Source organism: Legionella nautarum, assembly GCF_001467895.1.
Lineage (GTDB): Bacteria > Pseudomonadota > Gammaproteobacteria > Legionellales > Legionellaceae > Tatlockia > Tatlockia nautarum.
The window spans coordinates 1-57505 of the sequence record NZ_LNYO01000023.1 but is presented as its reverse complement, the minus strand read 5'-3'; the positions used below and the strand labels follow the sequence as shown (position 1 = coordinate 57505).

Sequence of the window (57505 nt, the reverse complement as noted above, 5' to 3'; positions counted from 1 at the left end):
TGCTCACAACTAAAAGGAACTACTCTTGATTTTTTAACCACAGTCATTAACGCGCTCCTTTTAGCTGAGCTCTAAGCCAACTGGAAAGATCATTAATCTCTTCCGCACAAACAGAATGCTCCATCAAATAATTATGAGCGGATACCGGATAACCCGCCGCAGTTAACCATTCAGCAGATTGTTTTGTCCAAACAGGTAAAACAATCGGGTCATATTGGCCACCCGCAACAAAAATGGGCGTTTCTTTAGGTAAATCAGTTTTGCATTGCTGAGCCAAAGGTAAATAGGCCGATAAAGCAATGACGCCCGCGAGTGGGTTTGCCATATGTAAAGCGGTGTATAAAGCCATTGCGCCACCTTGTGAAAATCCCGCTAGAAAAATTTGCTTTGTCGTAAAACCCTCTGCGATTTGGCTATCTATTACTTGGCGAATGAACTCTTCAGACTGCAAAATTCCTTCTCTATCCTCTCTATCCGTTAATTTCATGCCACTAATGTCGTACCATGCACGCATTGATAGGCCATTATTAAGAGTAATAGGGCGTATAGGGGCGTCTAGGAAAACATGACGTAATGCCACATTATCGACTATTAGTTGTTCGGCAAGGCTCGCCATATCAGAAGCATCGGCCCCCAAACCATGCATCCAAATGACGCATGCATCCGCTTGCTGTTCTGGTTTTTTAATGTAAACGTTCAACCATATCTCCGGCAAAAAACTCAAATTATCACCAATGAGTTCGATTATAGCAAGGTTAACGACAATACCTAACTATCTGTTGACAGACTGTGCTATAATTAAGAGTTTTTTATCCATTTTGGTATTTTTTTATGTTCTTGGCACAAATTCGTTCTTTATTCCTAGCAATCGATAATAAACCTGCAGGATTTCAGCTTGATGAAACCAGTTTCCACCGAATTGTTGCCTTTTACCGCATATCTGACAGTATCACTCGAACTTATCTAATAAAAGAACTAGCAAAACGCTCTGTTTTGCGATTTGCTAAGCTTTACGCACAAAATATGTCGGGAGAGGCACAGCAAACGGTTATACATTTATTGCAAGCAGTCAACCAACAAAAAATTATACTTGAAGAAATAGCCTTATTTAAGCACCGAGCGCTTAGCGTTATACCTAGCTTAAAAGTACTTGAGCTCTCTAACGAAGAATGGCGTAAAATGCAAACACTCGTGGAAGAGCGAAAATCGCAGCGACTTACCCGAAAAACACTGCTTATTGTTTTAAGCGAAGTAAAACACATTGATATTAGCCAATTAATCAATGATCTTACGCAAACCTCAAAAAATAGAGCGGCAAAACCTGTTTTCAGCTCTGATAAAGAAGAACGGACCTTGAAATTGTATCGACGGCATATGCCTGGCGAAAATCGACTGATGTTCGCTGGAGCAAAGGAATTGCACTCCCCTTTAAAAAAAACAGGGGTTCGCATTCTGCATTCACCGCCTCGACACGTAGTCAGCGAAAACCCCAAAGTGTTTTGGAGTCCTGGAGAAACACAACAAATACGCCCCGTTATGGATAAAGAGCTAGGTACGCTCTACGATAAAGTAACTCCCGAACCCCCTTTCAAGCGCATCAAACGCATGACAGCTAGCGCTAAAACCTTGCGGCGCAAATTCCCTGGTTATGTATATAACCGACCTGGTCCGATTAATTTTACTATAACCGCTGAAAGCATAGAAAACCGCAGAGGCGTTAAAAGACCAGTCAGTCAGCGGCAATTAACAGGAGCGGCTTCTGTTGAAATATTTAAAGTAGAAGGCTATGGCGATGAGCGCCTTGTAGTCAGTGGTCGCCAATGTCATTGGTCCCATCTGATTGCTTATTTTTTAGGCGGAATACATAGTAAAGAAAATCTTGTACCGACATCTGCTGCTGCAAACTACAATATTTTGGATACAGTTGAGCATTTTATCGCTGACAAAATATTAAACAAAGATAGAGCAGAGCGAGTGGGTGAAATACGTTTAGAAGTTACTCCTTATTATGCCCCAGAGAATAAAGGTGATATTCCCGATCTACTCTATTTTAACTTGAATTGGATTTCTCCTCACCACCCGGATGTTCGTTTGAAAGAAACCATAGAGATTAAACCAGACTCTTTTAGACGCTTTACTAGCTCAATGCAAAAATCATTTTCAGTGTTTAGAAAAGTAGAAGAAGAAGTATTAGTCAAAAGGGCGGAAAACAATGAACAACAACCAGTAAACCCTTTCCTATCATCTAGTCCCAGACGGAAGATTAGCAGCTCATCGTTCTATCAACCACTACCTTCTCCCCAGGTCATAGAGAAAACTAACCAAACTCCTGAAGATGATTTGGGTATTTCGAGGTTATCCTCATAGCAGTTTATTGGGAGTTTCATTATACTGGACAATTTAAAGTCTGATGAATCATCATGCGTTTGTTTCCTCTTATACTAATTAGTTGTATGGCTGTAGGTTTTTTATGCGCTTGCGGCCAAAAAGGGCCTCTTTACCTACCCGAAAACAAGAAATCACATCAAAGTAATCTACCTAAAGCTGTGAGATAAAAATGATACGATTTACGAAAATGCATGGGCTGGGAAATGATTTTATGGTGATTGATGCACTCCACCAGTCGATCAATTTATCTGCGGCTCAAATCCGCGCACTTTCTCGACGTGATACCGGTGTAGGCTTTGATCAATGTTTACTCATCGAAGCCAGTCAAGAACCTGGAATTGATTTTTTTTATCGCATTTTTAATGCCGATGGCCATGAAGTAGGCCAATGTGGGAATGGAGCACGTTGCCTTGCACGTTTTGCTCAACATTATGGTCTGACTAATAAAAAAACAATTTCAATCGCAACCTCTACCACAAAAATGCAACTTATACTCAATGAGGACAAAACAGTCACCGTCGATTTTGGACAGCCCAAACTGAAACCAGAGGACATTCCTTTATTAGCGAATCACCAAGCCGTTCTTTACCAATTGCCTCTAAAGGATGGTTCAAGTTGCAAAGTACATGCGATCAACGTAGGAAATCCTCATGCAGTCGTGGTGACTGATGAGCTGGCAACAGCCGATTTAGCAACGCTAGGAAAGCAAATTAGCGAACATCCGTTTTTTCCAGAACAAACCAATGCCGGCTTTATGCAAATTATCGACTCCAACCACATCCGCTTACGCGTTTATGAGCGAGGTTGTGGAGAAACGCAGGCATGTGGCAGCGGCGCCGTTGCTGCTGCTGCAATAGGTCGCTTATGTCATCATTTAGATGAGCAAATTCACATCAATTTACCAGGCGGCGACCTCATCGTGAATTGGCCCGATACTAAAGGCCCTATCTATTTAACAGGACCAGCTACTTTCGTTTATGAGGGAGTATTAATGTCATGCGAATAGTGATTTTAGGTGCAGGCCAAGTGGGCGGCACACTCGCACGTAACTTAGCACGCGAAGATAATGACATCACTTTAGTGGATTTAAACGAAGAACGTCTTCGTGAATTGCAGCATCGTTTGGATATCCAAACAGTACAGGGTTCTGGCGCCCATCCTAATGTTTTAATCGAAGCAGGCATAGAACAAGCCGATATGCTCATTGCGGTGACCAATAGTGATGAAATTAATATGATGGGTTGTCAGATTGCCTATAGTTTATTTCGTACCCCTACTAAAATAGCCCGTATCCGCACTCAATATTACTATGATTATCCACAGTTGTTTCGTAATGATCATGTCCCTGTTGATGTCTGTATTAGCCCTGAGAAACTAGTCACTCAACACATTGAGAATTTGATTAACTACCCGGGAGCGACTCAAGTTCTTGAATTTGCCGAAGGACAGGTTTTATTAATGACCATTAAACCTTCGCCAAATTGCCTAATGATAGGGAAAACGATTCAACAGCTCTATCAACATTTACATCCTATCGAAGCGCGGATCGTAGCCATTTTTCGTGACAAAATTGCGCTAGAACCGCAAGACAATTGCGAAATTATAAAAGGCGATGAGGTCCTCTTCGCCGCGTCATCCGCAGCGATTCAACAAGTATTAACGGCCCTAGGTTGTTATACGCACCCTAATAATCGAATTATGATTGCCGGAGGGGGTAATATTGGCTCAAAACTAGCTCAAGCCCTGGAAAGTCAGTATCGAATTAAAATCATCGATCGCGATTTAATGCGTGCCAGCGATCTTGCCTCTCATTTACATAAAGGAACTGTTTTACAAGGTGATATCGCGGATCGGGATCTTTTAATCAATGAAAATATTGAATTTACCGACGTTTTTTGTGCAGTGACCAATGACGATGAAGCCAACATCATGTCAAGTTTGCAAGCCAAACGCTTAGGTGCACGCTTTGTTATTGCGTTGATTAATCGCAATGCTTATGTGGAATTAATTGAGGATAGTCCCATCGATCATGCGATTTCGCCACAGTTGATTACTATTGGCAGCATTCTCGCTAAATTACGGCGGGGGAATATGGTTAAGATTTATCGACTGCAAGATAATGAAGCAGAAGCCATTGAACTGATAACACATGGCGACGAATTGACTTCGCAGGTAGTAGGGCGCAAGCTATCACAAATTGAGTTACCGCCAAGTTGTTCTATTGCGGCACTAACACGGGGTGAGAAAGTGCTCATGCCCCATCCCGATCTAGTTCTTGCATCCGGCGATCATGTTATTCTATTACTGTTGAAAAAACGTTATGTACGCCAAGTAGAATCGCTGTTTCAAGTGAGTTTGACTTTTATGTCCTAGGAGCTCTCTTATTAGAGAGAAAGAAATGAATGCAAATTAAAACCATTCTTCGCTTTTTAGGCTTGCTTTTAATGATGTTTAGCCTAAGCATGCTGACCCCATTGGTAATCAATTTTATCTTTCACGACAATTTTTGGTTACCCTTTGTCATCGCCTTTATCTGCACCTTCGGGACAGGCTGTGTGTTATGGCTAAGCTGTCGTACTCAACATCAAGAGCTTAAAATTCGCGATGGTTTCCTTATCGTCGTTTTATTTTGGTTCGTGCTCTGTTTTTTTGCCTCCTTACCTTTTATCTTTGCACTTCATCATCAAAATCATGGTATGACCGATGCTTTTTTTGAATCGGTATCCGGCTTTACCACAACCGGTGCCAGTATTATTAAACACCTTCAAGGCTTGCCCCAGTCTGTTTTATTTTACCGACAGCAGCTGCAATTTCTGGGCGGGATGGGTATTGTCGTTTTAGCCGTTGCGATATTACCAATGTTGGGGGTAGGAGGAATGCAACTTTATCGCGCCGAAACCCCAGGCCCGATGAAAGACTCCAAACTTACACCAAGAATTGCTCAAACCGCCAAAGCAATGTGGTTTATTTATTTACTGCTAACATTAGCCTGTATGTTCTGTTATTGGGCAGCGGGAATGAATTGGTTTGACGCCTTGGGTGAAAGCTTCGCCACTGTTTCTACGGGTGGATTTTCACTGCACGATAACAGTTTTGCTTATTATAATAGCGAGGTGATTGAATTAATTGCCTGTTTTTTTATGTTGCTGGGCGGCACTAATTTCGCCCTCCATTTTATTGCCTTCAAAAAACGAAGCATCCTTCATTATTGGCAAGACGAAGAATTCCGCAATTATATCTTTTTCTTGCTGAGCGCCAGTTTGCTCGTGACGATCAGTCTTGTCTTCTATGGTTTTTTTAATGCCAACCACCATGCTCTCATCAAATCCTTATTTGATGTGATTTCTATGGCAACAACTACCGGCTTTGTTTCCGCACCCTTCAATAATTGGCCGACCTACATTCCTTTTCTCATTATGCTCTTAGCTTTAATTGGAGGCTGCGCCGGTTCAACCAGTGGTGGCGTAAAAGTAATTCGCGCCCTATTAATTTATAAACAAAGTAAACGCGAGATTGTCCGCCTTCTTCATCCCCATGCCATTATCCCAATCAAATTTGGTAAACACAGCCTACCTGAACCCATTTTACAATCCATGTGGGGCTTTCTTTCCGTATTTATCGCTCTTTTTGTTGGCTTAGTTTTACTTTTTATTGCTTTAGGTAATGATTTTGTCACTTCCTGTTCAGCCATTACCGCGGCCTTGTCTAATTCCGGTCAGGGCATTGGTGGTATTCATGAATCCTTCGCTCAGCTCAACCAACCCAGCAAATGGGTTTTGATTTTTGCCATGTTAGCTGGGCGCTTAGAAATATTTTCTCTGCTTATTCTTTTTTCCCCGTCTTTTTGGCGAAAATGAGCGCTCTCGCATGACTTTATTGAGATGAGAATTGTGGAATATCTAAGCTCGGCTTCAGAGGCCGGGTTTACTAAATAAAACTGTAGCTCCTAGCTCTAATTTAGGCCGGGAACTGCCCCGCCCCCCAACTAGCCTTGGAAAAAAAGCATTCCGATCTATACTTAGGATATTTAAATAAAAAAAAGAGTAAGATGAAGATGAGGTATACCCGCCTAATCATTTTGCTGTCCTGCTTGTTTTGCTTTTCCCTCTATGCCGACATCGTAAGAATTGGGGCTCCAATATTTGCCCCGCCATTTGTTGTCGATGTGCAGCACTATACGGTTGAAGGTTTTGATGTCGAATTAATGAATACGATTTGTGCCGATTTAAATTGGCAATGCCAGTTTATACCAATAAGAAACAAGCTGCTCTTCGAAGCCCTTAATCAGAATCAAGTCGATTTTATAATAGGCGGCATTATTATTACGCCTGAAAGAAGATTACTTTATTTATTTTCTGATCCCTATCTACCCAGCAAAGGGGGGTTTATTGTGCTCCCTCAATCGCCCATCAAAGTAATATCCGATTTAAAAAATAAGCGAGTAGGGACTGTAAAAGGGTCAATATTCGATGATTATCTTAAAAATTTTTCTATGCCGATTAAAGTTATCTCTTATGATTTAGCCCCTGATTTAACCCTCGCAGTAAAAAATGGTGACGTAGATGCTGCGTTTATAAACTATTACACTGCGCTACATTTAGATCATCAATATTCCTGGCTTATTAGATCCATTAATCCGCCTCTGGAATTAGGGGAAGGAATTGGCATTGCAACCACTTTTAAAAACGCGGATAAAATTGAACAAATAAATCAATTATTGAAAAAATATGAATCCGATGGAACTTATGTAAAATTATATAATTACTACTTCCAATTTTTTGCTAAATGACATTTGCTGTCAAATAGAGCTTAAATAATCATTTGAGTACTGGACTCGGTTCTTCATGTAGATCTTTATCTTTATGTAAATCTGCAAAAACTTTCGCCCCCGATATGTGCATTGTTTTTATATAATCTACTAATAATTTTTGTTCCTTTGCAGTTACAGGACGATTTGATTCCAAATTCTTCAAAGTTTTCAAACGCGAATCACTTCTCTGAATTGCAGCTTCCAATTCTTTAGATTCTTTAGGTGAAGCTTGTTTTAATTGCTCTACGAAAGAAACTTTGAAGAGTTCTATTTGCTCGATTAATTCATGAATGAGTGCTTTATTATTGGCTATTGATTTTGCCATTGAAGAATAGTTGGCCTCTGAAAAAAATCTACCTCTATATTGTGTTGGCATATAATATCCTAAAAAATTAACAATAAATTAGCAGACCTCTTTTAAGTGTTTTTAGCCTACCTAAATAAATATTAGCAAAAAAATGCATAATCAATTCCACCTCCTAGTTATAGCTTTGCATAATTAAGCGCCATTCCTATGCTTTGTTATTGAAAAAATTAAATTTTTTATTGCTGTCAGTACAGCCAATTTTTTTGTCTAACGAAATGCCTTTTTAATTATAGACCACCAATTGAGCTTGTGACCCAAAAAAATAACCTTCAGCGCAAAAAATTGATGGTTTTTTATTAATACGACTTTATAATATTGATTATCTCAATAAAAATGAGTAGGTAGATATGATAATTAGTCTCATTCTGCAATGGATTAATAGTGACGAAATCGATACTCCTTTCCCTACTCACCCAATTACAAACTCTGAACTCGCAAAAGAACAAACCCAAATCAAAAAAATAAATCGCCAGCTAATTGCTCAAGCACGGCTAGCGAAGCTTGAGTCTTCAACATTTACAGACCAAGAAAAGCTTGAGCGAAGTCATCAATTATTGAGTTTTATCGGTTTTTCAATGGATTACATGAAAGGCAACGACTCCGATCTTGTTTTCTCTACTTTAGGCTATTTATTAGCAATGCCTCAAGAAAATCAACCTCCTAAATTTAAAGAAAAAATTCTTTTCTTATTTAAACAGTTAATTAATAAAGATAAAGAGGCTGCAATCGATTTTTACAATCAAAACACAGCAGACTTCGCTAATCATAATGAAGTCAATCTGCTTGTCGCTCGAATAACTAAATTAGATAAAACCCTCCCTATTGTTCGACAACGATTGGCCGAACTAAACCATGCATTGAAACATCAAGAAAATCCTTTAGGGCTTGGCAATTTAATCAAAGAAGAATTTATTGATAATACTGAGGCCTATGCTGCTTTTATTCTTTGGTTAATCCAATGCCGTGTTCCAGTGAGAAAAATTATAGCAACTCACCTGCTCCATGATTTCATGCGTTATAACCTCTCCTATTTAGACTTACCTGAGTCCGAAATTAATCATTTATACGATATTTTGAAAATGTTTCCTGAAGCTCAAGCACTGGTTGCAGAGGCGAAAACAGTCAGTTGCGGAGAGCGTGGTTTTCTAAAATTTGCTCTGGATGGTTCTCGAGGGGAGGGTTTACGTCAAGTTGAAGCACAGCCTGTTGTCTGGGCATTTTCTCCAACTGCTGATAATTTTACCGCACTTGCAGAATTGTTCAGCCATTCGTTTCTTCCCGCAGCTCTTATCTGGTTCGTGCACACAAAAAATTTAGCATGGTTCGATTCATTATATAACTATTTAAACAAGCCTAGTGTAATAACTAGCCAATTACCTGCATTAATTAACTATGTCGGCCGTCAGGCTAAAACTGAATTATCTGAGGTATTAGCCTCTCTCATTAATGATTCGACAGCAGGTCAATTAGCAGCAAATCACGACGGGGCAATTCTTTATTTATTAGCCTACAAACCCGCTCTTATCCAACAAATTCAAATTCAAGATGTAAAAGCTTATATTGAACAAATGGCTGCTGCTACCAATCTTGATACCATCATGCAATTATCTATATTGCTCAAACGGTTGGTAAGTTTTGAGCACCCCTCAGCGAGTATTGTTTTTGAGGCGCTGGTTGATAATTTTTATCATCAACCTCAGCTACTTGATGATGATAGGCTAGTACGTCAGCTAAAATACTACCCAGCCTGGTCTCATCAGCTTAAAAGTCGATGCAATTTTTTACATGTACAGCTCGCTAGCTCTATTGAGGAAAATACCAATGATGAATTAGATAGTTCTCGATACAATTCAATAGAAGATGTTTGGCTTGAAATCAATCGAAAATTAGCAGTGATCTATCGTCTTGATCCTCAACCCCATGCTGAGCCGCGTAATAAGTACTTTTTATTGGCTCAAATCGCTTGCGCTTCCCATAGAAAACTTGGCTCCAATTTTAATATTGATCGCTTTGTCGATGCCTTATCCTTACCAGATCCAACTAGCGAAGAAGGGAAAAGTCTCCATGAAAGAACGCTGATTGAAGTACTAACTGCTATCGATGACGAGCCAATCCGAAAGCAGATCATTGCAAAATTAGAAGGCAACCCTATTTCCTGTTTGGATTGGATGACTAAAGAGTATGGCGAAACCTCTATTTTTATTAAAGCGGCCGCGCAAGGAAATGAGGGGCTTCTTCGCTTGATTAATACTCAAAATAGAGTAAAAAAACCCTGCTTGAATGCTGCGGTACTGGCCGCAGCACGCTCTGGACATTGGGCCACGGCTTCGTCCCTCTGCCAAATTGTACCTAAAAAAATCTCACGTGAAACGCTGAGCAAGATACTTATTTTAGCAGCACAAGCAGGAGAAATAGCTCTAGTAAAACAAATTTGCGATAGAAAAACTTATGTTTCAATTACTGCAGCTTATCCGCAAGGAATTGAAGTAGCAACCATTAATAATCATTTATCCATCGTCAAACAAATTTATGCTTCGCCTAGCTATAAACCCAGCAAAAGTATGAGTGAAAAACTTTTTCATGTAGCACTTAAGTATAAACATTTCTCTATAGCAACTTATCTTTGCGATGACTTACCCAAAGCCATCGCGCCCCATGAGGTCCACATTAATAATGCCTTTAAACAGGCCATTATTAATAACGATATTGATACTGTGATCTGTCTTGCGAACTTAACGAAGCTAAGACCCAAACAGTTTGTCTTTGCCCAAGGGTTCAAGGCAGCAGCATCCTTGGGTCTTAATTCTATGCTAAGCTGCTTGAGTAGCCTACCGGGTGCAGTGGTAGATAAATCACTCCTAGAAAAATCTTTAATCGAAGCAGCAACACAGGGTCATGTAACGACTCTAATCGCTCTACTTAAAATGACTCCGCCAAACACCAAAAAAAGGGCTATTGTGCTTAGTTTACAAGCAGCCACAAGAGCAGAGCATTTAGTTATTACTAAACTTATTTGTGAGCAGTCTTCTCCCTCCAAGGCATTACAACAGGCCATCGATTCGTTATTAGTTTGGGCAATACAATCCAATAAACCACAAGCTGTTGACTTATTTTGTAAGCTAGCTACTAACAGACCGAGACCCAGGGCACTGGCAAAAGCGTTAGCTGAAGCAATTAAAAAAGGTCATTTCGATTTTGTTATCTCGATTTGCAAAGCGCTTTCTCCTGTAGGCAAAGAATGCATTAATGATTCAATATTGCTTGCAGTTAATCATCAGCGTACCGATATTCTTGCTTTTTTGTATGAACTACCAGAAAACAAACCCAACCCTAAATTTATTAGAATAGCGCTTGAGAGAGCCCAAACTACCCAACAAAAGGAGCTTGTTAATTATTTGCAGCTCAAGTTGAAAGAATTAAAAGAAGAAAAGAATGTTAGCCAACCATTAGGGAGCTTTGGAGTATTCAAAGTTAAAGCAAATGGAGAGCAGCTCCAGGCAAGCGCTCCATCCTTAGGCCACTAAAGAGTCATTTTTCCTTTAATTTCCATCGCTTGTGTAACCACATCCATTGTTCCGGGCGAGCCAAAATAATTCGCTCTAATGCTTGATTATAACTAAGCGTATTGCGATAAATTGATTCTTGAACACTGTCATATTCTTGCCAAAGAATAGGTTCATAAAACTCAAGTACATGCTTCCCATTCGCTAAACGATAACCTGCCGCCGGGACAACGGGTACGCCAGTATGACGTGCGAAACTTGCTAAGCTACGATAAGTACCTGCTTTTTTACCAAAAAACTCAGCCGCAACGCCATCTCGATTCACTAGCGAAGCATGCTGATCCAAAACAAAAACCACTGCATGATTTTGCTCGAGTGCATCACAAACTTGTTGTAGTGAATTTTTTTTAGGAATAACGTTAAGACCAGCTTGGTAATAGCGTTTGAATAAAATTTTTTCGATTAATTTAGAACCTAGCGTGCGGCGAATAAAGTGAAACTGTCCTTGAAATTCTTTGAAATTTAAAATTCCACCTATCGGGGCGAATTCCCAATTACCAAAATGGCCAGTAAGTATAAGTACACCGCGTTTTTCAGCAACAATTTCCAGCAAACGCTCATAGCCCCGTACTTCAACTTGCTCACATAGCTTCTTTTCACTCATGAATCGCAGTTGAATCGCTTCTTTTATCGAGGTCGCTAAATGGGAGTAAAAGGCTTTGGTGAGTTGCAGCTTTTCTGTTTCAGTCAGTTGCTCACCAAACACTTGCTCAATGTTGGCTTTAACCACCGCAAGTCGATAAGGCAGATAGCGATATAAAAACCGACCTGCCAAGGAAATACGTAGCTTTGCTATTTTATTGGCTAACTCACTCACAAGCTTTGATCACTAAACAAGCATTCATACTGGCAAACCCGCGATTGATAATCATCGCTGTTTTATTTGCCCCCAATGCTCTGTGTTCAGCACTAAGATTTAAACTTTCACAGAGAGGTGCTGGTTGAGCAAAATTTGCAATACCAGGAATACAGTTATCGCGAATTGCACAGGTTGCCATGACTGCATCTAAAATTCCAGAAGCTGTAATCGTATGGCCATAAGACCATTTAAAGGCTGTAACTGGCACCTGCTTACCATCAAAAACGCTATGAATTGCCTGTGCTTCACTGTCATCTGATTTGTTATTACCATTACCATGAGCGACAATCATACCGACTTCAGCAGCATCAATAGCATGCCCTTCAAGTGTTCGCGATAATAAACTAGCCAAATGACTACCTTCTGCTTCGATGGAAAACAAACCAGAAGCCTCAGTTGCCGCCAAACCAGCTCTAATTTCACCGTAGCAAGTTGCGGAACGAGCCTTTGCACTTTCTTCAGTTTCCAAGATTAAAGCTGCTGCCCCATCCGACAAAAGAGTCCCATCATGGTCCACATCAAAGGGCTTTAAATGACGTGTACTGAGCACGCCTATTTTTTCATAATAGAATAGCGCTTGCGGTTCAATAACATCATAGGCTACCACAACCGCACGCTGGGCTTGCCCCTGTTTAAGCGCTTGATAGGCTTCAATAATAGCCTGCATACCACCCACTGCATGGTTAGTAATATTATGGTTTGGTCCTTTAAAACCGTAACTTATCCCGGTATAAGCCAAGACATTATTCGGTAAAATACGTAGCAACCACATTGGGTGAACTTCCGTAAATAATTGGCTGGCAAAATTTTGCATGTTATCGCCAGTTTTAGCTAAAAGCGGTAAAAAATCTTCTTGCTGGAAATATTTATTCCCCGGCGATCCAACATAAACTGCTGTTTGTTCATTGAAAAAATCGGCATTTTCTAAGGTTTCGCGGTAATTAAGCAGCTCACTATGCTGTACCGCCTGCACTGCTGCATTAATTCCCAACACATCCTGACGAGAAATAACCTTCAGTAGCTTGCGATCAGGCAACATTTTCCCTGGCTGAAAATTTTTAAGCTCGCCGCCTAAGCGATGTGGCCAGGAAGATAAATCCCATTGACCAAGCTCAGCAAGGCCGCTTTGTTTCGCTAGTATTGACTGCCAAGTTTGTTCAGCGGTTTCACCACAAGGAGTTAGAGCACTTAAGCCGGTAATAAAAACACGATTGGAGTTACTCATCGAACCACTCCTTCAAATTCAGGATGTTTAAACAGCAAACAGCTATTTGAGCCACCAAAACCGAAGGAATTGGATAAGACCACGCCTAAGGATTTTTCGCGCGGACCATCTACCACATAATCCAAATCACAATCTGGATCAGGCGTAGTCAAATTGGCAGTTTTAGGAATTTGGGCATGATGAATCGACAGGACTGACAACACAGCCTCTAAAGCGCCTGCCGCTGCGATAAGATGTCCTGTTTGACTCTTCGTTGAGCTAATCGGTAATCGTTTTGCTTTGTCAGTAAATACCGCTTTAACCGCATTGGTTTCACTCAAATCATTCATCTTGGTTGAGGTACCATGCGCATTAATATAGTCGACGTCGCTTGCTTTTACCCCAGCATCTTGTAGAGCACGTTCGATGGCTTGAATAGCACCATCGCCATTGGGGTGTGAATCAGTAATACGGTAGGAACTAAGTGAATTACCTTCCCCTGCCAACTCAGCATAAATTCTAGCGCCGCGGGCTTTTGCTTTAGACCACTCTTCCAAAATTAAAAAAGCAGCGCCTTCACCTAATACAAAACCATTGCGTGTGCCATCAAAAGGTCGGCTTGCTGTTTCTGGAGTAGCATTATAAGTTGATAAAGCACCAAGCAGGCAAAAACTCGATAGTCCCAAAGGATTAATCATCGAATCAAAACCACCGGCTAACATGAAATCGGCTTCGCCACGGCGAATAACCTGCATAGCTAAACCTAAAGCCTGGCCACCTGAGGCACAGGCAGTGTGAACCGAAGAGGCATAACCTTCGATACCAAATTGCTGGATCAGTAAAGACAGACCCGAATTGGAGGTTGTCCTGCCAAAATCAACTAAGCTATAAAATTCTCGTGTACGCTCCTGCAGCAGCTTCCAATCAGGTGTACCTCCATTGGCACAAGCTTCTTGAAATCGTTTCAAATAGGAAAACTCGGCTGTCATCATGCCACTACCAGTTACCACCCCCCAACGCGAAGCATCTTGCTGGGTGGGTTTTATTCCAGCATCTAAAAAAGCTTGATACGCTGCATCCAAGGCGTAGCGAGTAAACTGCATTGAAAAGCGATTATGTTTTCCAGTAACAGCCTCGGGATGCGGTTGAAATTGTTTCACTTCAGCAGCGATATTCGCTGGGAAACCGCTGGCATCGAAGTGCCTTATCTTCGCAATTCCAGACTGACCTGCTAATAAATTGCGCCAAGTAGACTGTACGTCATTACCTAAAGGCGATACGACGCCTAAGCCCGTAATTGCGACTCGTCTGTTTTTCATAGTTTTAATTACCTTTTGCCATCATCACAACATCTAAAACACACACTCGTCTGCCGTCTACTTCACTACGGTAATTTAAGATTAATTGCTGTGAATTTTGTTCTTTGACTTTAAGATGAGTTCTAAGCACGTCACCGGGATGAACAAAGTCATTCATTTTGATTCGACGTAACTCAGAGACCTGATAATTTTGCTCAAAAGACCCGCGCGTAACAAATTCACGTGCTAAATTTTGCTTGCACTCCAATAAAACAGTCATCGGTAAAACAGGTTTGTTGGGAAAATGATCGGGGAAATAAGGCGCCGCTCGAGTCACATATTTTTCAGCAGTGAGGCTAACCCCTGGTTTAGAATCAATAATTCGATCGAAGGTCATCGATATACTAGGCCTTGCCAAAGCGATTGAAGCCAACTCCGAGTTAGGTAGCAGTGGTACAGAGTCAGAATGCTGCGGCCAATCACCGGGGCGATTTATTTCGGCAAACTGGCGGCGAACCACTTGCTCGTCAATAAAATCAGCCATAGGTAATAAAGGGCCTAAAGCCCCATCAAGGTTAAATACAACCTCATCAGCGACATAAGCAACACTACGATATTGTACCGCTTTATTGTCAAGTGACTCGATAACCGATTCCAATAGCAAGGTTTCACCTACATAGACAGGTCTATGTACCCGTGCGCTAGCAGCCACGCCGGCAACCGGCCTTAGCGTGAAGTCATTGCTAAACATGACAGACCACGCAGCTAATTGCCCTAAAGTTTCTCCAATTAAAGAGGGAATGAAGCAAAGCCTTCCTTGCCCATCAGGATAAAGGTAAGCATCATCAGGTGTGATATGCTTTATCCCCCGCACCAATTCACCAGGTGATAACTGCAGAATTCGATCGACAAATAAGAATCGCATTAGGAAACAGTTTCACAAGCTTGTTCACTGGCTGCCATGACGACCAGCTTACAAAAAGTTTCTACTGTGAATAACATCGGAATCTCATTCACCTTCAAATTCGCCTTAAAATACTCTGCAGGAACTTCATTCAAATAATTTTTAAGTGCTTGCATACCTTTAACAGTTAGTACGCCGCCCTTTTCAAACTCGTCCTCTGCTAAGTCGCCTCGTGCATTTTTCTCTAATTGGCCACGGGGAATTTTAATACTAAATTCTTTCTCTAATTGAAAAACCAAATCAAGGAAATCAATGGACTCGGCACCCAAATCGCCTATTAAACGGCTGTTCAAAGACACTTCTTCTTCGTCAATAACCAACACATCAGCGATAATTTCCCTTACTTTCGGGTAAACGGTCTCTACATTCATGTTTTATCCTCAAAGCTCACCTAGTTCACAAAACTTCAGAGTATATCATAAAGTTTTGATAGGCAGCTACGCCAACTTGCAAAAGAAAATCAGTCTTTTTCCGGAAAGTAAAATTTAGATTTTTTAGTGGCTAAAAACTAGAATAATGGTTGCTGAACGAACTGGTCATTTTTTTCATTTGTTTGAAAATGAACCCCTAAACCAAGTAGGCGTATTGCCTTCTGCTCTTTATGGTTTTTGTTAAATAAATCATGAAATAACATTAGATCAACTTGAGTAGTTTTTGCCTCCCCAGTTGTTAGTTGGAAGTCAGCAAATTTAATTTTGACGTACTGATTTTTTATCAAAAAATCGGGAGCGGAGTCATTAATTCGTCTTAGCAGCTTCTTGTACAATTCGTCAATAATCTCTAAAGCTTGAGCTGCATCACAAATATTTTCTGTCAAAGTAGTTTCAACACTTAAGGATTTGCGCACCTTATTTGGCTGCACAGGACGTTCGTCAATTCCGCGGCATTGATTGTATAGATGTTGACCCAATTTGCCAAAATGTTGCACCAAAAAATGTAAAGGAATTTCTTGTAAATCAGCGCAGTTTATAAGGTTCATATTATGCAACTTTCTAGCAGTTACTTTGCCAACCCCAAAAAGTTTAACGACAGGCAACTGGTTAACAAAGGCAGTCACTTGCTCGGGTCGAATGACAAATAAGCCATTTGGTTTTTTCCAGGCACTCGCAATTTTTGCCAAAAATTTGTTAGGTGCGACACCGGCAGAAGCAGTTAATTTTTCGGATTGCCAAATATTAGAACGAATCGCTTCAGCTATCCAAGTTGCACTGCCTTGATGTTGGGAACAATCCGTTACATCGAGAAAAGCCTCATCTAAGGACAAAGGTTCGACGAGCTCAGTAAATTCCTTAAAAATCGAATTAATGATTTGGGAAACCTGACGATATTTGGACATATTTACAGGTAATACCACAAGATCAGGACAAAGCCGCTGGGCAATCATTGTTGGCATTGCTGAATGGATCCCATATTGGCGTGCAATATAATTACAAGTACAAAGAACGCCGCGCTTATCGAAGTTACCACCAACAGCGACAGGTTTATCGGCCAAAGAGGGATTATCTCGAATTTCTATCGCGGCATAAAAACAATCCATATCAATATGGATAATTTTGCGTACTTTAGTCATATGCTCGATTTGTTGGACCAAGGCCCGACATATAATCCATGCAATAAAACCTCAATTATATCAGTTTTTGCATAACCTGCTAAATGAACCCGCCTCTTATCTGTCCCTACCAACTGCTCCTAATCTCATCATTCCCACAAAAACTAATGGCCACATGGGAATCTTTCTGACTGCTTTTTATTCTTATTTTTTAGTTGTTATCTCGTGAAGCAGATGCTAAAGTTCCGCCATTTTTATTACGAAATACTTCCGATGAAATACTTTTTTATTATTCATTTCTCTAATTCTCCACCAAACACTTTGATTTATAAGATTGACCTTGGTCAACCAGTGATGGCCAATATGAGCCTATGATTGGTTTAAAGATTTCTAAATTTGTATTGGGTTTACTCATCTGTTTGCTTAGTCAATCATTAGCGGCTTCAAGTATTGATATCGCCGATAAAGTACAAAAAAATTTTGATAATAACCTTTTTAAGTTGAAACCGATTATTCAATCCCATTATGCTGTTCGTTTATATCGAATCACGGGAAGAAAAGACTATTTGTATCCCATTATTTCCTTTCAATTTGTTGAAAGCATACAATTACAGCAGTTACTCGAAAAAGCGACCCGATTTTCATCGATAAATTTTAATAAAACGATTAGCTTACCCCTGGATTCCGAAAACAATTCCAGAGCTAAAAAACGAAAAGCATTACTTGCCCAGCTCCCCGAGATTAGCAACACGCTTAAAATACTACTCATCTTGGATCATGCACAACAGTTCAACACCTTAAATTCAGCGTTGTTCCCTAATACCCAAACAGCTTTGGCGCATATTAAGAAAAATCTTCACTCTTTAGCTGCGTTTCTTTTAAACCCTTTAGTGATAAAAATATCCGCAGCCCAGGTCGCTAATTTTGTTTATTTACTCCATCGATTAGATTTAATCGATCTTAGAAAACAATACATAGACCGTTTTCAGACTGTGTTCGCAAATCACAAAGACAGCATGCTCACTGACAAAATGTTTGAAGATAAAATTTATGGTATGACACACATTATCATCGCAGCCAGTAATTATTACCAAAAAAAACTAGCTTATGCGCAATTTGCTTGGATCTATCAATATTTCGAGCAACATATCGATGAAATTTTAGCTAGAACCAAAGCTGATGTCATTGCTGAAGTAGGCTTAAGTTTTTGTTTGATCGAACATACCAATTATTCTTCATCACTCAATAAAATTAAGCAGTTTTTAAAAGATAAATTTAATTCTAAGCAACAAATCATTCCCAATAAATCGGGAAGCCATGATTTAAATTTAGCAGAACATCGCAATATATTAGCAATTATGCTTTTTAAATGGCCCTCAGTACTTTATCCCGGTCCTGACTTGGCTGCTGCGACTGATTTTTTGAGCACCTTGCAACAAAAGCAACCATTGTAATAACTAGCTCTTTCCCCTTTTCTCTAAAAATGGGAGAATTTAAAATCTATCTCTTCTTATGGCCTCAAAAATTATGCAAACACTTTTTCATTTAGCCTTTCCTATCCATGATTTTGCTTTGGCGAAACATTTTTATGTCGGGCAGCTCGGCTGTATTTTAGGTCGCGAGTCAGAACATGCTTTGATTCTCCAATTAGGTAAGCATCAAATTGTTGCTCATAAAATTGCTAGCCCCTTGCCCCCGCAAGAAGGAATTTATCCACGTCATTTTGGTTTAATTTTCTTGGATAAAACTGAGTTTGAAACCTTTGTACAAGAATTGAAAAATAAACAGCTTCACTTTGAAATTCCATTAAAAACACGTTTTCCTAATTCTAAAATTGAGCATCAATCTTTTTTTCTGAAAGATCCCAGCAATAATTTGCTTGAATTTAAATATTACACTCATCAATCTGCTATTTTTGGGGAAAAGGAATTCAAAAAAGTTGGTGAAAGTTAGGAGTAGAGAATCCTTAATTCTGGGTTTATGATAAACAAACTTTAGCTCTCGTAAGGAATCGTTTTTTTGGATCAGCAATATTTTGCTAGCAGCGCATTTTTGCCTCAGGGCTGGGCTGAGAATGTTCTTATTACAGTTGATAAGACTGGAAATATCAGCAATATTAGCCCGAATCAATCCTTATCCAGCACAGCGACCCTCCTCAAGGGGATTGTATTACCTGGCATGTTAAATTTACATTCTCATGCTTTTCAACGCGCCATGGCCGGTCTAGCTGAACAAGCAATAGGTGAGAAAGGTAGCTTTTGGACTTGGCGGGAGCTCATGTACCAATTTCTTGCAAAACTGACGCCAGAGGATTTGCAAATTATCGCCTCCCAAGTGTACGTGGAAATGCTGAAAGCCGGATACACCACCGTTGGTGAATTTCATTATGTCCACCATCAGCCTAATGGCCAACCTTATCAAGATCCTAGCTTGACCTCACAGCACATTATCGCCGCAGCTAAAGAAACGGGCATTGCCATTAGCCATCTCCCTACACTTTATCATTACAGCGGATTTGGTGGGCAGCCTGCCGCTGCCAATCAAAAGCGATTCATTAATGATGAAAGCCAAATTTTAGACCTTATTTCTTCACTGTTGACCCGCTATGCTCGTGATCCTCAAGTCACAATTGGCTTAGCGCATCATTCACTGCGAGCCATTAGCCCGGAAATGTTGCGACAAGCTACCGAGGGCATGAAAAGCTTAGCGCCTCAAAGCCCAATTCATATTCACATTGCAGAACAAATCAAAGAAGTCAATGATTGCCTTCGATGGAGCGCTCAACGCCCAGTGGAGTGGTTGCTCAATAATATGGATATTGATCAATCTTGGTGCCTTGTTCATGCGACTCATATGACAGAAATTGAAACACAACGCCTTGCCTCCAGCGGTGCAATTGCCGGTCTTTGCCCAACGACTGAAGCCAATCTCGGCGATGGTTTATTTAATCTCCCTGATTATCTTGATGCAGGAGGTCGTTGGGGTATTGGTAGCGACAGCAATATTTCGGTGAGCATGATTGAAGAACTGCGCCTCCTTGAATATGGTCAGCGTTTGCTTCGTCGTGAACGAACTCTTGTCAAAACAGCGGCAGAACCCTCCGTCGGTACAACCTTATACCAAATGGCGCTTCGGGGTGGCACACAAGCACTGGGGCGCTCTGCGGGAAGTATTGAAATGGGTAAACGCGCCGATTTCATTGTCCTCGATGAGCACATGCCTGCTTTGTTATCACGGACAAACTCTTTGATTTTAGACAGCCTTATTTTTTCAGGAAACGTTAATCCAATTCGCCATGTTATTGCAGGGGGGCAACAGGTTGTTAAAGACTTCAAACACGTTGCAGAAGAGAAGCTGCTAAACAGTTATGCAAATACAATTAAAAAACTTTTGGGCTCGAGGTAAGATCAATGGAATTATTTAACTATTTACCCGGCACTGTGCCTGTTATTTTGAGCATCCCGCATGCCGGCACTTATGTTCCAGATCACTTATTGCAACGCTTTACCCAACCCGCCAAATTACTTCCCGATACCGATTGGCATCTTGAACAACTGTATGCCTTTGCCCACAAAATGGGTATTCATATGTTGGTTGCGACTCACTCTCGTTATGTGATTGATCTTAATCGCTCCCCCGATGGAAAATCGCTCTACCCTGGAAAATTTACCACCACTTTATGCCCAACGATTTTATTTGATGGTTCACCAGTTTATCAACAAGCCCAGGAACCCGATGAGGAGGAAATACAAGCACGTATTAAAACCTATTGGCAACCCTATCACAGTAAACTACAAGCCCTGATTGCAGAATTAAAATCTAATCATCGAGTGACAGTCTTTGACGCCCACTCCATTCGTTCACAAGTTCCTGCACTTTTTGACGGTGTATTGCCTAGCATTAATTTAGGTACCGCGGACGGCCAATCGGCGCGCCAGGTGCTTGCGGATAAACTCGTGAATTATTGCAGAAATACTAATTATTCAACTGTACTCAACGGACGTTTTAAAGGCGGATTTATTACACGGCATTACGGTAATCCGGCTGAAAAAGTCGACGCCATTCAATTAGAATTTGCCCAGATGAATTACATGGAGGAGTCTTTTCCGTTTGCTTATGACCTAAATAAAGCAAAGAAATGCCAATTAATGCTTTCTGAATTGCTTTCTTTATTAATTACAGAGACAGTACAACCCACACTGCTGTTAAGTTAAAAGCATAAACTCTTTCGTCGACGTCACGCGGCTTGTCCGGCGTTGTTGCAAACCCTACTCTCGCCCCTACCTACCGCGACTTGTCCGCGGTATCCAAGTGATCTTCTTTCATACTGAGATCTCTGGATCCCGCGAACAAGTCGCGGGACGTAGGGAGAAAGTTCAACCACGCAACAACGCCGCACAATCCGCGGAACATCGGAATAGGGCTAGACTAGGTTGCAAGCCACAGGTCGTAGAGAGATATGAAGCAATTCCTTAATTTAGTGGAAGTGGGAACAACCTACTAACCTACTTGACTATAACCTGCATCAACAAACAAAGTATGGGCATTAATCATCTGTGCTTCGGGTAAACACAATAAATAAACCGCATCAGCAACATCTTCGGTGGTTAAAGGACGAGCTGAAAGAGAATGCGCTTGATACTCATCAAGAAGTTGTTCGCGGTTAGGGAAATGTTTTAAGGCATCCGTATCAACAACTCCAGCAGACACTGTATTCACAGTAATCTCATATTCTGCTAATTCAAGACTCAATGAACGAACCAACGCTTCAAGGGCTGCTTTTGAAGCACCAATGAAACTGTAATTTGGAATCGCTCGATGCGCACCTAGACTAGATAAAGCAATCACTCGTCCGCGTCGACTCATGAGCGAGATAGCTTCTGACACTAAATGATTCAAAGCAAGCGCATTGGTTTCCATGCACCAACGCCAATGCTTGGTCGACATTTTTAAAGCCGGTTTTAACACCCCGCTCGCCGCGTTGCTAATGAGAAAATCGAGCTGAGAAAAATGCTCGCGAAAGACGCTAAACATTTCTTTGACGGACTGATGATCCGCAACATTAGCTTGGATAGCTACAGCTTTTCGGCCTAATCCTTTTATTTCTTCAACCAGAATTTGGGCTTCATCAGAACTGTTGTAATAAACAATAACTATATCAGCTCCGTTGCGCGCAAATTTAAGCGCTGTTGCCTTTCCAATGCCACGTGCCCCACCGGTAATCAGAGCAACCTTATTAGCAAACTGTAAGGACATCTGCCTATCCCCTTTAACTAAAATTGCCTGAAACTACAGTGAAACACCTACCTTGTCAATAACTCAAATCAAGTCACCCAGTCGAACGAACTTCACTACAACTGGCTCGTTTAAAAATTTAAAACTGCTATTATTTTTGTTTTTATAACTTTGATGATACAGGGCATTGTGCGCCTAATTGGCCGCCCTATCCTAATTTAGCAGGCTTATTTAATTGAAACATGCCTGCTGGCAGCGCCTTTCTTTTCCAGTATACCGAGCAACTTGCGGATATTGTTGGTTACAAGGGCTAATGCTCTTTCAATTTAGGAATCCTGAGTGTCTACACTCATGATTCTTAAATGGCGAGATTTTAGATTAGTTGAGTACTTGCCCTTGTCTCATAGCATCTAAGTTTGTACCATTTGCACACCCTATAAAAAGATACGTGATTAATGAAGCATTCCTGGTTAAACAGCGTCTTTCCGATTGCTGCCATCTTTTCGTTCCGCATGTTGGGATTATTTATGCTAATCCCTGTATTTACTGTATTTGCAACTCAGCTTCAGGGCGCCACCCCTGCGCTTATCGGTTTGGCTTTAGGTAGTTATGGATTAAGCCAAGGAATTTTGCAAATGCCTTTCGGCATGTTATCGGATCGTTTTGGTAGAAAACCGATACTGACTATCGGATTATTATTTTTTATTGGTGGCAGCATCCTTGGTGCGCTAAGTCATTCTATCTATACCATGATTCTCGCGAGAACTTTACAAGGAACGGGGGCTATTGGCAGTGTATTAATTGCCTTACTTGCAGATCTCACGCCAGACGAGCAACGAACTAAAGCAATGGCAGTAATCGGCATGACGATTGGTCTTTCATTTAGCCTGGCCATGGTGCTTAGCCCGGCACTTACTCATCATTATGGCTTAGCTGGTATTTTTTATTTGACCGCCGTATTAGCCTTATTAGGTTTATTATTACTTCATACAGTTATTCCAACACCGACGAAAGAGCGTTTCCATATCGATAGTGAAGCCGATTCTTCTCTTTTCAAAACAGTCATTCGCAACAAACATCTGCAGCGTTTAAATGCTGGCATTTTCTTTCAACATTTCATTTTGACGGCTACCTTTTATGCCATACCGTTTCTTCTACAGCAGCAAATCAAAGACGGTCATTTAGCTGAACAATGGCATTTTTATCTTCCTTTGATGATTTTCGCTTTTTTGCTTATGGTGCCCTTTATCCTTTTAGCAGAAAAAAAGCGTCAGATGAAATTTGTCTTTTTGCTATCCGTGTTTATCATCTTGGTTGCCCAATTTTTCCTTGCACTAACGGGTCAACATTGGCTAAGTTTATGTGCTTTAATGTTTCTTTATTTTGCTGCTTTTAATATTCTCGAGGCACTACTACCTTCTCTCGTGTCAAAACAAGCAGGACCTACTTCAAAAGGCACCGCAATGGGTGTCTATTCCAGCAGCCAATTTCTAGGCATTTTTGTTGGTGGGTTAGCAGCGGGGTTGCTGTATCAATTTGCGGGGAATCTTGGTATCTTCTTTTGCAATGCGGCAATCAGCTTATTGTGGCTGAGCCTTAGCTTTTTCATGAAACCCGAAGCTTATCTTTCAACGGTTATTTTAAGTTATCCTTCCACGGTAAAAAATGAAACCGATTTAGAGAGGCAATTGAAAAAATTGCCTGGGATCAAAGAGGTTCTTATTGCCAAAGAAGAACGGGTTATTTATGTGAGAGTCGATAAAGCAAGCTATCAATCTGGAAGCGCTGAAAAATTTTTGCTCGACTTTAATGCCCTGTAAATGAAGTGGTTAGCCAAAGGCCAACATTCAATTATGCAACAATGCCCTCTACGAAATTAAAGTTAGATTGCTTATACTCGCATAGCGTTTTGCAGTATCTTGAGTATATAATTCAGCTCTAACTTTCGCACGCAGGAGAATAAAAAATGGCTCGTGGAATTAATAAGGTTATCTTAGTAGGGAATGTCGGTGTAGACCCCGACGTAAGATATATGCCTAACGGTAATGCAGTGACCACTTTATCCATAGCAACCAGTGAAACCTGGAAGGATAAACAAACTGGTGAGAAACAAGAGCGCACAGAATGGCACCGAGTTGTCTGCTTTAACCGCCTCGGTGAAATTGCAGGTGAATATATTCGCAAGGGTTCTAAACTCTATGTTGAGGGCAGCTTACGCACCCGTAAATGGCAGGATCAGCAAGGGCAAGATCGTTATACAACTGAAATTGTAGCTGCCGATATTCAAATGCTTGATAGCAAAGGAGGCTCAGCTAATTACGACGAAATGCCATCGCCACCTCAAGCACAGCAGCAAACTGCCCGAAAACCACAAGCAGCTCAAACAGCGCAAGATGCGTTTGACGAGTTGGATGATGATATTCCTTTCTAAAAACATCTAGATACCTATTAAAAGCCCAAATAAATTGGGCTTTTTGCGTTATTTGAGGAAAAATCTAATAACTTTAAAGGAACTTAGATATGTCAGCAGAATTTATTAGTGCCAGCATTGTTAATAATTTGATAAAAGTAATGAGTATCGCGACAGAAAATTCTCTCCATAACGAGTCAGGCATGGAAGATCTCAACGGCTCTCAATGCTATTTTACCGGTTGTGAGTTTCCCTTTTTTAATGGCATATTCAACAATCAGGGAAGTGATGAATCCGTATTAATTGATAATTTAGAAAAAACGACTCATTTTTTTGCAACGCAAAATACCCCTTTTATCTGGTGGTGGACAGAACAATCAGAAGTCCCGGCAAAAGTTAAAGCAGATTTAGATGCTAAGGGCTTCCAATTTCTTGGTGATTTTTTAGGAATAGCTGCCCGTCTAAATGAGATAAAATTTGACGCCTTAGGCGATCGAATCGAAATAGGTATCGTTAATAACGATAAAGAGTTTAAGTTATTTTTAAATATCCTCTGTGAAGTTTTTCAAATGTCCGCATCGGTTAAATCTGATTTACAAGCCATGTACAACTCTTACGGACCACAGGGAAAATTTAAACATTATCTCGGTTTTTATGCTGGCGAACCGGTTGCAACCTTAACAAGCTATATTGATGGTTCGGTAGTTGGCTTATACAATGGAGCTACCTTAGCTAAATTTCAAAAACACGGCCTTTGCAGCGCCCTTGCTCAATACGCAATAAAAGAAGCAACATCTTTGAACTGCCGTTATGCTGTGTCGCAATTAATGACACCAGGTATGGCAAAAGGAATAAGCGAAAAAATGGGCTTTAAAACTTATTGTCGCCTATTACCCTTTTTAAAAGACCCTCGAGCCTAGCTCATTTAGTGCATAGGAATAGTCAATGAAACTAACTCTATTTAATTCAAAGTTAAGCCGCATTTTTTTTCTTTCATTACTCCTATTCACTCCACTAGCACCAGCAAACAATCCGTCCATAGAAAATCAGATTACCCACTACCTTAATTACAAACAACAAGAACAGCTTGCCTTATTAGAAAAGTTAGTCAATATCAATAGCGGCACAACCAATCTTGCAGGTGTTCATCATGTAGGAGAGCTTTTACGCCCTCATTTTGAAAAACTTGGCTTTAAAGTGCATTGGGTCGAGCCACCACCTAGCCTACAAAGAGCGGGAACTTTAATTGCTGAACATCCTGGCAGCAAAGGCAAACGCTTACTTTTAATAGGTCACCTCGACACTGTTTTCCCTTTAGTTAGCTCGTTTCAGCATTTCAAGCAAAAGGGCAATTTCGCAACTGGGCCAGGAGTGATTGATGACAAAGGGGGCGATCTAGTTATTCTCTATGCTTTAAAAGCCTTGGATGCTGCAAACGCACTCACGGATGCCCAGATTACCGTTGTTTTAACCGGGGACGAAGAGGACTCAGGGAAACCAACATCCATTTCACGTAAGCCCTTGATTGAGGCTGCTAAAAATAGTGATATCGCTTTGGATTTCGAATGGGCGACAACGATTGATAAAGCGACAATTGCGCGCCGTGGTATTGCCAACTGGATGATAATTACAGAAGGTAATGAAGCACATTCATCAGCAATTTTTCAGAAAAAGGCAGGCTTTGGTGCCATTTATGAATTAGCTAGAATATTAGATAGCATCCGAATCGAGATTTCTAGACAACAATATCTATCCTTTAACCCTGCGCTAGTTTTAGGTGGAACCACTCTAAACTATGACAAAAATAACTCTCAAGGCACGGCACGAGGAAAAGGGAACGTGATAGCAAAATCAACCATAGCCAAAGGAGATTTCCGTTTTCTTAGCTCAGAACAAAAAATTAATGCAGAGAAAGAAATATCTACAATTGTTGGCTCACATCTACCTGGAACAACCGCGTCAATCAGCTTCGAAGATGGCATTCCAGCTATGCCGCCCACTGCTGCTAATGCTGAACTCTTAGAGAAATATAGCCAAGCTAGCTACAAACTAGGATATGGCAACATAAGCGCACTGGATCCAGGAAGCAGAGGCGCAGGTGATATTTCATATATTGCAGCCCTAGTATCTGCTTCCTTAGCTGGTTTAGGTCCGGTAGGCTCAGGGGCTCATTCCGAAGAAGAAACCTTAGATCTTCAGTCACTCACTCCACAAACCCAGCGAGCCGCTTTACTCATTTATTGGCTAACCCATGGGGATTAAAAATCCGAACTATAAACTCTTTTTAGAGCCATCTTTATAAATCAAATATGCTTCACCATGGAGCGAATGAATAATTTCATGAGGAAAAGCATGTCGAATTAAATCAGCATTTACTCGCTGTCCAAGCCATTCAATAGCCGCAACTTTTATCGTATCAAAATCTCCACATTGCTTAGAAAGATACATAGAAAAAGCATGGCTGTAGTGCTCTGGTAATTGTTGCTGAATTAAATTAAGTGCTTCCTTAATCGTTGGTTGAATATTTATAAATTTTAGGATGGTATCATTAATAGGAAATTCATTATTTGGAACAAATACAGCAATGCTTTCCTGATCTAATTTAGTGACTAACTCTCTAGACAAGCTGAAAATCTCTTTTCTACTGAGTGATTGTCGTGAAGAACTGATATAACGCGCACTATTGTCTGCAGAAACAATATCGCTAGCCGTCATTTGGTACATCCCAAGCGCATTATTAAAGGTACCCTGTTCAATATGATTGTTTTGCAAAATCTCTATAACTAGCTCATACAATTTTTCTTGAGATACGTTCATTAGCCTAGAATAGGCTTCGTCGAGCTGAATCACGTCCTTGTTATTAGAAAGAAAAAACTCAATCGATGAATAGCTAAAGGCAACAGAACAAAGAAATAAAAAAATAAGTATTAATGTAATTCTAAGACGAGATAAAACTGGTAATTTAAACATTCGCAACGAATTGATAATTAGGGCTCAAGCACTAAATAAAAAACCCGCCGAAGCGGGTCTAATGATATTTTATTCTTCTGATGAACTGTCATCAGCAACTGGTCTATCAACCAGCTCAACAATTGCCATAGGCGCATTATCACCAGCACGATAACCGCATTTTAAAACTCTTACATATCCACCTGGACGCTCAACATAACGAGGGCCAAGAGTAGTAAATAATTTTCCTACAGCTGACTTAGAACGCAGTCTGTCGAAAACATAACGACGTGAAGCCAAAGAATCTGATTTACTAACAGTGATTAACGGCTCTATATAACGACGTAATTCTTTTGCTTTAGGCAGAGTTGTTTTAATTAACTCGTGCTCGATAAGCGAAGTACACATATTAGAAAACATCGCTTTTCGATGGCTACTTGTCCGGCTTAATTTACGGCCAGTATTACGATGACGCATGACTAAAACTCCTAATATTACTCGCCAAGGTTAGCTGGCGGCCAATTCTCTAGCTTCATTCCCAATGATAATGAGCGTGATGCTAATACATCTTTAATCTCAGTCAGGGATTTCTTACCTAAATTGGGTGTCTTTAATAATTCATTTTCTGATTTTTGTACCAAGTCACCAATATAATAGATGTTCTCAGCTTTTAAGCAGTTTGCTGAGCGAACAGTGAGTTCTAAATCATCAACTGGTCTTAGCAAGACTGGATCAAAATCATTTCTTTCTTTATTATCAGTACGAGATTCTTCAAACTTCATATCAACAAAAGCATGAAGTTGACGCTGAAGAATCGATGCTGATATACGGATAGCTTCTTCTGGATCCAAAGTCCCATTCGTTTGTAAATCAATAGTAAGCTTATCTAAGTCAGTACGGTTTTCAACACGGGCACTATCCACGAAATAAGCTACTTTCTTCACAGGTGAGAAAGTATTATCGATTTTTAATTTACCAACAGATTTATGTTGCAGTTCGTCGTCAAATGACCGAACAAATGAATCTGTTGAATGGAAGCCTACTCCTTTTTCGACTTTCAAGGTCATGTTTAGCTTTCCGTTTTCATTCAGTGTCGCAATGACTAGCTCCGGGTTGATAATCTCTTGACCATGCGTCAATTGAATATCGCCGGCAGTTACTTGACAAGGTCCTTCTTTACTCAACGTTAATATGGCTTCTTGTCCTGCAGTAATCTTAATGGCTACTTGCTTCAGGTTTAAGAGAATATCAACCACATCCTCCTGTACACCTTCAATTGTGCTGTACTCATGCAATACACCATCGATAGATACTTCTGTAATAGCACAACCAGGCATTGACGATAATAGGATTCGTCTCAATGCATTTCCAAGGGTATGTCCGTAACCACGCTCCAAAGGTTCCAGAACAATGCGCGAGTGATTTGGCGTCTCAGACTGTACTTTGAGTACAGACGGCGTCAGCATTTCATTTATTTCAGTATACATTCGGCTATTTCTCCGAGCTTACTTAGAGTAAAGTTCTACGACTAAATTAACGTTATACAAAGATGATAAGTCATTTAGCGTTGGTACGGTTGTAAATGTACCCTTCAACGCACCTGAATCAACAGTTAACCAGTCACAAGGAGCACGTTGCTCAGAAAGAGCTACAGCGGCTTGAACTCTTCCTTGGCCTTTTGCCTTTTGGCGAATAGAAATTACATCACCAGGGTTAACGAGAAACGATGGAATATTAACTACTTCATCATTAACTAAAATAGCTTTATGAGCAACCAACTGTCTCGCTTCGGCTCTTGTGCTTGCAAAACCTAATCGATAAACAACATTATCTAAACGTCTTTCGAGCAATACCATTAGGTTCTCACCAGTTGAACCTTTTTGTCTAGCAGCTTTTTTATAATAGTTACTAAATTGCTTTTCTAAGACGCCATAAAGTCGTCTAATTTTTTGCTTTTCACGTAACTGCACACCATAATCGCTTAAACGTGGTCTCTTATCACCATGCTGACCAGGTTGCTTTTCAGCTTTACATTTAGATTTATGATCACGTACACCACTTTTTAGATATAGGTCAGTACCTTCTCTACGTGATAATTTACATTTTGGACCAAGGTATCTAGCCATTAATTACTCCTGAACTTATACACGACGTTTTTTGGGTGGCTTACAACCATTATGAGGTATGCCAGTCACATCGGTTATCTCTACAATCTTAAAATCCTGCGATATCAATTCACGAATAGTTGATTCGCGACCTGGACCAGGGCCATGTACAAATACAGCTACAGATTTCATACCATATTCTTTTGCCACTACTGACGCTCTTTCAGTCGCAATTTGCGCGGCATAGGGAGTACTTTTTCTGGAACCACGGAATCCGGAGCCTCCGGCCGTTGCCCAACATAATGCATTGCCTTGACGGTCAGTAAAAGTCACTATGGTATTGTTAAATGAGGCATGAACGTGCACGATACCATCCGATACAACACGCTTTACCTTTTTTCTTGCTTTTTGCTGCTTTGCCTTAGTTATAGCCATCTCTCTTTCCTACATATAAATTAGTTACTGCCTTTACGTCGGCCTTTACGAGTACGCGCATTTGTTTTTGTACGCTGTCCTCTTAAAGGTAAGCCTCGACGATGTCTAAGACCGCGGTAACAACCCAGATCCATGAGACGTTTTATATTCATTGTTACTACACGTCGTAGATCCCCTTCAACAGTCATCTTAGCAATTTCCGTACGTAGAGCTTCCAGTTGTTCTTCAGATAACTGGGATACTTTAGTTGACGGTTCAATCCCAACTGTTTTACATAAATTAATAGAAGTTGTTTTACCAATTCCATAAATTGACGTTAATGCAATCACGATGTGTTTGTGATCTGGTATGTTAACACCTGCAATACGAGCCATTAATTTCTCCGAACGTTTTTTGTTCTGTCAGAAAGGGACAGAAGAATACTATTATAATGATCCAAAATCAAGCAGGATTTAACCTTGCCTTTGCTTATGTCGTGCATCTTTACATATAACACGGATAACGCCATTCCGTTTAATGATTTTGCAGTTCCGACAAAGTCGTTTTACTGATGCTCTAACTTTCATTAATAACTCCGATAATAATCATAAAAGACCAGGCAATTTAGTTCCCTTAAAGTTGGCTTTCTTCATCAACGAATCATATTGCTGAGTCATAAGATGGGCTTGAACCTGAGCTACAAAGTCCATAATTACAACCACAATGATTAACAATGATGTACCGCCAAAATAAAAAGGTACATGCCAGGTATACATCAAAATTTGTGGTAGTAAGCAAACTAATACAAGATAGATTGCTCCAACTAAAGTCAAACGCGTCATAACCGAATCGATATATCTGGTCGTTTGCTCGCCAGGACGGATCCCAGGTATGTAAGCACCAGACTTTTTCAAATTGTCCGCAGTATCCTTTGGATTAAATACGAGCGCTGCGTAAAAGAATGCAAAGAATAAAATAGCAGCTGCATATACGATTAAATACAGAGGTTGACCAGGCGATAAAGCCATTCCAATATCAGCTAACCAATCCATACCTTTACCTTTACCGAAAAACTGAGCAAGAGTGGCTGGTAAAAGTATAATGCTGGAAGCAAAAATTGGTGGTATTACTCCAGACATATTTATTTTTAAAGGCAAGTGACTTGTTTGAGCTGCATAAACCTTTCTTCCATGAGTCCGCTGTGCGTAATTAACTCTTATACGTCGCTGTGCTCTCTCCATAAAGACAACAAATCCAGTAACAATTACTACGATTGCTGCAACTAAGATTAAAGTCAAGGCTTGCATCTGGCCTTCTCTTACCTGTTGGAAAATCGATGCAATTGCACCGGGCATGCTAGATACAATTCCAGAGAAGATAATTAAGGATATCCCATTTCCAACACCTTTCTCCGTTATTTGCTCCCCTAGCCACATCAGAAACATTGTTCCAGTTACTAAAGTTACAACTGCCGTGAAGTAAAAAAAGACATCAGCATGCATTGCAATTTGTTGACCAGCTAACCATCTAGCCATACCTAAAGATTGGAATATGGCAAGAAGCAAAGTCAAATACCGTGTGTACTGATTTATTTTTCTCCGGCCTGACTCACCTTCCTTTTTAAGCTGCTCAAGTTTCGGCGATACTACAGAAAACAACTGTATAATAATGGATGCAGAAATATAGGGCATTATTCCAATGGCAAACACGGTTACACGTGATAATGCACCTCCCGAAAACATATTAAACAATCCAAAAATTGTGTTTTGTTGTTCACCAAAAAAATTAGCTAACTTCTGAGGGTCAAGTCCTGGCACAGGAATATGAGCGCCTAAGCGATAAACTAATATTGCTATAGCAACAAAAAACAATCTGGATTTAAGCTCAGCCAACCCACTTTTAGATTGGCCAGATAGTTGCCTCTGGTTATTCATAGTCACTCTTCAATGCTACCACCAGCTTGCTCAATTGCAGCTCGCGCACCTTTAGTGACACGTAAGCCTTTAAGCTTTACTGGAACGTTTATTTCACCAGAGTGAATAACTTTAACTTCGCGTATAGATTTATTCACTAAACCCGCTGCCTTTAACACTTCCAGATCAACTGATTCAGCTTTTAATCCAGCTAATTCACCTAATGTAATTTGGTCAATCATTTTAGCTACACGAGATTTAAAACCCATCTTAGGCAAACGACGCTGGATTGGCATCTGACCGCCTTCGAAGTTAATTTTATGGTATCCGCCTGCACGAGCTTTTTGCCCTTTATGGCCTTTACCACACGTTTTACCTAAACCAGAACCTATTCCTCTACCAACTCGTCTTCTGCATGGCTTTGAACCTGGATCGGGAGATATCGTATTCAAATTCATTTTGCACACTCCTCAACTTGGATCATGTAATAAATAGAATTGATTAAACCGCGAATCGCAGGAATGTCCTGATGGATTACACTTGAATTCAACTTTCCTAAGCCCAGCTGTTTTGCAATTTCTATATGTTTTGGCTTTCGACCAATAGTACTTTTCACTAAGGTGATTTTAAGTTTCTTACTCATTATTCGCCCGCCATTATTTCTTCAACTGATTTACCGCGTTTTGCAGCTACATAATCAGGTGTTCCTATATTAGTAAGTGCGCCTATAGTCGCACGAACAATATTACTTGGATTGGTAGATCCAATGCTTTTAGCTAGGATATTTTGTACACCAAGAACCTCTAATACTGCACGCATTGCTCCGCCTGCAATAATTCCTGTACCTTCACTAGCTGGTTTCATAAATACCTTTGAAGCACCATAGTTCCAAGTAATTTCATGATGTATGGTTTTGCCTGCCAAAGGTATGTAAGTCATATTCTTTCTAGCTTGCTCCATCGCTTTCTGGATAGCGATTGGAACTTCACGTGCTTTACCACGTCCGTAACCAACTTTTCCTTTGCCATCACCAATCACGACTAATACCGCAAAACCAAAAACACGACCACCTTTAACTACCTTAGCAGTACGAGTAACCGATACGAGCTTTTCTTGATATCCTTCGGTTTTTGTAGATTCATCAAATGCCATAACCGTTCCTTAAAAATTCAACCCAGCTTCACGTGCCCCATTGGCTAAAGCTTTTACGCGGCCATGGTATCTGTATCCTGCACGATCAAAAGAGACGTCAATAATATTCTTGGCTTTCGCTCTCTCTCCGAGTAATTTGCCAACTTGTTCAGCTTGTTCAACCTTTGTCTTTGCAAGAGAAGATTTTAGCTCTTTATCAAGAGTTGACGATGCGACAACAACAATACTACCCTTTTCTCCGCGAACGATAATCTGAGCGTAGATATGTGAGCCACTTCTGTGAACTACTAATCTTGGTCTGGTTGAATGACGCAGGATCGCTTTTGTTTTTAATCCGCGTCTTATTCGTGCTTTCTCTTTATTCATGATTTACACCTTATTTCTTTTTGGCTTCTTTACGAATAATTACTTCGCCTGCGTATTTAACACCTTTACCTTTATAGGGCTCTGGTGGCCTAAAACCACGAATTTCAGAAGCAACTTGACCCAAAAGCTGTTTATCGATTCCGCGAATAATAATAGTGGTATTGTTTGGTGTCTCAACAGTCACACCTTCAGGCAGTTTATACTCAATAGGATGAGAATAACCCAATGATAAGGTCACTGCTTTATTGTTGGATTGAGCCCTATAACCGACACCAACTAATTCAAGGGTAAGGTCAAAACCATTGGTTACCCCTTTAACCATATTATTTACTAAAGCACGCACAGTACCCGCTTGTGCCCAAGCATTAGGATCATTAGACGCTGGTTTAAAAATAACTTTATTCTTATCTTCTTTGCACTTACTAACATCTACATGCTTATTATAATGCTGAACTAGAGACCCTTTAGGTCCTTTGACTGTTAAAGTGTCTTTGCCCACAGTCAGCTCAACATTAGCTGGCAATAGTATTGGGGCTTTTGCTACTCTAGACATTTCATTCCTCTCAAGTATTAGGCCACTTCACAAAGAACTTCGCCGCCAAGGCCATTATTTTTTGCAGCTATGTGCGTCATTACCCCTTTTGAGGTAGATAATATAGCTACTCCAAAGCCTGGGATTGGAGTTAATTCTTTAGACGATTTATATACTCTTAAACCAGGACGGCTAATTCGCAAAATTTTATCAATCACGGGTTTGCCATGGTAATACTTTAATCGTATCGTTAATGATTTAAGATTATTTTCTAAAGGCTCTACATTATAATCTAATATATAACCCTCTTCTTTTAAGACCCTTGCTATTTCTTCTTTTAGCTTAGATGAATTAAGGGTCACACTCTGGTGTTTTGCCTGCTGACCATTTCTAATTCTAGTCAACATGTCAGCAACAGGATCATGCATACTCACAATTATTCTCCATAGAATAAAATTTACCAGCTGGATTTACGACCACCAGTGACATTACCTGTCATTAGTTGCTGTCTTAAACAAATCCTGCAAAGTCCAAACTTGCGATATACAGCATGCGGTCTACCACATTGTTGGCAACGCGTGCTGTTTCGTACAGGATTTGAGTTTATAGGAAGCTTTGCTAGCTTTGCTTGTGCTTCCATAATTTCTTCAAAGTCCGTGGACGACTTAATTAAAACTTTTAATTTGTTTCTTCGCTCTCTGTATTTCGCGACTAGTTTTGAGCGCTTATTTTCGCGAGCGAGCATTGATTTTTTAGCCACAATTATTACCCTTCTTAGTGTTTATCTCTGTCTTTCAAAGGCAGGTTGAATGCTTCTAACAAGGCCTTCGCTTCTTCGTTTGTCTTAGCACTGGTAGTGATACAAATATCTAATCCACGAATCCCATCAGTTTTATCAAAATCAATTTCTGGGAAGACGAGTTGTTCATGAATACCCATGCTATAGTTTCCTGTACCATCAAAGGATTTAGGATTTAGTCCACGGAAATCACGTACGCGCGGCAATGTAATTGTTATAAGTCTATCTAAAAATTCATACATGCGTTCACGTCTTAGCGTCACTTTACACCCAATTGGCCAGCCCTCACGTATTTTAAAGCCTGCAATTGATTTTCTAGCTTTGGTTACTACTGGCTTTTGTCCAGATATTAAAGTCATATCTTCCACTGCATGATTCATGACTTTCTTATCACCAACTGCTTCTCCAACACCCATATTCAAAGTTATTTTTAGAATCTTGGGTACTTCCATAACACTTTTGTAGCCGAACTTCTTCATCATCATTTCGACTACTTCTTTCTTATAAAACTGTTTAAGTCTTGCCATTTCAGTCACCTAATTAGACAGAGTCAATCATTTCGTTGTTTGATTTAAAGTATCTAACTTTGTGCTTTTTGCCGTCTTTCTCAAGATATTTGAATCCGACTTTATCTGCTTTTTTAGATACAGGATTATAAATAGCAACGTTCGAAGCATCCAATGGAGCTTCGCGAGAGATAATCCCTCCTCTTTGCTCTAACTGTGGATTAGGCTTCACGTGTTTCTTGATAAGGTTTGCACCTTCAACAATCACACTGCTACCAAAAACCCGTGTTATTTTACCCACATGGCCTTTGCTTTTACCGGCGATAATAATAACGGTATCACCTAATTTTATGCGCTTCATAACTAATCCTTCTCACAATACTTCAGCTGCAAGAGAAATGATTTTCATAAACCGCTCTCTTAGCTCACGAGTTACTGGCCCAAATATACGTGTACCAATAGGCTCATTTTGGTTATTTAAAAGCACAGCAGCATTACCATCAAAACGAATGAGTGATCCATCATCACGGCGCACACCTTGGCTAGTTCTAACAACAACCGCCTTCATTACTGCGCCTTTTTTCACCTTACTGCGTGGTATCGCATCTTTAATGCTTACTTTAATAACATCACCAACGCGGGCGTAACGTCTATGTGACCCGCCAAGCACCTTGATACACATCACTTTGCGTGCTCCACTGTTGTCTGCAACCTCGAGCACAGTCTGCATTTGTATCATTACTATTCTCCAGCTCTAAATTCGACCAGAAAAAGGCTGCTGATTATATCAGCCCTCTCAGATTTTTAAAAGTAAAACAAATGAATATCAGGAAATTACTTCAACTAGTACCCAACTTTTCATTTTTGAGAGTGGTCGAGATTCTCGTATTTTTACTGTATTCCCAATTTTTCCAACTTGATTTTCATCGTGAGCGTGGAGCTTAGTTCTACGTCTCAAGATTTTACCGTACTTTGGATGTCTAACAGTGCGCTCAACCATGACTACAATAGTTTTTTGCATTTTATCACTGACTATTTTTCCGACTAGTGTCCTGCCTTTTGTTTCGCTGCTATTAGTCATCGCTCTTACCTACCTTCTCTGACATAATCGTTTTAATTTGAGCAATAGCCTTTCTGACTTGAGTGACTTCGTGAGTCTTATCCAGAGTACCACTTGCTTTTTTCATCCGTAGGCTAAATTGCTTTTTACGTAGAGTCAGCAGCTCTTCATTTAATTGTTTATCAGTAAAGCCTCTTAGCTCTTTAACAAATTCTTTCATCACATCACCTTGCGTTCTTCAAATATTACTTTGAAAGGTAGTTTCGCCTTAGCAAGATTAAAAGCTTCCATCGCTAATTCTTTACTAACACCTTCCATTTCAAACAAGACTTTACCCGGTTGAATTTGAGCAACCCAATATTCAACGCTACCCTTACCTTTACCTTGTCGAACTTCAAGAGGTTTTTGTGTAATTGGTTTATCGGGAAACACTCTAATCCAAATCTTACCACCACGCTTAATGTGTCTTGTCATTGCCCTTCTTGCTGCTTCAATTTGACGGGCAGTTAATCGGCCTCTTTCGAGCGCCTTAAGACCAAACTCACCGAAGCTAACTGAAGAACCTTTGTGAGCTAAACCACGGTTTCTACCCTTCATTTGCTTACGATATTTCGTTCGTTTTGGCTGTAACATGATTTAATTCCTCACTCACTTACCGCTTTCTGTATTACGGTTTTTCTGCGGAAGCACTTCACCTTTGAAGATCCAGACTTTAACACCTATGATTCCATAAGTAGTTTTCGCCTCAGCAGTGCCATAATCGACATCCGCCCGGAAAGTATGCAAAGGAACTCTTCCTTCTCGGTACCATTCACTACGCGCAATTTCTGCACCGCCTAAACGTCCACTTACACAGATTTTAATACCTTTAGCACCAGCTTTTAATGCTGAGGTTACTGCTCGTTTCATGGCACGTCTAAACATTACACGTTGCTCTAACTGCTGTGCAATTCCTTCAGCGACCAAGGTAGAATCTAATTCTGGTTTTCGTACTTCTTCTATATTTAAGTGAACAGGTACACCAAGTTTTTCTGCAATCTCAGCTCTTAGCGCTTCGATACCACCGCCCTTCTTACCAATAATCACACCAGGACGCGCAGTATGGATTGTAACTACAGCATTATTTGCTGGTCTTTCTATCCTAATCTTAGATACTGCAGCTGCCATAAGCTTTTTCTTTAGCGCTTTACGAAGATTGATATCTTGGTTCAGAAGTTGCGCATAGTTTTTACTTGCAAACCATTTAGAATTCCAATCTTGCGTTATACCTAATCGTATACCTATTGGGTTTACTTTCTGTCCCATTGCTATTCCTCGTCAGACACTTTAATTGTGATGTGGCAGGTACGCTTGCATATGCGGTTTGCGCGACCTTTAGCTCGAGGGCTAATTCGCTTCAAAGTAGCTGCCTCATCCACATGAACCACACCTACCTTTAATTCGTCGATGTCGGCGCCATTATTATTTTCTGCATTAGCAATAGCAGATTCTAATAATTTTAACATTAGTTGAGCACCCTTTTTAGGGGTAAATTTCAGAACATCAATAGCTCTTGAAACATCCATCTTGCGAATCATATCGGCAACCAATCTACCCTTTTGAGCAGAAAGTGGTGCATTTTTTAATTTTGCTGTAACTTCCATCATTGCCTCTTACTTACCTTTGGCTTTTCTGTCTCCAGAATGGCCTTTGAATGTACGAGTCATGGCGAACTCACCTAGTTTATGACCAACCATGTTATCAGTAATATAAACTGGAACATGATCTTTGCCATTATGAACCGCAATTGTGAGATCGATCATCTCAGGAACAATTGTCGAACGCCTGGACCAGGTTTTAATTGGTTTTTTGGACTTAGTTTCAATCGCCACTTCTATTTTTTTCATTAAGTGATGATCGATAAAAGGACCCTTTCTAATAGAACGTGCCACTTTGATATCCTCTTAGCTAATTATTTCTTCTTACGTCTTCTGACGATAAAACGATCTGTACGTTTATTACTTCTCGTTTTGTACCCTTTTGTCGGTACACCCCACGGAGATACGGGGTGACGTCCGCCCGAAGTTCGCCCTTCACCACCACCATGTGGGTGGTCAACTGGGTTCATAGCAACACCACGCACTGTAGGTCTTATACCTCTCCAACGTTTGGCACCTGCTTTTCCAAGAGCTCGTAGGCTATGCTCGCTATTGCTTACTTCACCAATGACTGCTCTACATGTAGCTAAAACTTTACGCATCTCACCTGAGCGCAATTTTAGAGTGGCATACATGCCTTCTTTAGCTACAATTTGACCGCTGCAACCCGCACTTCTCAATAGTTGAGCGCCTTTACCCGGCTTCATTTCAACGCAATGAATAGTTGTACCAACTGGAATATTTCGCAATGGAAGGCAATTTCCAACACTAATCGGTGAATCTTCACCGCTTACTATTGTGTTGCCGGCTTCTAAGCCAGAAGGTGCAATAATGTAACGTCGTTCGCCGTCTTTGTAAACAACTAAAGCAATTAAGGCAGAACGATTTGGATCATACTCCAAACGCTCGACTCTCGCTTCGATACCGTCCTTGTTTCTTTTAAAATCAATTATGCGGTATTTAGCTCGAACACCACCACCGATGTGGCGAACGGTAATTCTTCCTTGATTATTTCTCCCACCAGTCTTATTCAACTTTTCAACTAGCGGTCCGTATGGGCGCCCTTTGTGAATATTGTGGTGCACAACTCTTATTTCACCACGTTTTCCTGGTGATGTTGGTTTAGATTTTAATAATGCCATCTTAGTCTGCCTTATTCAGTCACGGTAAAGTCGATGTCATAATTCTCATGTAAAGAAACAAAAGCTTTTTTCCAATCAGACCTTTTACCAGTCATTTGTTTGAAACGTTTTGTTTTCCCTTTGACATTGATTACTGACACGTTTTTGACTTTAACATTAAACATGTGTTCAACAGCCAATTTAATCTCTTGTTTAGTAGCCGTTTTTAATACCTTAAAGGTAAACTGTTTGAACTTATCAGCCATAACTGTTGTTTTTTCAGAGGTATGGGGTTCACGCAGTATCATTAACAAACGTTCTGCATTCATTGTAACTGCTCCTCTAAGTTTTTAATGGCTTCTTCAGTCATAAGCACCTTTTCAAAGCGAAGTAAACTAACTGGATCTAAGCAACTGACATCGCAGATATCAAATTGGATTAAATTACGTGAAGCCAGATATTCTTGTTCGCCAACTTCGTTCATAACGATTAATGCGTTTTGAAGATCCAGGTCTTTCATTTTTGCGATAAAGTCTTTTGTCTTATGGGATTGACATTGGAAATTACTAACAACAATTAAGTTACCAGAACGATTTAGCTCGGAGATTATACTACGCAATGCTCGTTTGTACATTTTTTTATTAAGTTTTTGGCTATAATCTCTTTTCTTTGATGCGAAAGTTACGCCACCAGAACGCCAAATCGGACTACGAATTGTTCCTGCACGAGCTCTACCAGTACCTTTTTGACGCCAAGGTTTTCTTCCGCCACCACGTACTTCAGCACGTGTTTTTTGCGCACTGTTTCCACTACGGGAATTATTCATGAATGCAACTACAGCTTGATGAACCAAACCTTCGTTATAGTTATATCCGAAGATTTCTTCATTTACTTTTAACTTAGCGTTAGTATCTATCGTTTTAAGTTCCATTATGCTTCGCCCCTTTGACTTTTCTTAACAGCGGGCCTTACTTCAACTCTTGCGCCAGGATGACCTGGGATAGCACCTTTAATTAAAAGTAAATTTCGCTCTTTATCTACGCGCACTAGCTGAAGAGTCTGGGTAGTGCAACGAACATTACCCATATGGCCAGCCATTTTCTTACCTTTAAATACACGGCCAGGAGTTTGGTTTTGTCCGATAGAACCAACTACTCGATGTGATCTCGAATTACCATGAGTTGCGTCTTGCGTGCGAAAATTATATCGCTTTACAGTACCAGCAAATCCCTTACCTTTAGAGTTTGCAGCAACATCAACAAATTGTCCTTCATTAAATATATCATTTATAGAGATAACTTGCCCTGTACTGAACTCGTCAACTGAATCTACACGAAATTCGCAAAGCATATCACCAGCGTCGATTTGTGCTTTTGCAAAATGGCCAGTTAAAGGCTTATTTACATGGCTCGATTTCTTTTTACCGCCAGTTAATTGCACTGCAACGTAACCATCTGTATCAATAGTTTTAATTTGTGACACGCGATTAGGCAAAACTTCTACAACAGATACTGGTATAGAAATTCCATCCTCTGTAAACACGCGTGTCATACCGATTTTTCGGCCTAATAACCCAATCGTCATTTTTAACACCTCGTTAATAACCCTGCCTAAATGGGACTATTCGTCATCAAGGCTAATCTGCACATCTACCCCAGCGGCCAAATCAAGCTTCATTAGCGCATCTACTGTTTTTTCGGTAGGGTGCACTATAACAACTAGGCGTTTATGGGTACGTAATTCATATTGATCCCGCGCATCTTTATTAACATGCGGGGAAATCAACACAGTGAATTTCTCTTTTCGGATAGGCAAAGGTATAGGACCTCGTATTTGAGCCCCTGTACGTTTCGCTGTCTCTACAATCTCGCGAGTTGATAAATCGATTAAACGATGATCAAACGATTTAAGACGTATTTTAATATTTTGATTGTTACTCATTTCTATTACTCAATGATCTTAGCTACAACGCCAGCACCAACGGTACGGCCACCTTCGCGAATTGCAAAACGCAATCCTTCATCCATAGCAATAGGTGAATGCAAGTTAACAATCAACTTGACGTTATCACCTGGCATTACCATTTCTATGCCTTCTGGTAAATCACATGAACCAGTTACATCTGTCGTTCTGAAGTAAAACTGGGGTCTATAACCATTAAAGAATGGGGTATGACGGCCACCTTCATCTTTTGACAAGACGTATACTTCTGCTTCAAATTTAGTATGTGGCTTAATTGTTCCAGGCTTAGCCAATACTTGTCCTCGCTCAACTTCATCTCGCTTAGTTCCACGTAATAATACCCCTACGTTGTCTCCAGCTCGTCCTTCGTCAAGCAATTTACGGAACATTTCAACGCCTGTGCAGGTCGTCTTCTGTGTATCCCGTATTCCTACTATCTCGACTTCTTCTCCAACTTTTACTATTCCACTTTCTACACGGCCTGTTACTACTGTTCCGCGCCCTGATATAGAGAATACGTCTTCGATCGGTAACAAGAAGCTCTTGTCTATATTGCGTACTGGTTCTGGAATGTAGGAATCCATTGTCTCTACCAGCTTCTCTATCGCTTTTACGCCGATATCACTGTCTTCGCCTTCCAATGCTTTTAACGCTGAACCAACAACAATTGGTATATCATCACCAGGAAAGTCATAGCTGCTCAGCAGATCTCTTACTTCCATTTCTACTAGCTCTAATAGCTCTGCATCATCTACCATGTCCGCCTTGTTCAAAAACACAACAATGTAGGGCACACCAACTTGGCGTGATAAAAGAATGTGCTCCCTTGTTTGTGGCATCGGACCATCGGCTGCCGATACTACTAAAATCGCTCCATCCATCTGCGCTGCACCTGTAATCATATTCTTTACATAGTCCGCATGGCCTGGGCAATCCACATGAGCATAGTGGCGGTTCGCTGATTCATACTCAACGTGGGCCGTAGATATCGTAATTCCGCGCTCTCTTTCCTCAGGGGCAGCATCAATCTGATCGTAGGCCTTTGCTGTTCCACCGAATTTCTTCGCCATTATCGTTGTAATCGCTGCCGTTAACGTCGTCTTACCATGATCCACATGACCAATCGTACCCACGTTCACATGTGGCTTCTTACGCTCAAATTTTTCCTTCGCCATTTCTATAACCTCTTTAACATTTATTGTTTCTTGATAATTGCTTCAGCGATGTTTGTTGGTGCCTCTGCATATTTAGCAAACTCCATAGAGTAAGTTGCACGACCTTGAGTTGCTGAACGAAGATCTGTTGCATAGCCAAACATTTCTGCAAGAGGAACTTCTGCACGCACAATTTTACCTGCAGGAGAATCTTCCATACCCTGAACCAAACCTCTTCTACGGTTAAGATCACCCATCACATCACCCATGTAATCTTCTGGGGTCACAACCTCAACACTCATAATTGGTTCAAGCAATACAGGTTTTGCCTTTAGAGCACCTTGCCTAAAGCATTGAGAACCAGCTATCTTAAATGCCATTTCACTGGAATCGACCTCATGGAATGATCCATCAAACAACGTCACTTTGACATCAACTACTGGATAACCGGCGATAACACCATTTTGCATCTGTTCTTGTACACCTTTATCAACTGCAGGGATATATTCTTTGGGAATAACACCTCCTACAATCGCATTCACGAACTCATAACCACTACCCGGTTGTTGAGGTTCGATTTTGAGCCAAACGTGACCGTATTGACCACGTCCGCCAGATTGACGAACAAATTTACCTTCTTGTTCGACAGCCTGTTTTAGCGTTTCACGATAAGCAACTTGTGGTTTACCGACATTAGCTTCAACGTTAAATTCGCGCTTCATTCGGTCAACAATAATTTCCAGGTGTAATTCACCCATACCTTCAATAATTGTTTGACCTGATTCTTCATCAGTATGAACTCGGAATGAGGGATCCTCTTGTGCTAGTTTACCTAAGGCTATTCCCATCTTTTCCTGATCTGCTTTAGTCTTGGGCTCAACTGCAACTGCAATAACAGGATCAGGGAAATCCATACGTTCTAGTGTTACTATTTTATTAACATCACAAAGCGTATCTCCAGTAGTGACTGTCTTTAAGCCAACTGCCGCTGCGATATCACCTGCTTTAACTTCTTTAATCTCTTCTCGAGAATTGGCGTGCATTTGCAGTAAACGACCAATCCGTTCTTTTTTTGCTTTAACCGGGTTGTATACTGTATCTCCACTCTTCAACACACCTGAGTAAACTCGGAAATAGGTCAGTGTACCAACAAAGGGATCAGTTGCGATCTTAAATGCTAAAGCAGAGAAAGGCTCATCATAAGATGTTTTACGATGAATTTCCTCACCATCTTCATCAATACCACGAATCGCAGGAATATCAAGAGGAGATGGCAGGTATTCTATCACACCATCTAGAACTGCTTGTACCCCTTTGTTTTTAAATGCAGAACCACAAAATACCGGTACAATCTCATTATTAATTGTACGTTTTCGAAGAGCTTTCTTAATCTCTTCTTCAGTAAATTCTTCGCCTTCTAGATATTTTTCCATCAGATCTTCAGAGGCTTCTGCTGCAGCTTCGATAATATGTGCTCTATATTCTTCACATTGAGCTTTCATGTCTACAGGAACATCTGAATAAGTGAACGACATTCCTTTGGATTCCTCATCCCAATGAATTGCTTTCATCTTGATGAGATCAATAACACCTTTAAACGTTTCTTCTGCACCTATTGGTAGTTGAAGAACAACTGGATTTGATCCTAGTCGTTGTTTAATTTGAGTTACTACCCGTAAGAAATTGGCACCCATCCGATCCATTTTATTAACGAACACAATTCGTGGGACACCATATTTATCAGATTGCCTCCAGACAGTTTCTGACTGTGGCTCAACACCTGATACAGAGTCAAAAACTACGATTGCACCATCTAGTACACGTAGTGAACGCTCTACTTCGATCATAAAGTCAACGTGACCTGGCGTATCAATAATATTGATACGATGCAGCTCAAAGTTTTTATCCATTCCTGGCCAAAAACAGGTTGTCGCTGCTGAAGTAATCGTAATCCCGCGTTCCTGCTCTTGAACCATCCAATCCATTGTTGCAGCACCGTCGTGTACTTCACCAATTTTGTGTGACACACCCGTATAGAACAAAACACGCTCAGTTGTTGTCGTTTTTCCTGCATCAACGTGTGCGGCAATGCCGATATTTCTGTATAGTTCTAATCGAGTAGACACGACGTTCCTCGCTCTTTAATTCCATCTAAAATGTGCAAATGCTTGGTTAGCTTTTGCCATTTTATGGGTATCTTCACGCTTTTTAACTGCTGAACCTTTGCTTTCAAAGGCATCCATTAGTTCGCCGGCTAGGCGTAACATCATACCTTGCTCGCCACGTGAACGTGCCGCTTGAACAATCCAACGCATGCCTAAAGCAATACTACGGTCGGTTCTTACTTCAACTGGCACTTGGTAAGTTGCACCACCAACTCTTCTTGAGCGTACTTCCACACTAGGACGGACGTTATCAAGTGCTTGTTCAAAATAGCGTAGAACAGTACTAGAGGTTCCTGAACCACCTTCTTCGCCGCCAGATTCGTCTTCATTTTTCTTTAATTTTTTGACACGATCGTTTAATACATCTAATGCGCCATAAATAATTTTTTCAGCTGTGGATTTCTTTCCGCTGACCATCAATACGTTAATAAACTTAGCAAGTAATTCGCTATGATGTTTTGGATCAGGCAAAATCTCGCGTTTGGGGACTTCTCTTCTTCTTGGCATGTCTATTTCCTACAATCAGATTATTTCTTGTCTTTAGGTTTTTTAGTACCATACTTAGAACGACCTTGTTTACGATCATTCACTCCAGAAGTATCTAAACTTCCTCTTACTGTGTGATAACGCACACCAGGTAAATCTTTAACACGACCACCACGAATCAATACTACAGAGTGCTCTTGCAGATTGTGGCCTTCACCACCAATATATGATGATACCTCGAAGCCATTTGTTAGACGCACACGGGCAACCTTACGCATAGCTGAGTTAGGCTTTTTAGGGGTTGTTGTGTACACACGTGTACATACACCTCGTCTTTGTGGGCAGGATTCCAATGCGGGGACGTTAGATTTTTTCTTGGCGTCCACACGAGGCTTTCTTACTAACTGATTAATAGTAGCCATTTATTCTTAACTCCGAACTTTCACTTGTATTATTTTCGAATGCATAAGGAGGCCGGATTCTATATAGGTCCAGCAAGTTTGTCAAGTTCAAACTTGCTGAAGCTTAGAATCCAATCAATGATCATGGTTATCTGCATTAAGTGCTTCACTTAATGCATGCTCCACATCACTTGCTGTAACCGTATGCGCATTTTGCTCAGTACCACTTGTTTTAGCACGTTTTGCTTTTCTACTTTGATGATAAGCGTATCCTGTTCCCGCTGGAATTAATCGACCAACCATCACATTTTCTTTTAAGCCACGTAATTCATCGATTTTGCCACTTACAGCCGCTTCCGTAAGAACACGCGTGGTTTCCTGGAACGATGCTGCAGAAATGAATGATTCAGTAGCTAACGAAGCTTTAGTAATACCAAGCAGAATAGGAGTACCGTTTGCGGGTTGTTTACCTTCCGCAATTAGTTTGTCATTTTCATGCAACATCACGCTTTCTTCGATTTGCTCTCCAACGAGGAACTTAGAATCACCTGCAAAGGTAATAACACGTTTACGGAGCATTTGACGTACGATTGTTTCGATGTGCTTATCGTTGATCTTCACACCCTGTAATCGATAAACGTCCTGTACTTCGTTCACAATGTAATTTGCTAGTGCACCAACACCAAGCAATCGTAGAATGTCATGCGGGTTCAACGGACCATCAGCTATCACTTCTCCCCGTTCTACATGCTCACCTTCGAAGACTGAAATATGACGCCATTTTGGAATCAATTCTTCGTGTGCTTGATGCTCGGAAGCGCTAATGATTAAGCGTCTCTTTCCTTTTGTTTCTTTACCAAAGTTAACCAAACCTGAAACTTCTGCCATAACAGCAGCATCTTTTGGTTTTCTCGCTTCAAATAAATCAGCAACTCTTGGAAGACCCCCGGTAATATCACGAGTTTTAGAACGTTCCTGCGGTATACGAGCGATTACGTCACCGACACCCACTGCACTACCATCTTCAAAGTTTATGATTGCATCCACAGGCAAATAGTATTGTGCAGGGACGTTTGTTCCAGCCAAGTAAATATCATCACCTTCATCAGAGACTAATTTAACCATTGGGCGCATATCTCTACCTGCAGAACTACGCTGCTTAGCATCGGTAACAACGATATTGCTTAATCCAGTAAGTTCATCCGTTTGGCGATTCATTGTTAAGCCTTCAATGAGGTCAACAAATTTTAATTTACCGCTTACTTCTGAAATAACGGGATGTGTATGTGGATCCCATGTTGCGATAACCTGGCCTGCTTCCGCAGCTTGATTATCATGTACGGTCAATACAGCACCATAAGGCAGCTTGTATCGCTCACGCTCACGGCCAAAATCATCAACAATCGATACTTCGCCTGAACGAGAAACTGCAACTAGATTGTTGTTCTCATGAGTTACAGTCTTGATGTTATGTAAGCGAATAACACCCTTATTTTTGATTTGGATGCTATTGGCAGCAGTAGCTCTTGATGCCGCACCACCGATGTGGAAGGTACGCATTGTTAACTGTGTACCTGGTTCGCCAATTGATTGTGCAGCGATAATACCAACTGCCTCACCAGTATTGACTAAATGTCCACGGGCTAAATCACGGCCGTAACAAGCAGCACAAAGTCCGAAGCGAGTTTCACAGGTAATTGGCGAGCGAACTAATACTTGATCGACACCATATTTCTCTAGTTTTTCAACCCATTCTTCATCCAATAAAGTACCTGCCGTCACGACGGGCTCTTCTTGGTTTGGAATATATACATCAGTGGCAACCACACGCCCAAGTACGCGTTCATGCAATGGCTCAACGATGTCTCCACCCTCAATGAGAGGTTGCATCAATACACCATTTTCAGTACCACAATCATCTTCTGTAATCACCACGTCTTGAGCAACATCAACAAGTCGACGTGTCAAATAACCTGAGTTTGCTGTCTTTAATGCAGTATCAGCAAGACCTTTACGAGCACCGTGAGTAGAAATAAAGTATTGGAATACGTTAAGTCCCTCTCGGAAGTTTGCAGTAATCGGTGTTTCAATAATGGAGCCGTCTGGAGCAGCCATCAATCCCCGCATTCCTGCGAGCTGTCGAATCTGTGCTGCAGAACCCCGAGCACCAGAATCCGCCATCATAAAGATAGGGTTAAATGATTCTTGGCGAGAAACTTTACCATCTCGACCTACTACTTCTTCAGTTGCTATCTTGCTCATCATTGATTTTGCAACCATCTCGTTGGTACGAGACCAGATATCAATAACTTTATTGTAACGCTCACCGTTAGTTACTAACCCTGAACGGAATTGTGATTCAATCTCGCGTACTTCATTATCAGCTTGCTCAATGATTGATGCCTTATCGTCTGGTATTTCCATATCTTCAATACCAATTGACGCTCCAGCGCGGGTAGCATATTTGAATCCGGTATACATGAGCTGGTCAGCGAAAATAACTGTTTCTTTTAAACCGAATTTACGATAACAAGTATCAACTACCTTAGAGATCGCCTTTTTAGTCATTGCCCTATTGATCAACGCAAAGGGCATTCCTTTCGGTAAAATATCAGAAAGTATTGCTCGTCCAACCGTTGTTTCAACCAGTTTAAATTCTCGGTTAGTATCGGTATTTTCAACTGGCATTCTAATTTTTACTTTAGCATGAATATCAACATAACCTGCTTCATAAAAATTTTGAGCCTCTTGTGGGCTAGCAAATATTTTTCCTTCCCCAAGTGCATTGACTCTTTCTCGTGTTAGGTAATAAAGACCTAATACTACGTCTTGGCTTGGCACAATAATTGGTTCCCCACTTGCAGGTGACAAAATGTTGTTTGTCGACATCATCAGCGAGCGAGCTTCCAATTGCGCCTCTAAAGTTAATGGAACGTGTACGGCCATTTGGTCGCCGTCGAAGTCCGCATTGTAAGCAGTACAAACTAAGGGGTGCAACTGAATTGCCTTTCCTTCGATTAATACTGGTTCAAACGCTTGGATACCTAGTCTATGAAGAGTAGGAGCACGGTTAAGTAGAATAGGATGTTCACGGATTACATCATCAAGAATATCCCAAACAACAGGCTCTTCTCGTTCCACCATCTTTTTAGCAGCTTTAATTGTAGTTGCAAGACCTCTAAATTCAAGTTTACTGAAAATAAAAGGCTTAAATAGCTCTAAAGCCATTTTCTTAGGCAAGCCACATTGATGTAAACGGAGAGTCGGTCCGACCACAATAACTGAACGACCTGAATAGTCCACGCGCTTACCTAGTAGGTTTTGGCGAAAACGACCTTGCTTACCTTTGATCATGTCAGCAAGTGATTTAAGCGGACGCTTATTGGTTCCCGTAATTGCACGACCACGACGACCGTTATCGAGTAAGGCATCAACAGACTCTTGTAACATGCGCTTCTCATTACGCACAATAATGTCAGGCGCATTGAGATCAAGCAATCTTTTCAGTCGGTTATTCCGATTGATTACACGGCGATAAAGATCATTTAAGTCTGAAGTAGCAAATCGTCCGCCATCAAGTGGTACTAATGGGCGAAGATCCGGTGGAAGAACTGGTAATACATCCATAATCATCCATTCCGGTTTGTTACCTGACTCATAGAACGCTTCAAGCAGCTTTAATCGCTTAGTGATTTTCTTGATCTTGGTTTCAGAATTAGTTGTCGGTAATTCTTCACGTAAAGATTTGATTTCCTCTTCAAGATCTATTTGACGTAGTAAATCACGGATTGCTTCCGCACCCATGCGCGCATCAAATTCATCTCCATATTGTTCCATTGCGTCTAGATAAACTTCATCGTTAAGCAGTTGTCCACGCTCAAGTTCAGTCATGCCAGGATCAACTACTACGAAAGCTTCGAAATAGAGCACCCGCTCAATATCTCGTAAAGTCATATCGAGTAGTAAACCGATACGGGATGGTAAGGATTTCAAAAACCAAATATGAGCAACAGGACTTGCAAGCTCAATATGCCCCATACGTTCACGACGTACCTTTGCTAATGCGAGTTCAACACCGCATTTTTCACAAATTACACCGCGATGTTTGAGTCGTTTATATTTTCCGCACAAACACTCGTAATCCTTGATAGGACCAAAAGTCTTAGCACAGAATAAACCATCACGCTCTGGTTTAAATGTACGATAGTTAATAGTTTCAGGTTTTTTAACTTCACCATAAGACCATGAACGAATTAAATCAGGTGAAGCGAGCGCGATTTTAATCGCATCAAATTCTTCACTTTGACCTTGTTGTTTGAGGATCCCCAGCAAATCACTCATTATAGGCGCTTTTCTCATTGGGTCGTTGCTTAGATTAGCCAAGTCTATGCCTCCAAAAAATTAGTCAGAAATTAATCGCTGAACGTTAATCGTGATCCAGTTCGATATCAATACCTAATGCTCTTATCTCTTTCAGCAATACGTTGAAAGATTCAGGCATACCAGGATCCATACGATGATCCCCATCAACGATATTTTTGTATATCTTTGTTCTTCCTCCGACATCATCTGATTTAACCGTTAACATTTCCTGCAACGTATAGGCTGCACCATAAGCTTCTAGAGCCCACACTTCCATCTCTCCGAAGCGCTGACCACCGAACTGCGCTTTACCACCAAGCGGTTGTTGAGTTACTAAACTGTAAGAACCGGTGGAACGGGCATGCATCTTATCATCAACTAAGTGATTCAGTTTAAGCATATACATGTACCCCACAGTTACAGGATTATCAAACTGCTTACCAGTTCTTCCATCATACAGAATGGTCTTCCCATCTGGTCGCATACCTGCCAACTCCAGCATCGACTTAATCTCAGCTTCACTTGCACCATCAAAAACAGGCGTAGCCATAGGTACACCAGCACGTAGATTGTTAGCCAAAATCATAAGCTCATTATCATCTAAACTCTCTAGTTTCACGCGCTCTTGTCCGTCATGATTATAAACTTTCTTAAGGAATGCTTTCACTTCGGATATTTCACGCTTGCTGTCTAAAAGATCGGCTATTCTGTGGCCTAAGCCTTTTGCTGCTAAGCCTAGATGAGTTTCAAGTACCTGTCCGATATTCATTCGCGAAGGTACACCCAATGGATTCAGCACGATGTCTACTGCCGTACCATCTTCCATGTGTGGCATATCTTCTACTGGAACAACTATCGAAATAACCCCTTTATTACCGTGACGTCCAGCCATTTTATCACCAGGCTGAATTCTACGTTTAACAGCAAGATACACTTTAACAATCTTTAACACGCCAGGTGCTAAATCATCACCTTGAATAATCTTCTTGCGACTATCGTTAAAGCGCTTCTCCATTTCTTTACCAAGCAATTCTAATTGCTTTGATAATTGCTCTAATTGTTGACTTACTACGTCATCATCAACACGAATATCAAACCATTTTTCTCTATCTACTTTTTCTAGATAAGCATCCGATATTTTAGTACCTGGTTTAATAGAGCTTGGGCCGCCAGTAGCAGCTTTATTTAATAAAAGATTATGTACTCGATGATAGATATCTTCTTCACGGATACGACGTTCATCAATTAAATCTTTTCTTACTCGAGCAAGATGTTCTTCCTCAATACTTTTAGCTCTCTCATCTTTTTCAAGGCCATCACGGGTAAATACTTGTACATCGATAACTGTACCATTCATTCCCGACGGAACTCTTAATGAAGAATCTTTAACATCAGAGGCCTTTTCACCAAAAATTGCTCTAAGCAATTTCTCTTCTGGAGTAAGCTGAGTTTCACCTTTCGGTGTTACTTTTCCAACTAAAATATCACCAGCAGATACTTCGGCTCCAATATAAACTACGCCAGATTCATCCAAGTTAGCCAAAGCTGATTCACCGACATTAGGAATATCCGCAGTGATTTCTTCTGTGCCTAATTTTGTGTCTCTAGCAATACAAGTTAATTCTTCAATATGAATTGTAGTAAATCTATCTTCTTGTACGATCCGTTCTGAGATAAGAATGGAATCCTCAAAGTTGTAACCGTTCCAAGGCATGAAGGCAACCAACAAGTTTTGCCCTAATGCCAGCTCTCCCATATCTGTACATGGTCCATCCGCAAGAACATCACCACGTTGAATGTGATCTCCAGTGGAAACAATTGGTCTTTGATTAATACAAGTATCTTGGTTTGAGCGGAAATATTTAGTGAGGTTATATATATCCACCCCTGTTTCTCCTGCAGTCGTTTCGTCATCATTGACACGTACAACGATACGAGAAGCATCAACTAAATCAATAATACCTCCACGTTTTGCTACAACAGAAACTGCTGAGTCTGAAGCAACAGTGCGCTCCATTCCAGTACCTACTAAGGGCTTTTCTGAACGCAATGTAGGCACTGCCTGACGCTGCATGTTCGATCCCATTAACGCACGGTTCGCATCATCATGCTCTAAGAATGGAATAAGTGATGCTGCCACCGAAACGATTTGCTTTGGCGACACATCCATATAGTTAATTTTATCCGGCGTTGTGAGCGAAAACTCATTTTGATGTCGGCAAGGTACTAGATCTGCAAGGATTTTGCCTTTTCCGTCAACAGCAACACTTGATTGCGCAATATATTGATCAACTTCTTCAATGGCTGAAAGATATTCAATCTCGTCGGTTACTCTTCCATCGATCACTTTACGACAAGGTGTTTCAATAAACCCATAATCGTTTGTTCTTGCATAAACAGATAAGGAATTAATTAATCCGATGTTTGGACCTTCAGGTGTTTCAATTGGGCAAACCCGTCCGTAGTGGGTAGTATGAACGTCACGCACTTCAAAACCAGCGCGTTCGCGAGTTAAACCACCGGGGCCAAGTGCTGAAACACGGCGTTTGTGAGTTACTCCAGAGAGTGGATTAACCTGATCCATAAACTGTGATAACTGGCTAGAGCCGAAAAATTCTTTTACAGCTGCAGAAACTGGTTTAGCGTTAATTAAATCTTGAGGCATCAAATTTTCTGACTCGACAAGACTTAAACGCTCTTTCACAGCTCGTTCCACTCTTACTAAACCAACTCGGAATTGGTTTTCTGCCATTTCTCCTACTGATCGAACACGTCGGTTACCAAGGTGATCGATATCATCAACCATGCCGATACCATTACGGATATCGATAAGTGTTTTAATAACGGCAAGAATATCTTCTTTAGTCAATGTACCAGGACCTGTATCTTCTTTACGGCCTACTCGACGATTAAATTTCATTCGTCCGACAGCAGATAAATCATAGCGGTCTTCTGCAAAAAAAAGATTCTTAAACAAAGTTTCTGCGGCTTCTTTTGTTGGCGGTTCACCAGGACGCATCATCCGATAAATTTCAACTAAAGCTTCGAGCTGGCTTGCTGTAGGATCAATTTTTAAGGTATCAGAAATATAAGAACCATGATCTAAATCGTTAGTATAAATCATGTCAAAACTGAGGATGCCATTAGCAGCCAACTGATCAAGCAACTCTGCAGATACTTCATCATTAGCTTGAGCAAGCACTTCACCCGTTTCAGTATTGATAATATGTTTTGCTAAAATTTTACCTATTAAATAATCATGTGGCACCACGAGATCTTGCATATTGCTCTTTTCCATTAACTTGATATGGCGAGCTGTTATACGACGGCCTTGTTCGACGATTAATTCGCCTGTTTCTGGAACAACAATGTCAAAAGAAGCAATTTCACCACGTAAACGAGATGGAACAAGATTAATATGAAACTCACCGTTTCTTAATTGGCAAGTTGTCGATTCAAAAAATTCTGCAAGAATATCTTCAGTCTCATAGCCTAAAGATCTTAATAGGATACTCACAGGAAGTTTACGTCTGCGATCGATACGTACAAATACGCAATCTTTAGGATCAAATTCAAAATCTAACCATGAACCACGGTAAGGAATAATACGTGCCGAATACAACAGCTTACCGGAAGAATGTGTTTTACCCCGATCATGTTCGAATATAACACCCGGAGAACGGTGTAACTGGGATACAACTACGCGCTCCGTACCATTAACAACAAAGGTACCTACATCAGTCATCAGAGGAATTTCTCCCATGAAAACATCTTGTTCGCGGATATCTTTGATTGGTTTAGGTTCTCCAGTAGCATCTTTATCAAAAACAACTAATCTAATTTTGACGCGCAAAGGGGCAGAGTATGTTAAACCGCGTAATTTACACTCTCGGACGTCAAATGCTGGTTCGCCTAGCTTATAGCTAACATATTCGAGTCTAGCGTTACCGGAAAAACTTTCAATGGGGAAAACAGATGAGAACGCAGCATGTAAACCTGTATTTTGCTGTTCATTACCTCTAGGATCTGTTTGTAAAAAATCTCGATATGATTTTAGCTGGATTTCAAGCAGATTTGGAATTTCCATTTTATCTGCTTGCCTACCAAAGCTTTTGCGAAATCGTTTTTTCTCAGCATGCGAGTATTGATGAGGTTTAGCTTCTGCAATTGCCATGGTGATTCCTCTGTAAAATTATTGATGACATCAAACACATAAACCCAGCCATGTAGCCATGGCTGGGTCTTTATACATACAAATAACAGTATTACTTAACTTCGACAGCAGCGCCTGCTTCTTCAAGTTTCTTCTTGATGTCAGCAGCCTCGTCTTTAGATACACCTTCTTTCACAGAAGCAGGAGCACCTTCTACTAAGTCTTTAGCTTCTTTTAAGCCTAAACCAGTAATTTCACGAATTGCTTTAATAACACCAACTTTGTTGGCACCAAAGCTTGTCATTACAACGTCAAATTCAGTTTTTTCTTCTGCAGCAGCAGCTCCACCAGCAGCAGGTGCAGCAACAGCAACAGCAGCAGCGGCAGCTGATACATTGAATTTTTCTTCCATTGCTTCGATAAGTTCTACCACTTCCATAACGGTCATGTTAGAAATTGTCTCAAGGATCTCATTTTTAGATACAGCCATTTCTAGCTCCTAGATTAAAAATTAAAATAAAGATTATGTGGTTTATTGTTCTTTTGCGTCCTTAATTGCAGCAAGTGTTCTTACCAATTTGGCATGAGGTTCTGCAAGAGTACGAACAAATTTCTCAACTGGCGCTTTCATCACATACATTAGCTTAGCTAATGCTTCATCACGTGTTGGCAAGCTAGCAATTGCCTCAAGTTGATCAGCTTCGTAGGCCTTTCCACTTACAGACAACGCTTTGATTTCCAGCTTATCAAATGACTTAGTAAAGTCTTTTAACATTCTTGCGGCATCGCTGGGGGCTTCCAAAGAGAGCGCAATAAATAAAGGACCTACTAACTTATCACTCAAGCAGGCAAAATCAGTGCCTTCAAAAGCTCTACGAGTCAATGTGTTAGGAACAACTCGTAAATAAACACCAGCTTTACGAGCAGCACTTCTCAATTGAGTCATTTGGTTAACAGTTAAACCACGATAATCAGCAACGACTGCCGAAATAGCCTTAGAAGCAACTGCTGTTACCTCTTCAACAACGGCTTTTTTTGCAGCTAAAGTTAACGTCACGTTACTGACCTCCTAAGTTGTTCAAATCTATAAAGATTTGACAGTTATGGTGGCCGTCTCTGAGAGATCCCGGAGCCGGTTCACCGTCTGCGCAGGGTATTAAGCATAAAGCACCTGCGGTCTTCGACGGCATCGAACCAAGTCTATGCCGTGAAAGCGATTTAAAGGGCGATATATATTACACGGGTATTGAAGCAATATCAATAGGTAATCCAGGCCCCATAGTTGTTGATAACGATATTTTCTTGAAATATACACCTTTTGATGATGCTGGTTTTGCTTTTCTTAGATCAACGATTAAAGCAGCAATATTTTCTAATAAATCTTCCGCAGCAAAATCTGCTTTACCAACAGTACAATGAATAATACCATTTTTATCAGTTCTATAACGAACTTGACCTGATTTAGCATCAGATACTGCTGCTTCAACATTAGTTGTTACTGTACCAACTTTAGGGTTAGGCATTAGTCCACGTGGGCCTAAGATCTGACCTAATTGTCCAACGATACGCATAGCATCCGGTGTTGCAATCACCACGTCAAAATTCATTTCCCCTGCTTTAATTTGTTCAGCTAGGTCTTCGAAGCCGACTATATCCGCACCAGCATTCTTAGCTTTAGTTGCATTATCACCTTGAGCAAAAACTGCAACCCTTACGGTTTTACCAGTTCCTTTTGGCAAATTGGTGGAAGTACGTACCACTTGGTCTGATTTACGTGGATCAACTCCAAGGTTAACAGCGATGTCAACACTTTCTCTGAATTTTGAACTAGTAAATTCTTTCAAAATTGCTATAGCGTCCGTAGCGCTATATAAATGATTAGGTTTAACCTTCTCACGAATTTTTTGTTGCTTTTTACTTAGCTTAGCCATGATACACCTCCCCTTATTCCAAATCTTCTACCTCGATACCCATACTTCTTGCAGTTCCTGCAATACTGCGAACTGCTGCCGCCAAACTTCCTGCTGTAAGATCAGGTTCTTTAGTTTTGGCGATTTCTTCAAGTTGAGCACGAGTAAGTTTAGCGACTTTCTTCGTATTGGGAGTACCACTGCCACTTTGAATGCCTGCAGCTTTCTTAAGTAAAACTGATGCTGGAGGTGTTTTAGTAATAAACGTAAAACTTCGATCAGAATACACAGTAATAACTACTGGTGTAGCTAATCCTTGTTCCAAATTTTGTGTCGCTGCATTAAAAGCTTTACAGAATTCCATGATATTAACACCACGCTGACCCAATGCAGGCCCAACAGGTGGACTTGGATTAGCTTTTCCAGCTGGAATTTGTAGCTTTATATATGCTTCTACTTTTTTAGCCATAATTTACTCCTTATGGGTTATATCGCTTTTTTGTCATTGGATTTATCAAATAGATAAATCCAGGGACTACTGGAGCTCCCCGGTTACACATAAACTATTAAGTCTTTTCAACTTGACTGAATTCAAGTTCAACAGGTGTTGAGCGGCCAAAAATAAGTACTGCTACTCTAAGCCTACTCTTCTCATAGTTGACTTCTTCAACAACACCATTGAAGTCCACAAATGGACCATCTTTAACTCGGACAACTTCACCTGGCTCGAAGAGGATTTTCGGTTTTGGTTTGGTTACCCCATCTTCAACTCGTTGTAATATTGCTTGAGCTTCTTTATCGGATATTGGTGTTGGAGTTTGACTAGTACCACCAATGAAACCTAACACTCGAGGAATCGCACGTATCATATGCCAAGTATCATCATCCATAACCATATTTACTAGCACATAACCCGGGAAAAATTTTCGAGTACTTTTCCGTTTTTGCCCCGCGCGCATTTCTACAACTTCTTCAGATGGAACTACTACCTCACCAATTCTATCTTCTAAGTGATGGTGCTCTGCACGGGATTTAATTTCACGCATAACAAAATTTTCATATCCAGAATAAGCGTGAACGACGTACCATTGCTTAGTTTTATGCTCTTCCACCGTATTATCAACCTAAACGTGTTAATTTAGCGATTATCCACATCATACCAGAATCGATTCCCCAGAGAACAAACCCAGTAATTGTAACCATAGCCATAACTATTGATGTGGTTTGAATGGTTTCTTGGCGTGTTGGCCAAACCACTTTTTGCAATTCAATTTTTGCTTCTTTTGCGAACCCAAAGACTTGTTTTCCTTGAGTGGTAAAAAATCCTAATGCTGCTACTAATACAAACCAACCAATCCAGATAAGAGCCTTTACAGGTCCTGAGAAATTATAATAGTAAGTCCCAAAAAAAGCTAAACCTGTGATCAGCAGCACACCAATCCACAGCGAAATATCTTTAAAGTTAATTTTGGAATTATTTGAATTTTTCATAGTTATCTAGTAGTTGGCAGGCCAGGAGGGAATCGAACCCCCAACCTGCGGTTTTGGAGACCGCCGCTCTGCCAATTGAGCTACTGGCCTAAACATATTTAGGTGTGAAGCTTACAAGCCTCACACCACCGATCATTTATTCAATGATCTTAGCTACAACGCCAGCACCAACGGTACGGCCACCTTCGCGAATTGCAAAACGCAATCCTTCATCCATAGC

General features: G+C 40.6%; 67 protein-coding genes and 1 tRNA gene (1 of these 68 cut by a window edge). 15 read left to right on the top strand and 53 right to left on the bottom strand.

The window, feature by feature from the left end; all coding sequences use genetic code 11:
* Together Lnau_RS11545 and Lnau_RS11540 are read right to left on the bottom strand one after the other, a co-directional pair.
* Positions 1-47, bottom strand: the 5' portion of a protein-coding gene (locus tag Lnau_RS11545) for a type II toxin-antitoxin system RatA family toxin (protein ID WP_058505304.1). It extends 388 nt beyond the left edge of the window; the window shows 47 of its 435 coding nt (coding positions 1-47); the start codon lies at positions 45-47; the stop codon falls past the left edge of the window.
* Positions 47-700 carry an alpha/beta hydrolase gene (locus Lnau_RS11540; protein ID WP_083503832.1) on the bottom strand — a complete coding sequence of 218 codons (654 nt, stop codon included), beginning with the start codon at positions 698-700 and terminating at the stop codon, positions 47-49. The genes Lnau_RS11545 and Lnau_RS11540 overlap by 1 nt, the downstream gene beginning before the upstream one ends.
* 131 nt (positions 701-831) lie before the next feature.
* Here Lnau_RS11540 and Lnau_RS11535 point away from each other — a divergent pair, with 131 nt between their 5' ends.
* The 6 genes from Lnau_RS11535 to Lnau_RS11515 all read left to right on the top strand — a co-directional run bounded on the left by Lnau_RS11535 (position 832) and on the right by Lnau_RS11515 (position 7177).
* Positions 832-2367, top strand: coding sequence for a hypothetical protein (locus Lnau_RS11535; protein ID WP_058505303.1), 1536 nt, complete (start codon positions 832-834; stop codon positions 2365-2367).
* Between the two features lie 53 nt (positions 2368-2420).
* The gene (gene lptM / locus Lnau_RS16920; protein WP_193786812.1) at positions 2421-2555 is read left to right on the top strand and encodes an LPS translocon maturation chaperone LptM; all 135 of its coding nucleotides are present in this window, start codon (positions 2421-2423) and stop codon (positions 2553-2555) included.
* A gap of 2 nt (positions 2556-2557) precedes the next feature.
* Positions 2558-3394: a diaminopimelate epimerase gene (gene dapF / locus Lnau_RS11530; protein ID WP_058505302.1), complete on the top strand. Its 837-nt coding sequence runs from the start codon at positions 2558-2560 to the stop codon at positions 3392-3394.
* Positions 3385-4761, top strand: coding sequence for a Trk system potassium transporter TrkA (gene trkA / locus Lnau_RS11525; RefSeq protein WP_058505301.1), 1377 nt, complete (start codon positions 3385-3387; stop codon positions 4759-4761). The genes dapF and trkA overlap by 10 nt, the downstream gene beginning before the upstream one ends.
* 29 nt (positions 4762-4790) lie before the next feature.
* A complete protein-coding gene (locus Lnau_RS11520) occupies positions 4791-6245 on the top strand; it encodes a TrkH family potassium uptake protein (protein ID WP_058505300.1) in 1455 nt (484 codons plus the stop codon).
* A 191-nt stretch (positions 6246-6436) separates the two neighbouring features.
* The gene (locus Lnau_RS11515; RefSeq protein ID WP_058505299.1) at positions 6437-7177 is read left to right on the top strand and encodes a transporter substrate-binding domain-containing protein; all 741 of its coding nucleotides are present in this window, start codon (positions 6437-6439) and stop codon (positions 7175-7177) included.
* A 28-nt stretch (positions 7178-7205) separates the two neighbouring features.
* Here the strand turns inward: Lnau_RS11515 and Lnau_RS11510 are convergent, their stop codons facing one another.
* Positions 7206-7574, bottom strand: a complete 369-nt coding sequence (locus Lnau_RS11510) for a hypothetical protein (protein ID WP_058505298.1) — start codon at positions 7572-7574, stop codon at positions 7206-7208.
* Between the two features lie 338 nt (positions 7575-7912).
* On the opposite strand from Lnau_RS11510, the gene Lnau_RS11505 reads away from it, so the two are divergent.
* A complete protein-coding gene (locus Lnau_RS11505) occupies positions 7913-11089 on the top strand; it encodes a hypothetical protein (RefSeq protein ID WP_058505297.1) in 3177 nt (1058 codons plus the stop codon).
* 4 nt (positions 11090-11093) lie between these two features.
* On the opposite strand, the gene Lnau_RS11500 is transcribed toward Lnau_RS11505, so the two are convergent.
* From Lnau_RS11500 to dinB, 6 genes are all read right to left on the bottom strand, one after another.
* Complete coding sequence (locus tag Lnau_RS11500) at positions 11094-11945, bottom strand: lysophospholipid acyltransferase family protein (protein WP_058505296.1); 852 nt, start codon at positions 11943-11945, stop codon at positions 11094-11096.
* Positions 11938-13212, bottom strand: a complete 1275-nt coding sequence (locus tag Lnau_RS11495) for a beta-ketoacyl-[acyl-carrier-protein] synthase family protein (RefSeq protein ID WP_058505295.1) — start codon at positions 13210-13212, stop codon at positions 11938-11940. Before Lnau_RS11495 ends, Lnau_RS11500 begins: the two co-directional genes overlap by 8 nt.
* Complete coding sequence (locus Lnau_RS11490; protein ID WP_058505294.1) at positions 13209-14510, bottom strand: beta-ketoacyl-[acyl-carrier-protein] synthase family protein; 1302 nt, start codon at positions 14508-14510, stop codon at positions 13209-13211. Before Lnau_RS11490 ends, Lnau_RS11495 begins: the two co-directional genes overlap by 4 nt.
* Positions 14511-14514: 4 nt before the next feature.
* Positions 14515-15414: a 3-hydroxyacyl-ACP dehydratase FabZ family protein gene (locus Lnau_RS11485; protein WP_058505293.1), complete on the bottom strand. Its 900-nt coding sequence runs from the start codon at positions 15412-15414 to the stop codon at positions 14515-14517.
* A complete protein-coding gene (locus tag Lnau_RS11480) occupies positions 15414-15824 on the bottom strand; it encodes an acyl carrier protein (RefSeq protein WP_058505292.1) in 411 nt (136 codons plus the stop codon). Before Lnau_RS11480 ends, Lnau_RS11485 begins: the two co-directional genes overlap by 1 nt.
* Positions 15825-15961: 137 nt before the next feature.
* Positions 15962-17023, bottom strand: a complete 1062-nt coding sequence (gene dinB / locus Lnau_RS11475; protein ID WP_058505291.1) for a DNA polymerase IV — start codon at positions 17021-17023, stop codon at positions 15962-15964.
* 350 nt (positions 17024-17373) lie between these two features.
* Here dinB and Lnau_RS11470 point away from each other — a divergent pair, with 350 nt between their 5' ends.
* From Lnau_RS11470 to hutG, 4 genes are all read left to right on the top strand, one after another.
* On the top strand, positions 17374-18456 hold the full coding sequence (locus Lnau_RS11470) for a DUF3541 domain-containing protein (RefSeq protein ID WP_058505290.1): 1083 nt from the start codon (positions 17374-17376) through the stop codon (positions 18454-18456).
* A 73-nt stretch (positions 18457-18529) separates the two neighbouring features.
* Positions 18530-18955, top strand: coding sequence for a VOC family protein (locus Lnau_RS11465; protein WP_058505358.1), 426 nt, complete (start codon positions 18530-18532; stop codon positions 18953-18955).
* 66 nt (positions 18956-19021) lie between these two features.
* Positions 19022-20407 carry a formimidoylglutamate deiminase gene (locus tag Lnau_RS11460; protein WP_058505289.1) on the top strand — a complete coding sequence of 462 codons (1386 nt, stop codon included), beginning with the start codon at positions 19022-19024 and terminating at the stop codon, positions 20405-20407.
* Positions 20408-20412: 5 nt separating this feature from the next.
* The gene (gene hutG / locus Lnau_RS11455) at positions 20413-21216 is read left to right on the top strand and encodes an N-formylglutamate deformylase (protein ID WP_058505288.1); all 804 of its coding nucleotides are present in this window, start codon (positions 20413-20415) and stop codon (positions 21214-21216) included.
* Positions 21217-21502: 286 nt separating this feature from the next.
* Here the strand turns inward: hutG and fabL are convergent, their stop codons facing one another.
* Positions 21503-22258, bottom strand: coding sequence for an enoyl-[acyl-carrier-protein] reductase FabL (gene fabL / locus Lnau_RS11450; RefSeq protein ID WP_058505287.1), 756 nt, complete (start codon positions 22256-22258; stop codon positions 21503-21505).
* Positions 22259-22692: 434 nt separating this feature from the next.
* Here fabL and Lnau_RS11445 point away from each other — a divergent pair, with 434 nt between their 5' ends.
* The 4 genes from Lnau_RS11445 (at position 22693) to Lnau_RS11430 (ending at position 26909) form a co-directional block, all read left to right on the top strand.
* Positions 22693-24057 (top strand): MFS transporter, encoded by a 1365-nt coding sequence (locus tag Lnau_RS11445; RefSeq protein ID WP_058505286.1) that lies wholly within the window; start codon positions 22693-22695, stop codon positions 24055-24057.
* Between the two features lie 146 nt (positions 24058-24203).
* A complete protein-coding gene (ssb, locus tag Lnau_RS11440; protein ID WP_058505285.1) occupies positions 24204-24668 on the top strand; it encodes a single-stranded DNA-binding protein in 465 nt (154 codons plus the stop codon).
* Between the two features lie 89 nt (positions 24669-24757).
* Positions 24758-25567 carry a GNAT family N-acetyltransferase gene (locus Lnau_RS11435; protein WP_058505284.1) on the top strand — a complete coding sequence of 270 codons (810 nt, stop codon included), beginning with the start codon at positions 24758-24760 and terminating at the stop codon, positions 25565-25567.
* A gap of 25 nt (positions 25568-25592) precedes the next feature.
* Complete coding sequence (locus Lnau_RS11430) at positions 25593-26909, top strand: M20 family metallopeptidase (protein WP_058505283.1); 1317 nt, start codon at positions 25593-25595, stop codon at positions 26907-26909.
* A 9-nt stretch (positions 26910-26918) separates the two neighbouring features.
* On the opposite strand, the gene Lnau_RS11425 is transcribed toward Lnau_RS11430, so the two are convergent.
* From Lnau_RS11425 to Lnau_RS16180, 43 genes are all read right to left on the bottom strand, one after another.
* A complete protein-coding gene (locus tag Lnau_RS11425) occupies positions 26919-27617 on the bottom strand; it encodes a hypothetical protein (protein WP_058505282.1) in 699 nt (232 codons plus the stop codon).
* A gap of 69 nt (positions 27618-27686) precedes the next feature.
* Positions 27687-28073, bottom strand: coding sequence for a 50S ribosomal protein L17 (gene rplQ, locus Lnau_RS11420; protein ID WP_058505281.1), 387 nt, complete (start codon positions 28071-28073; stop codon positions 27687-27689).
* A gap of 17 nt (positions 28074-28090) precedes the next feature.
* The gene (locus tag Lnau_RS11415; RefSeq protein WP_058505280.1) at positions 28091-29083 is read right to left on the bottom strand and encodes a DNA-directed RNA polymerase subunit alpha; all 993 of its coding nucleotides are present in this window, start codon (positions 29081-29083) and stop codon (positions 28091-28093) included.
* A gap of 18 nt (positions 29084-29101) precedes the next feature.
* Positions 29102-29722, bottom strand: coding sequence for a 30S ribosomal protein S4 (gene rpsD, locus Lnau_RS11410; protein ID WP_058505279.1), 621 nt, complete (start codon positions 29720-29722; stop codon positions 29102-29104).
* 15 nt (positions 29723-29737) lie between these two features.
* Positions 29738-30136: a 30S ribosomal protein S11 gene (gene rpsK / locus Lnau_RS11405; RefSeq protein WP_058505278.1), complete on the bottom strand. Its 399-nt coding sequence runs from the start codon at positions 30134-30136 to the stop codon at positions 29738-29740.
* A 20-nt stretch (positions 30137-30156) separates the two neighbouring features.
* On the bottom strand, positions 30157-30510 hold the full coding sequence (gene rpsM, locus Lnau_RS11400) for a 30S ribosomal protein S13 (RefSeq protein ID WP_058505277.1): 354 nt from the start codon (positions 30508-30510) through the stop codon (positions 30157-30159).
* A gap of 78 nt (positions 30511-30588) precedes the next feature.
* Positions 30589-30702, bottom strand: a complete 114-nt coding sequence (gene rpmJ, locus Lnau_RS16185; protein WP_081935130.1) for a 50S ribosomal protein L36 — start codon at positions 30700-30702, stop codon at positions 30589-30591.
* Positions 30703-30720: 18 nt separating this feature from the next.
* A complete protein-coding gene (gene secY / locus Lnau_RS11395) occupies positions 30721-32049 on the bottom strand; it encodes a preprotein translocase subunit SecY (protein ID WP_058505276.1) in 1329 nt (442 codons plus the stop codon).
* A 2-nt stretch (positions 32050-32051) separates the two neighbouring features.
* Positions 32052-32486, bottom strand: coding sequence for a 50S ribosomal protein L15 (rplO, locus tag Lnau_RS11390; RefSeq protein ID WP_058505275.1), 435 nt, complete (start codon positions 32484-32486; stop codon positions 32052-32054).
* Complete coding sequence (gene rpmD / locus Lnau_RS11385) at positions 32483-32671, bottom strand: 50S ribosomal protein L30 (protein ID WP_058505274.1); 189 nt, start codon at positions 32669-32671, stop codon at positions 32483-32485. The genes rplO and rpmD overlap by 4 nt, the downstream gene beginning before the upstream one ends.
* The gene (gene rpsE, locus Lnau_RS11380; RefSeq protein ID WP_058505273.1) at positions 32671-33180 is read right to left on the bottom strand and encodes a 30S ribosomal protein S5; all 510 of its coding nucleotides are present in this window, start codon (positions 33178-33180) and stop codon (positions 32671-32673) included. The genes rpmD and rpsE overlap by 1 nt, the downstream gene beginning before the upstream one ends.
* Before the next feature lie 9 nt (positions 33181-33189).
* Complete coding sequence (gene rplR / locus Lnau_RS11375) at positions 33190-33546, bottom strand: 50S ribosomal protein L18 (RefSeq protein ID WP_058505272.1); 357 nt, start codon at positions 33544-33546, stop codon at positions 33190-33192.
* A 10-nt stretch (positions 33547-33556) separates the two neighbouring features.
* Positions 33557-34099 carry a 50S ribosomal protein L6 gene (gene rplF, locus Lnau_RS11370; RefSeq protein ID WP_058505271.1) on the bottom strand — a complete coding sequence of 181 codons (543 nt, stop codon included), beginning with the start codon at positions 34097-34099 and terminating at the stop codon, positions 33557-33559.
* 17 nt (positions 34100-34116) lie between these two features.
* On the bottom strand, positions 34117-34506 hold the full coding sequence (rpsH, locus tag Lnau_RS11365) for a 30S ribosomal protein S8 (RefSeq protein ID WP_193786816.1): 390 nt from the start codon (positions 34504-34506) through the stop codon (positions 34117-34119).
* 29 nt (positions 34507-34535) lie between these two features.
* On the bottom strand, positions 34536-34838 hold the full coding sequence (gene rpsN / locus Lnau_RS11360; protein ID WP_058505269.1) for a 30S ribosomal protein S14: 303 nt from the start codon (positions 34836-34838) through the stop codon (positions 34536-34538).
* A 14-nt stretch (positions 34839-34852) separates the two neighbouring features.
* Entirely contained in the window at positions 34853-35404 is a 552-nt protein-coding gene (rplE, locus tag Lnau_RS11355; protein ID WP_058505268.1) for a 50S ribosomal protein L5, read from the bottom strand.
* A gap of 13 nt (positions 35405-35417) precedes the next feature.
* On the bottom strand, positions 35418-35744 hold the full coding sequence (gene rplX, locus Lnau_RS11350; RefSeq protein ID WP_058505267.1) for a 50S ribosomal protein L24: 327 nt from the start codon (positions 35742-35744) through the stop codon (positions 35418-35420).
* 12 nt (positions 35745-35756) lie between these two features.
* Positions 35757-36122 (bottom strand): 50S ribosomal protein L14, encoded by a 366-nt coding sequence (gene rplN / locus Lnau_RS11345; protein ID WP_043874512.1) that lies wholly within the window; start codon positions 36120-36122, stop codon positions 35757-35759.
* An 87-nt stretch (positions 36123-36209) separates the two neighbouring features.
* Positions 36210-36464 carry a 30S ribosomal protein S17 gene (gene rpsQ / locus Lnau_RS11340; protein ID WP_058505266.1) on the bottom strand — a complete coding sequence of 85 codons (255 nt, stop codon included), beginning with the start codon at positions 36462-36464 and terminating at the stop codon, positions 36210-36212.
* Complete coding sequence (rpmC, locus tag Lnau_RS11335) at positions 36457-36663, bottom strand: 50S ribosomal protein L29 (protein WP_058505265.1); 207 nt, start codon at positions 36661-36663, stop codon at positions 36457-36459. Before rpmC ends, rpsQ begins: the two co-directional genes overlap by 8 nt.
* Entirely contained in the window at positions 36663-37076 is a 414-nt protein-coding gene (gene rplP, locus Lnau_RS11330) for a 50S ribosomal protein L16 (protein WP_058505264.1), read from the bottom strand. Before rplP ends, rpmC begins: the two co-directional genes overlap by 1 nt.
* Before the next feature lie 15 nt (positions 37077-37091).
* Positions 37092-37748 carry a 30S ribosomal protein S3 gene (rpsC, locus tag Lnau_RS11325; protein WP_058505263.1) on the bottom strand — a complete coding sequence of 219 codons (657 nt, stop codon included), beginning with the start codon at positions 37746-37748 and terminating at the stop codon, positions 37092-37094.
* Between the two features lie 2 nt (positions 37749-37750).
* Positions 37751-38086, bottom strand: coding sequence for a 50S ribosomal protein L22 (gene rplV, locus Lnau_RS11320; protein WP_058505262.1), 336 nt, complete (start codon positions 38084-38086; stop codon positions 37751-37753).
* A 9-nt stretch (positions 38087-38095) separates the two neighbouring features.
* Entirely contained in the window at positions 38096-38374 is a 279-nt protein-coding gene (gene rpsS / locus Lnau_RS11315; RefSeq protein ID WP_058505261.1) for a 30S ribosomal protein S19, read from the bottom strand.
* Positions 38375-38394: 20 nt separating this feature from the next.
* Positions 38395-39222 (bottom strand): 50S ribosomal protein L2, encoded by an 828-nt coding sequence (rplB, locus tag Lnau_RS11310; RefSeq protein ID WP_058505260.1) that lies wholly within the window; start codon positions 39220-39222, stop codon positions 38395-38397.
* An 11-nt stretch (positions 39223-39233) separates the two neighbouring features.
* Positions 39234-39530: a 50S ribosomal protein L23 gene (gene rplW, locus Lnau_RS11305; RefSeq protein ID WP_058505259.1), complete on the bottom strand. Its 297-nt coding sequence runs from the start codon at positions 39528-39530 to the stop codon at positions 39234-39236.
* Positions 39527-40132, bottom strand: a complete 606-nt coding sequence (rplD, locus tag Lnau_RS11300; RefSeq protein ID WP_058505258.1) for a 50S ribosomal protein L4 — start codon at positions 40130-40132, stop codon at positions 39527-39529. The genes rplW and rplD overlap by 4 nt, the downstream gene beginning before the upstream one ends.
* The gene (gene rplC / locus Lnau_RS11295) at positions 40132-40785 is read right to left on the bottom strand and encodes a 50S ribosomal protein L3 (RefSeq protein ID WP_058505257.1); all 654 of its coding nucleotides are present in this window, start codon (positions 40783-40785) and stop codon (positions 40132-40134) included. Before rplC ends, rplD begins: the two co-directional genes overlap by 1 nt.
* A gap of 36 nt (positions 40786-40821) precedes the next feature.
* Positions 40822-41142, bottom strand: coding sequence for a 30S ribosomal protein S10 (rpsJ, locus tag Lnau_RS11290; protein WP_043874522.1), 321 nt, complete (start codon positions 41140-41142; stop codon positions 40822-40824).
* 5 nt (positions 41143-41147) lie between these two features.
* A complete protein-coding gene (tuf, locus tag Lnau_RS11285; RefSeq protein WP_058505256.1) occupies positions 41148-42338 on the bottom strand; it encodes an elongation factor Tu in 1191 nt (396 codons plus the stop codon).
* Positions 42339-42358: 20 nt separating this feature from the next.
* The gene (gene fusA, locus Lnau_RS11280; RefSeq protein WP_058505255.1) at positions 42359-44443 is read right to left on the bottom strand and encodes an elongation factor G; all 2085 of its coding nucleotides are present in this window, start codon (positions 44441-44443) and stop codon (positions 42359-42361) included.
* A gap of 15 nt (positions 44444-44458) precedes the next feature.
* Entirely contained in the window at positions 44459-44989 is a 531-nt protein-coding gene (rpsG, locus tag Lnau_RS11275) for a 30S ribosomal protein S7 (RefSeq protein ID WP_058505254.1), read from the bottom strand.
* Positions 44990-45009: 20 nt separating this feature from the next.
* Positions 45010-45390 carry a 30S ribosomal protein S12 gene (gene rpsL / locus Lnau_RS11270; RefSeq protein WP_058505253.1) on the bottom strand — a complete coding sequence of 127 codons (381 nt, stop codon included), beginning with the start codon at positions 45388-45390 and terminating at the stop codon, positions 45010-45012.
* 114 nt (positions 45391-45504) lie between these two features.
* The gene (rpoC, locus tag Lnau_RS11265; RefSeq protein WP_058505357.1) at positions 45505-49710 is read right to left on the bottom strand and encodes a DNA-directed RNA polymerase subunit beta'; all 4206 of its coding nucleotides are present in this window, start codon (positions 49708-49710) and stop codon (positions 45505-45507) included.
* An 85-nt stretch (positions 49711-49795) separates the two neighbouring features.
* The gene (rpoB, locus tag Lnau_RS11260; protein WP_058505252.1) at positions 49796-53905 is read right to left on the bottom strand and encodes a DNA-directed RNA polymerase subunit beta; all 4110 of its coding nucleotides are present in this window, start codon (positions 53903-53905) and stop codon (positions 49796-49798) included.
* Positions 53906-53996: 91 nt separating this feature from the next.
* On the bottom strand, positions 53997-54374 hold the full coding sequence (gene rplL, locus Lnau_RS11255; protein ID WP_058505251.1) for a 50S ribosomal protein L7/L12: 378 nt from the start codon (positions 54372-54374) through the stop codon (positions 53997-53999).
* A gap of 42 nt (positions 54375-54416) precedes the next feature.
* On the bottom strand, positions 54417-54941 hold the full coding sequence (gene rplJ, locus Lnau_RS11250) for a 50S ribosomal protein L10 (RefSeq protein WP_058505250.1): 525 nt from the start codon (positions 54939-54941) through the stop codon (positions 54417-54419).
* Between the two features lie 178 nt (positions 54942-55119).
* Entirely contained in the window at positions 55120-55815 is a 696-nt protein-coding gene (gene rplA / locus Lnau_RS11245) for a 50S ribosomal protein L1 (RefSeq protein ID WP_058505249.1), read from the bottom strand.
* A 13-nt stretch (positions 55816-55828) separates the two neighbouring features.
* Complete coding sequence (gene rplK / locus Lnau_RS11240; protein WP_058505248.1) at positions 55829-56263, bottom strand: 50S ribosomal protein L11; 435 nt, start codon at positions 56261-56263, stop codon at positions 55829-55831.
* A gap of 97 nt (positions 56264-56360) precedes the next feature.
* Positions 56361-56906, bottom strand: coding sequence for a transcription termination/antitermination protein NusG (gene nusG / locus Lnau_RS11235; protein WP_058505247.1), 546 nt, complete (start codon positions 56904-56906; stop codon positions 56361-56363).
* A gap of 7 nt (positions 56907-56913) precedes the next feature.
* Positions 56914-57285 (bottom strand): preprotein translocase subunit SecE, encoded by a 372-nt coding sequence (gene secE, locus Lnau_RS11230; protein WP_058505246.1) that lies wholly within the window; start codon positions 57283-57285, stop codon positions 56914-56916.
* Positions 57286-57299: 14 nt separating this feature from the next.
* A tRNA-Trp gene (locus Lnau_RS11225) sits at positions 57300-57375 on the bottom strand.
* A 46-nt stretch (positions 57376-57421) separates the two neighbouring features.
* Positions 57422-57505: EF-Tu C-terminal domain-related protein (locus Lnau_RS16180; protein WP_200754483.1), on the bottom strand; the 84-nt coding region annotated here is incomplete at its 5' end.

Bases quoted from the DNA above. Each gene is read 5' to 3' on its own strand.
- Lnau_RS11535 (WP_058505303.1), top strand. From the start codon at position 832: ATGTTCTTGGCACAAATTCGTTCTTTATTCCTAGCAATCGATAATAAA.
- lptM (WP_193786812.1), top strand. From the start codon at position 2,421: ATGCGTTTGTTTCCTCTTATACTAATTAGTTGTATGGCTGTAGGTTTT.
- dapF (WP_058505302.1), top strand. From the start codon at position 2,558: ATGATACGATTTACGAAAATGCATGGGCTGGGAAATGATTTTATGGTG.
- trkA (WP_058505301.1), top strand. From the start codon at position 3,385: ATGCGAATAGTGATTTTAGGTGCAGGCCAAGTGGGCGGCACACTCGCA.
- Lnau_RS11520 (WP_058505300.1), top strand. From the start codon at position 4,791: ATGCAAATTAAAACCATTCTTCGCTTTTTAGGCTTGCTTTTAATGATG.
- Lnau_RS11515 (WP_058505299.1), top strand. From the start codon at position 6,437: ATGAAGATGAGGTATACCCGCCTAATCATTTTGCTGTCCTGCTTGTTT.
- Lnau_RS11510 (WP_058505298.1), bottom strand. From the start codon at position 7,574: ATGCCAACACAATATAGAGGTAGATTTTTTTCAGAGGCCAACTATTCT.
- Lnau_RS11505 (WP_058505297.1), top strand. From the start codon at position 7,913: ATGATAATTAGTCTCATTCTGCAATGGATTAATAGTGACGAAATCGAT.
- Lnau_RS11495 (WP_058505295.1), bottom strand. From the start codon at position 13,212: ATGAGTAACTCCAATCGTGTTTTTATTACCGGCTTAAGTGCTCTAACT.
- Lnau_RS11490 (WP_058505294.1), bottom strand. From the start codon at position 14,510: ATGAAAAACAGACGAGTCGCAATTACGGGCTTAGGCGTCGTATCGCCT.
- Lnau_RS11485 (WP_058505293.1), bottom strand. From the start codon at position 15,414: ATGCGATTCTTATTTGTCGATCGAATTCTGCAGTTATCACCTGGTGAA.
- Lnau_RS11480 (WP_058505292.1), bottom strand. From the start codon at position 15,824: ATGAATGTAGAGACCGTTTACCCGAAAGTAAGGGAAATTATCGCTGAT.
- dinB (WP_058505291.1), bottom strand. From the start codon at position 17,023: ATGACTAAAGTACGCAAAATTATCCATATTGATATGGATTGTTTTTAT.
- Lnau_RS11470 (WP_058505290.1), top strand. From the start codon at position 17,374: ATGATTGGTTTAAAGATTTCTAAATTTGTATTGGGTTTACTCATCTGT.
- Lnau_RS11465 (WP_058505358.1), top strand. From the start codon at position 18,530: ATGCAAACACTTTTTCATTTAGCCTTTCCTATCCATGATTTTGCTTTG.
- hutG (WP_058505288.1), top strand. From the start codon at position 20,413: ATGGAATTATTTAACTATTTACCCGGCACTGTGCCTGTTATTTTGAGC.
- fabL (WP_058505287.1), bottom strand. From the start codon at position 22,258: ATGTCCTTACAGTTTGCTAATAAGGTTGCTCTGATTACCGGTGGGGCA.
- Lnau_RS11445 (WP_058505286.1), top strand. From the start codon at position 22,693: ATGAAGCATTCCTGGTTAAACAGCGTCTTTCCGATTGCTGCCATCTTT.
- ssb (WP_058505285.1), top strand. From the start codon at position 24,204: ATGGCTCGTGGAATTAATAAGGTTATCTTAGTAGGGAATGTCGGTGTA.
- Lnau_RS11435 (WP_058505284.1), top strand. From the start codon at position 24,758: ATGTCAGCAGAATTTATTAGTGCCAGCATTGTTAATAATTTGATAAAA.
- Lnau_RS11430 (WP_058505283.1), top strand. From the start codon at position 25,593: ATGAAACTAACTCTATTTAATTCAAAGTTAAGCCGCATTTTTTTTCTT.
- Lnau_RS11425 (WP_058505282.1), bottom strand. From the start codon at position 27,617: ATGTTTAAATTACCAGTTTTATCTCGTCTTAGAATTACATTAATACTT.
- rplQ (WP_058505281.1), bottom strand. From the start codon at position 28,073: ATGCGTCATCGTAATACTGGCCGTAAATTAAGCCGGACAAGTAGCCAT.
- Lnau_RS11415 (WP_058505280.1), bottom strand. From the start codon at position 29,083: ATGTATACTGAAATAAATGAAATGCTGACGCCGTCTGTACTCAAAGTA.
- rpsD (WP_058505279.1), bottom strand. From the start codon at position 29,722: ATGGCTAGATACCTTGGTCCAAAATGTAAATTATCACGTAGAGAAGGT.
- rpsK (WP_058505278.1), bottom strand. From the start codon at position 30,136: ATGGCTATAACTAAGGCAAAGCAGCAAAAAGCAAGAAAAAAGGTAAAG.
- rpsM (WP_058505277.1), bottom strand. From the start codon at position 30,510: ATGGCTCGTATTGCAGGTGTTAACATACCAGATCACAAACACATCGTG.
- rpmJ (WP_081935130.1), bottom strand. From the start codon at position 30,702: ATGAAAGTTAGAGCATCAGTAAAACGACTTTGTCGGAACTGCAAAATC.
- secY (WP_058505276.1), bottom strand. From the start codon at position 32,049: ATGAATAACCAGAGGCAACTATCTGGCCAATCTAAAAGTGGGTTGGCT.
- rplO (WP_058505275.1), bottom strand. From the start codon at position 32,486: ATGAATTTGAATACGATATCTCCCGATCCAGGTTCAAAGCCATGCAGA.
- rpmD (WP_058505274.1), bottom strand. From the start codon at position 32,671: ATGAGTAAGAAACTTAAAATCACCTTAGTGAAAAGTACTATTGGTCGA.
- rpsE (WP_058505273.1), bottom strand. From the start codon at position 33,180: ATGGCATTTGATGAATCTACAAAAACCGAAGGATATCAAGAAAAGCTC.
- rplR (WP_058505272.1), bottom strand. From the start codon at position 33,546: ATGAATAAAGAGAAAGCACGAATAAGACGCGGATTAAAAACAAAAGCG.
- rplF (WP_058505271.1), bottom strand. From the start codon at position 34,099: ATGTCTAGAGTAGCAAAAGCCCCAATACTATTGCCAGCTAATGTTGAG.
- rpsH (WP_193786816.1), bottom strand. From the start codon at position 34,506: ATGCATGATCCTGTTGCTGACATGTTGACTAGAATTAGAAATGGTCAG.
- rplE (WP_058505268.1), bottom strand. From the start codon at position 35,404: ATGGCAAGACTTAAACAGTTTTATAAGAAAGAAGTAGTCGAAATGATG.
- rplX (WP_058505267.1), bottom strand. From the start codon at position 35,744: ATGAAGCGCATAAAATTAGGTGATACCGTTATTATTATCGCCGGTAAA.
- rplN (WP_043874512.1), bottom strand. From the start codon at position 36,122: ATGATACAAATGCAGACTGTGCTCGAGGTTGCAGACAACAGTGGAGCA.
- rpsQ (WP_058505266.1), bottom strand. From the start codon at position 36,464: ATGACTAATAGCAGCGAAACAAAAGGCAGGACACTAGTCGGAAAAATA.
- rpmC (WP_058505265.1), bottom strand. From the start codon at position 36,663: ATGAAAGAATTTGTTAAAGAGCTAAGAGGCTTTACTGATAAACAATTA.
- rplP (WP_058505264.1), bottom strand. From the start codon at position 37,076: ATGTTACAGCCAAAACGAACGAAATATCGTAAGCAAATGAAGGGTAGA.
- rpsC (WP_058505263.1), bottom strand. From the start codon at position 37,748: ATGGGACAGAAAGTAAACCCAATAGGTATACGATTAGGTATAACGCAA.
- rplV (WP_058505262.1), bottom strand. From the start codon at position 38,086: ATGGAAGTTACAGCAAAATTAAAAAATGCACCACTTTCTGCTCAAAAG.
- rplB (WP_058505260.1), bottom strand. From the start codon at position 39,222: ATGGCATTATTAAAATCTAAACCAACATCACCAGGAAAACGTGGTGAA.
- rplW (WP_058505259.1), bottom strand. From the start codon at position 39,530: ATGAATGCAGAACGTTTGTTAATGATACTGCGTGAACCCCATACCTCT.
- rplD (WP_058505258.1), bottom strand. From the start codon at position 40,132: ATGGAACTTAAAACGATAGATACTAACGCTAAGTTAAAAGTAAATGAA.
- rplC (WP_058505257.1), bottom strand. From the start codon at position 40,785: ATGACGATTGGGTTATTAGGCCGAAAAATCGGTATGACACGCGTGTTT.
- rpsJ (WP_043874522.1), bottom strand. From the start codon at position 41,142: ATGAGTAACAATCAAAATATTAAAATACGTCTTAAATCGTTTGATCAT.
- tuf (WP_058505256.1), bottom strand. From the start codon at position 42,338: ATGGCGAAGGAAAAATTTGAGCGTAAGAAGCCACATGTGAACGTGGGT.
- rpsG (WP_058505254.1), bottom strand. From the start codon at position 44,989: ATGCCAAGAAGAAGAGAAGTCCCCAAACGCGAGATTTTGCCTGATCCA.
- rpsL (WP_058505253.1), bottom strand. From the start codon at position 45,390: ATGGCTACTATTAATCAGTTAGTAAGAAAGCCTCGTGTGGACGCCAAG.
- rpoC (WP_058505357.1), bottom strand. From the start codon at position 49,710: ATGAGTGATTTGCTGGGGATCCTCAAACAACAAGGTCAAAGTGAAGAA.
- rpoB (WP_058505252.1), bottom strand. From the start codon at position 53,905: ATGGCAATTGCAGAAGCTAAACCTCATCAATACTCGCATGCTGAGAAA.
- rplL (WP_058505251.1), bottom strand. From the start codon at position 54,374: ATGGCTGTATCTAAAAATGAGATCCTTGAGACAATTTCTAACATGACC.
- rplA (WP_058505249.1), bottom strand. From the start codon at position 55,815: ATGGCTAAGCTAAGTAAAAAGCAACAAAAAATTCGTGAGAAGGTTAAA.
- rplK (WP_058505248.1), bottom strand. From the start codon at position 56,263: ATGGCTAAAAAAGTAGAAGCATATATAAAGCTACAAATTCCAGCTGGA.
- secE (WP_058505246.1), bottom strand. From the start codon at position 57,285: ATGAAAAATTCAAATAATTCCAAAATTAACTTTAAAGATATTTCGCTG.